This window comes from Pseudomonas sp., assembly GCF_051660785.1.
GTDB lineage: Bacteria > Pseudomonadota > Gammaproteobacteria > Pseudomonadales > Pseudomonadaceae > Aquipseudomonas.
The window spans coordinates 112,236-157,013 of sequence record NZ_JBOFQE010000073.1 but is presented as its reverse complement, the minus strand read 5'-3'; the positions used below and the strand labels follow the sequence as shown (position 1 = coordinate 157,013).

Below are 44,778 nucleotides of genomic sequence, written 5' to 3'. Positions count from 1 at the left end.
ATCAGGGGGTTAGGCGCGTAGCGCCGTGCGGCGAAGCCGCACACATCGAGAGGAGGTCGTCGCGAAGCAGACCGTAGGCGATGCCCCCTGATGGACACCGTAGCGAGGGAACGCGGAGCCTCAGCGAGGCGCCGTACGCCGGGGCGAAGACTTTTTGGTTACTTTTGAGGCGTTTGTCAAAAGTGACTCGCTGTAAGAGCGAAACCGCCAGCCGCCGTTACCGCAGAAACGGATATGTACCCAACCCAAAACCAAAAACCCAGTCGGCCCTAAGGCCGCTGAGACCACAGAAACCACACAAACAAAAACGGCCTCTATATAAATAGAGGCCGCTCCCGGTACAACGTTAAGACGTTATCGCAAGACAGGTCTTATTTGCGGTCTTCCAGCTTGGGAATATCACGCGACTCGTAGCCGGTGTACAGCTGGCGCGGACGGCCAATCTTGTACGGGCTGGAGAGCATTTCTTTCCAGTGGGAGATCCAGCCGACAGTCCGCGCCAGAGCGAAGATCACGGTGAACATGCTGGTTGGAATGCCGATCGCCTTGAGGATGATCCCCGAGTAGAAGTCGACGTTCGGATACAGCGAGCGTTCGATGAAATACGGGTCGGTCAGGGCGATCTCTTCCAGGCGCATGGCCAGTTCGAGTTGCGGATCGTTGGTGATGCCCAGTTCCTTCAGTACTTCGTCGCAAGTCTGCTTCATGACGGTGGCGCGCGGGTCGCGGTTTTTGTAGACCCGGTGACCGAAGCCCATCAGCTTGAACGGATCGTTCTTGTCCTTGGCCTTGGCGATGTACTTGTCGATGTTCGACACATCGCCAATTTCATCCAGCATGGTCAGAACAGCTTCGTTCGCGCCGCCGTGGGCAGGGCCCCACAGTGCAGCGATGCCGGCGGCGATACAGGCGAACGGGTTGGCACCCGAAGAGCCGGCCAGGCGTACGGTGGAAGTCGATGCGTTCTGCTCGTGGTCGGCATGGAGGATGAAAATCCGGTCCATGGCCTTGGCGAGCACCGGGCTGATCGGTTTGATCTCGCACGGAGTGTTGAACATCATGTGCAGGAAGTTTTCCGCGTACGTCAGGTCGTTGCGCGGGTACATCATGGGTTGGCCCATGGAGTACTTGTAAACCATCGCCGCCAGGGTCGGCATTTTGGCAACCAGGCGGATCGCGGAAATTTCGCGATGCTGCGGGTTATTGATGTCGAGGGAGTCGTGGTAGAAGGCCGAGAGGGCGCCGACTACACCGCACATGACGGCCATTGGGTGGGCGTCGCGACGGAAGCCGTTGAAGAAGGTCTTCAGCTGCTCGTGAACCATGGTGTGGTTCTTCACGGTGCTGACGAACTGGGCCTTCTGTTCTGCGGTCGGCAATTCGCCGTTGAGCAGCAGATAGCAGGTTTCCAGGTAGTCCGACTTTTCAGCCAGCTGTTCGATCGGGTAACCGCGGTGCAGCAGAATGCCGTTGTCGCCGTCGATATAGGTGATCTTCGACTCGCAGGAAGCTGTCGACATGAAACCAGGGTCAAAGGTGAAACGGCCCGTGGCCGTCAGGCCCCGAACATCGATAACATCGGGACCAACGGTGCCGGTTAAAATGGGCAGCTCGACGGGGGCTGCGCCCTCGATGATCAACTGCGCTTTTTTGTCAGCCATGTGGCCTCCTATTTATGCTTGAAATCATCAGACAGACCCCCCACGCAGGGCCCGCACCACTATAGTGAGATAAATTCGAATGTCAATTTGCCTAAAGTCTTGCTCCAGAAGGCTTTAACCGGACTTTTTCCTCGAAATTGACTGCCATTTACGCCTTTTATCCAACTTGTGCAATCAGCTATTAGGGGAAGGCGAACGCGTTGTCATTAGTAGCCTAACTGTCTATACTCGGCCACCGACCGCCAGGGGCTTTTGGGCCTGCTTTATTGGGGGTCGCATCCCTGGGTGGTGGTTACCTGACCAGTGCACTCCCCAACAACTTTGCCCTGATTGTTAGGGGCTCTTCAGTGTGAAAAAAGCCGTGAAAAGCCAACGACCTGTAAACCTAGACCTAAGGACCATCAAACTCCCCATCACCGGCGTTACGTCGTTTCTTCACCGTGTTTCCGGCATCATCCTCTTCCTGGGCCTTGGCTTCATGCTGTATGCATTGAGCAAATCCCTGGGTTCCGAGGAAGGTTTTGCCGACGTGAAGGCAACCTTGACCAGCCCGCTGGCCAAGTTCGTAGCATGGGGCCTCCTGTCCGCTCTTCTGTATCACCTGGTAGCCGGTGTGCGCCATATGATCATGGACATGGGCATCGGTGAGACGCTGGAAGGCGGCACACTGGGCTCGAAAATCATTATCGCCGTGTCTGCGGTGTTGATCGTTCTGGCGGGAGTTTGGATATGGTAACCAGCGTTACGAACCTGTCGCGTTCAGGCCTCTATGACTGGATGGCGCAGCGTGTGTCTGCGGTCGTTCTCGCGGCTTATTTCATTTTCCTGATCGGATACCTCGTTGCGAATCCGGGCATTGGCTACGACCAATGGCATGGCCTGTTCGCCCACAACGGAATGCGTATCTTCAGTCTGCTGGCGCTTGTGGCCCTGGGCGCTCACGCCTGGGTCGGCATGTGGACCATCGCGACCGACTACCTGACGCCAATGGCGCTGGGCAAGTCCGCGACTGCAGTACGTTTCCTTTTCCAGGCAGTATGCGGCGTTGCGATGTTCGCTTACTTCGTCTGGGGTGTGCAGATTCTCTGGGGTATCTGATTCATGTCTACTACAGTTAATACGCTTTCGTTCGACGCCATCATCATTGGCGGCGGCGGTGCCGGCATGCGCGCTGCGCTGCAGCTGGCACAAGGTGGTCACAAGACTGCCGTAGTTACCAAGGTTTTCCCGACTCGTTCGCACACTGTATCCGCCCAGGGTGGCATCACCTGCGCCATCGCGTCCGCTGACCCGAACGATGACTGGCGCTGGCACATGTACGATACCGTCAAGGGTTCCGACTACATCGGTGACCAGGACGCTATCGAATACATGTGTTCCGTTGGCCCGGAAGCGGTCTTCGAACTCGAGCACATGGGCTTGCCGTTCTCCCGTACCGAACAGGGTCGCATCTATCAGCGTCCGTTCGGCGGTCAGTCGAAAGACTTCGGTAAAGGTGGCCAGGCTGCACGTACGTGCGCCGCTGCCGACCGTACCGGTCACGCGCTGCTGCACACTTTGTATCAAGCCAACCTCAAGGCCGGCACTGTATTCCTCAACGAATACTACGGCGTTGACCTGGTGAAGAACGAAGACGGTGCCTTTGTCGGCATGATCGTCATCTGCATCGAAACCGGCGAAACCTCCTACGTCCGCGCTAACGCCACCGTATTGGCGACCGGCGGTGCAGGTCGTATCTACTCGTCCACCACCAATGCCCTGATCAACACCGGTGACGGCGTCGGCATGGCTCTGCGTGCTGGCGTGCCGGTACAAGACATCGAAATGTGGCAGTTCCACCCGACCGGCATCGCCGGCGCCGGTGTACTGGTTACAGAAGGCTGCCGCGGTGAAGGCGGTTACCTGATCAACAAGCACGGCGAGCGTTTCATGGAGCGTTATGCTCCGAACGCGAAAGACCTTGCTGGTCGTGACGTGGTTGCTCGCTCGATGGTTAAAGAAATCATCGCCGGCAACGGTTGCGGTCCGGATGGCGACCACGTAATGCTGAAACTCGATCACCTCGGTGAAGAAGTTCTGCACAGCCGTCTGCCAGGCATCATGGAACTGTCCAAGACCTTCGCCCACGTCGATCCAGCCGTGGCGCCGATTCCGGTCGTTCCAACCTGCCACTATATGATGGGTGGCGTTGCCACCAACATTCATGGTCAGGCAATCACTCAGGACGCCGATGGCGTCGACCAGATCATTCCTGGTTTGTTCGCAGTGGGCGAAGTGGCTTGCGTATCGGTTCACGGTGCCAACCGCCTGGGCGGCAACTCGCTGCTTGACTTGGTGGTATTCGGCCGTGCGGCCGGCCTGTTCCTCGAGCAGACCCTGAAAGAAGGCGTTGATTACGCCCGTCCTCGCCAGTCCGACATCGACGCTGCCCTGGCACGTCTCGATGGCTTGAACTCGCGTACCGAAGGCGAAGACGTCGCTACCCTGCGTAAAGAGCTGCAAAGCTGCATGCAGAACTACTTCGGTGTATTCCGTACCGGCGAATACATGCAGAAGGGCATTGCCCAGCTGGCTGATCTGCGTGGCCGTATCGCCAATGTCAAGATCAACGACAAGAGCCAGGCGTTCAACACGGCTCGTATCGAAGCCCTGGAACTGCAGAACCTGCTGGAAGTGGCCGAAGCCACCGCCATCGCTGCAGAGATCCGCAAAGAGTCCCGCGGCGCTCACGCCCGTGAAGACTACGAAGATCGCGACGACGAAAACTGGCTGTGCCACACCCTGTACTTCCCGGGTGACAAGCGCGTGACCAAGCGTGCTGTGAACTTCTCGCCGAAGACTGTTCCGACTTTTGAACCTAAGATTCGGACTTATTAAGGGTGGCCGCCATGTTGCAAGTCAGTGTTTATCGCTACAACCCTGATCAGGACGCTGCGCCGTTCATGCAGGAATTCCAGGTCGATACCGGTGGTAAAGACCTGATGGTGCTGGACGTGCTGGCCCTGATCAAAGAGCAGGACGAAGGTTTCTCCTATCGTCGCTCTTGCCGTGAAGGTGTTTGCGGTTCCGACGGCATGAACATCAACGGCAAAAACGGTCTGGCCTGCGTCACGCCACTGTCTTCTGTCGTAAAAGGTAACAAGCTGATCGTTCGTCCGCTGCCAGGTTTGCCGGTTATCCGTGACCTGGTCGTCGATATGAGCATCTTCTACAAGCAATACGAGAAGGTTAAGCCATTCCTGCAGAACGACACGCCGGCTCCGGCCATCGAACGTCTGCAGACCCCGGAAGAGCGTGAAAAGCTCGACGGTCTGTACGAGTGCATCCTGTGCGCTTGCTGCTCGACCTCTTGCCCGTCCTTCTGGTGGAACCCGGACAAGTTCCTGGGCCCGGCTGCACTGCTGCAAGCGTACCGCTTCCTGGCAGACAGCCGCGACACCAAGACTGCCGAGCGTCTGGCTTCGCTGGATGACCCGTTCAGCGTATTCCGCTGCCGCGGGATCATGAACTGCGTCAACGTTTGCCCGAAAGGCCTGAACCCGACTAAGGCCATCGGTCATGTGCGTCACATGTTGCTGCAAAGCGGCGTGTGATTCAGCAGTACCCGTAGCACCGCTGTACCCGTAGATGCTACGGCGCAGGCTTCAACCGGCGCCGTAGTTTTAACCTGAGCAGCAGCTCACAAAGCTGCCGCTCTTATTTTGAAGAAATGAGACAAGCAGGGGCATCCGGGCTGGTACCCGGACTATCAGCGTGATCCTAAGTGGCTTGTTTTGGTCGCTGCATTCGGACTTCTGCAAGTTTGCTCGGTGTCGACGCCGATGGTGTTCCCCTAACCGAGGGTGACCAAGCATGCAAGAAAGCGTGATGCAGCGCATGTGGAACAGCGCCTACCTTTCCGGAGGTAACGCTGCCTATGTGGAAGAGCTTTATGAGCTCTACCTGCACGACCCTAACGCTGTGCCAGAAGAGTGGCGCACCTACTTTCAGAAGTTGCCGACCGAAGGCAACTCTGCCACCGATGTTTCGCACTCCACAATTCGCGATCATTTCGTCTTGCTGGCAAAGAACCAGCGCCGCGCCCAACCGGTTTCCGCCGGCAGCGTGAGCAGTGAGCACGAGAAGAAGCAAGTTGAAGTGCTGCGATTGATCCAGGCCTACCGTATGCGTGGCCACCAGGCAGCCCAGCTTGACCCGCTGGGGCTGTGGCAGCGTCCTGCACCTGCAGACCTGTCGATCAATCATTACGGCTTGACCAATGCCGATCTTGATACGACCTTCCGTGCCGGCGACCTGTTCATCGGCAAAGAGGAGGCGAGCCTACGCGAAATTCACGAAGCGTTGCAGCAGACATATTGCCGCACCATCGGCGCTGAATTTACGCACATCACCGATTCCGAGCAGCGCCAGTGGTTCCAGCAGCGTCTGGAAAGCGTGCGTGGCCGTCCGACGTACTCCGCCGACATCAAGAGTCATCTGCTCGAGCGCGTCACTGCCGGTGAAGGCCTGGAAAAATACCTGGGCACCAAATACCCGGGCACCAAGCGTTTCGGCCTGGAAGGCGGCGAAAGCCTGATTCCGATGCTCGACGAGCTGATCCAGCGTTCCGGCTCCTACGGCACCAAGGAAATCGTCATCGGCATGGCCCACCGTGGCCGTCTGAACGTGCTGGTCAACACCTTCGGCAAGAACCCGCGCGAGCTGTTCGACGAGTTCGAAGGCAAGAAGAAGGTCGAGCTGGGTTCCGGTGACGTTAAATATCATCAGGGCTTCTCGTCCAACGTGATGACCACCGGCGGTGAAGTTCACCTGGCCATGGCGTTCAACCCGTCCCACCTGGAGATCGTATCTCCAGTGGTCGAGGGTTCGGTTCGCGCCCGTCAGGATCGTCGTAACGACCCTACCGGCGAGAAAGTTCTGCCGATCTCCATCCACGGCGACGCGGCATTCGCCGGTCAAGGCGTGGTGATGGAAACCTTCCAGATGTCGCAGACCCGCGGTTTCAAGACCGGCGGCACCGTGCACATCGTGATCAACAACCAGGTTGGTTTCACCATCAGCAACCCGCTGGACTCGCGCTCCACCGAGTACGCGACCGACGTGGCGAAGATGATCCAGGCGCCGATCCTCCATGTGAATGGCGATGATCCGGAAGCCGTGTTGTTCGTGACCCAGCTGGCCATCGACTACCGCATGCAGTTCAAGCGTGACGTGGTGATCGACCTGGTCTGCTACCGTCGTCGCGGCCACAACGAAGCCGACGAGCCAAGCGGCACCCAGCCGATCATGTATCAGCAGATCACCAAGCAGCGCACCACCCGTGAGCTGTATGCCGATCGTCTGACCCAGGGCGGTGTGCTCGACGCAGAGCGTGTTCAGGCGAAAGTCGACGAATACCGCAACGCGCTGGACAACGGTCTGCATGTCGTAAAAAGCCTGGTCAAAGAGCCGAACAAAGAGTTGTTCGTAGACTGGCGTCCGTATCTGGGCCACGCCTGGACTGCGCGTCACGACACGCGTTTCGATCTGAAAACCTTGCAGGAACTGTCCGCCAAGCTGCTGGAAATTCCGGAAGGCTTCGTGGTTCAGCGCCAGGTTTCGAAAATCTACGAAGACCGTCAGAAAATGCAAGCCGGCGGCCTGCCGATCAACTGGGGTTATGCCGAAACCATGGCGTACGCGACCCTGGCGTTCGAAGGTCACCCGATTCGCATGACGGGTCAGGACATCGGTCGCGGTACGTTCTCGCACCGTCACGCTGTCTTGCACAACCAGAAAGACGCGGGCACCTACGTTCCGCTGCAAAACCTGTACAAGGGCCAGCCACGTTTCGACCTGTACGATTCGTTCCTGTCCGAAGAAGCCGTGCTGGCGTTCGAATACGGTTACTCGACCACCACGCCTGAGGCGCTGGTGATCTGGGAAGCCCAGTTCGGCGACTTCGCCAACGGTGCCCAGGTGGTTATCGACCAGTTCATCACCAGTGGCGAGCACAAGTGGGGCCGTCTCTGCGGTCTGACCATGCTGCTGCCGCACGGTTATGAAGGTCAGGGTCCGGAGCACTCTTCGGCTCGTCTGGAGCGTTACCTGCAGCTGTGCGCCGAGCACAACATTCAGGTTGCCGTGCCGACTACGCCGGCTCAGATCTACCACTTGCTGCGCCGTCAGGTGATTCGCCCGCTGCGCAAGCCGTTGATCGTTCTGACTCCGAAGTCGCTGCTGCGTCACAAGCTGGCCATCTCGACCCTGGAAGATCTGGCCGAAGGTTCGTTCCAGACCGTGATCCCGGAAATCGATGCTCTGGACCCGAAAAAGGTCGAGCGCGTTGTTCTGTGTAGCGGCAAGGTCTACTACGACCTGCTGGAAAAACGCCGTGCCGAAGGTCGTGACGACATCGCCATCGTGCGTATCGAGCAGCTGTACCCATTCCCTGAGGACGACTTGAAAGAAGTCCTGGCTCCTTACACCAACGTCAAAAATGCCGTGTGGTGCCAGGAAGAGCCGATGAACCAGGGGGCGTGGTACTGCAGCCAACACCACATGCGTCGCAGCATCAGCAATCTCAACAAGTCTCTCGTACTCGAGTACGCGGGCCGTGAGGCTTCTGCTGCACCTGCATGCGGTTACGCATCGATGCACGCTGAGCAGCAGGAAAAACTGCTGCAAGACGCCTTTACTGTTTAACGCCTTCGCGCACCTGAAACCGAATTTAAGGACTCACAGATAATGGCTATCGAAATCAAAGCCCCCACTTTCCCGGAATCGGTTGCCGACGGCACCGTTGCCACCTGGCACAAACAACCGGGCGACGCTGTAAAGCGTGATGACCTGATCGTCGACATCGAAACCGACAAGGTTGTGCTGGAAGTGTTGGCTACCGCTGACGGCGTGCTGGGCGCTATCGTCAAGAACGAAGGCGACACCGTTCTGTCCGACGAAGTCCTGGGCTCCATCGAAGCGGGCGGCGCTGCTGCCGCTCCGGCTGCTGCCGCAGCTCCTGCCGCTGCTCAAGCTGCTGCTCCAGCTGCCGAAGGCGAAGACGATCCTGTCGCTGCACCGGCTGCTCGCAAGCTGGCTGAAGAAAACGGCATCAACATCGCTTCCGTTGCCGGCACCGGCAAAGGCGGTCGTGTGACCAAGGAAGACGTGGTTGCAGCCGTTGCTGCCAAGAAAGCCGCTCCGGCTGCCGCACCTGCCAAGGCTGCTGCTCCGGCTGCCGCTGCTCCTGTATTCGCCGCTGGCGACCGCATCGAGAAGCGCGTTCCGATGACCCGTGTTCGCGCTACCGTGGCCAAGCGCCTGGTAGAAGCCCAGTCGAACATGGCGATGCTGACCACCTTCAACGAAGTCGACATGACCGAAGTCATGGCCCTGCGTTCGAAGTACAAGGACCTGTTCGAGAAGTCCCACAACGGCGTACGCCTGGGCTTCATGTCGTTCTTCGTGAAAGCGGCCACCGAAGCGCTGAAACGCTTCCCGGCTGTCAACGCGTCGATCGACGGTGCGGACATCGTTTACCACGGCTACGCTGACGTCGGTGTGGCTGTTTCCAGCGACCGCGGCCTGGTCGTACCGGTTCTGCGTAACGCCGAACTGATGAGCCTGGCTGAAATCGAAGGCGGCATCGCCACCTTCGGCAAGAAGGCTCGCGACGGCAAACTGTCGATGGATGAAATGACCGGCGGTACGTTCACCATCACCAACGGTGGTACCTTCGGTTCGATGATGTCGACGCCGATCGTTAACCCGCCACAAGCGGCCATCCTGGGCATGCACAACATTCTGCAGCGTCCTATGGCGATCAACGGTCAGGTCGTAATCCGTCCGATGATGTACCTGGCGCTGTCCTACGATCACCGTCTGATCGATGGCAAAGAAGCTGTGACCTTCCTGGTTACCATCAAGAACCTGCTGGAAGACCCGGCTCGTTTGCTGCTGGATATCTGATTTCGTTGCACGGGCCGTCCATTGATGGGCGGCCCTCCTGTAATGACCAGCTTCGTCCCACGACAATCCCCAAAAGGGATTGTCCGGTTTGATTCGAGAAGGAATGACACATGACTCAGAAATTCGACGTGGTAGTGATTGGCGCGGGCCCTGGCGGTTACGTGGCTGCCATTAAAGCAGCGCAACTGGGCCTCTCCACTGCCTGCATCGAGAAATACACCGACAAGGAAGGCAAACTTGCCCTCGGCGGTACTTGCCTGAACGTCGGCTGCATTCCGTCCAAGGCGCTGCTGGACAGCTCCTGGAAATACAAGGAAGCCAAAGAAGGCTTCGCCATCCACGGTATCAATCACGCTGGCGTGACCATGGACGTGGCAGCAATGGTTGGCCGTAAAGCCAACATCGTCAAAGGCCTGACCTCGGGCGTTGCCACCCTGTTCAAGGCCAACGGCGTCACTTCCCTGCAAGGCCACGGCAAACTGCTGGCCGGCAAGAAAGTCGAACTGACCAAGCCAGACGGCACCGTTGAAATCATCGACGCCGAGAACGTGATTCTGGCGTCGGGCTCGCGTCCGATCGACATTCCACCGGCTCCGGTTGACCAGAACGTGATCGTCGATTCGACCGGCGCGCTGGAATTCCAAACCGTACCTAAACGTCTGGGCGTGATCGGCGCTGGCGTGATCGGCCTGGAACTGGGTTCGGTCTGGTCGCGTCTGGGTTCGGAAGTGGTTGTCCTGGAAGCGCTGGAGAAGTTCCTGCCAGCCGCTGACGACGCCGTTTCCAAAGAAGCCTTCAAGACCCTGACCAAACAAGGTCTGGACATCAAGCTGGGCGCTCGCGTCACCGGTTCCAAAGTGAATGGCAACGAAGTTGTCGTGAACTACACCGATGCCAATGGCGAGCAGAACATCACGTTCGACAAGCTGATCGTTGCCGTTGGTCGCCGTCCAGTGACCACCGAACTGTTGGCTGCCGACAGCGGTGTGAACATCGACGAGCGCGGTTTCGTGTTCGTTGACGACCAGTGCGCCACCAGCGTGCCGGGCGTTTACGCGATCGGCGACGTGGTTCGCGGCATGATGCTGGCGCACAAGGCGTCCGAAGAAGGCATCATGGTCGTTGAGCGCATCAAGGGCCACAAAGCCCAAATCAACTATGACCTGATCCCGTCTGTTATTTATACTCACCCGGAAATCGCGTGGGTGGGCAAGACCGAGCAGGTCTTGAAGGCTGAAGGCGTTGAAGTTAACGTTGGCACCTTCCCGTTCGCAGCCAGTGGCCGTGCCATGGCAGCCAACGACACCGGCGGTTTCGTCAAAGTCATTGCCGATGCCAAGACTGACCGCGTACTGGGCGTCCACGTGATTGGCCCGAGCGCTGCAGAACTGGTTCAGCAGGGCGCGATCGGTATGGAATTCGGCACCAGCGCTGAAGACCTGGGCATGATGGTTTTCTCCCATCCGACCCTGTCTGAAGCCTTGCACGAAGCAGCTCTGGCTGTGAATGGCGGCGCCATCCACATCGCCAACCGCAAGAAGCGTTAAGACACAATAAGAAACCACGGCGGTTTGGCCCGTCGTGAGCCTTGCATGCAAGACTCACCGCGGAATATCCGCTGGACGCAGTCTTGCGTAGCTGCACCGGTTGTCCGGAAAGGTTACGCAAGCAGCAGTCACAGGTGGTGCGGCACTTGAACAAGTGCAGCACCGAATGCGCAGTACCTAACGAAGACGGTAATAAGCATGAATCTTCACGAGTATCAGGGTAAGCAGCTGTTCGCTGAATACGGCCTGCCAGTTTCGACCGGTTACGCAGTAGACACCCCGGAAGCAGCAGCAGAAGCTTGCGACAAAATCGGCGGCACCGAGTGGGTTGTCAAAGCCCAGGTCCACGCTGGTGGTCGCGGTAAAGCGGGCGGCGTAAAGCTGGTTCGCAGCAAAGAAGACGCCAAGGCCTTCGCACAGCAGTGGCTGGGCAAGCGTCTGGTGACTTACCAGACTGACGCCAATGGCCAGCCAGTCACCAAGATCCTGGTTGAATCGTGCACTGATATCGCTAAAGAGCTGTACCTGGGCGCTGTCGTTGACCGTTCGAGCCGTCGCATCGTGTTCATGGCTTCCACCGAAGGTGGCGTGGACATCGAGAAGATCGCTCACGAAACCCCAGAAAAAATCCTCAAGGCCACAATCGATCCACTGGTTGGCGCTCAGCCATTCCAGGGTCGCGAGCTGGCATTCCAGCTGGGCCTGGAAGGCAAGCAAGTTGCTCAGTTCGCCAAGATCTTCGTAGGTCTGGCCAAGCTGTTCAAGGATCACGACCTGGCTCTGCTGGAAGTGAACCCGCTGGTGATCAAGGCTGACGGCGATCTGCATTGCCTCGATGCCAAGATCAACATCGACGCCAACGCCATGTACCGTCAGCCTAAGCTGAAGACTTTCCACGATCCGTCGCAAGACGATCCGCGCGAAGCGCACGCTGCCAAGTTCGAACTGAACTACGTAGCGCTGGAAGGCAACATCGGTTGCATGGTCAACGGTGCTGGCCTGGCCATGGGTACCATGGACATCGTCAACCTGCATGGCGGCAAACCAGCCAACTTCCTCGACGTGGGCGGCGGTGCTACCAAAGAACGCGTTACCGAAGCGTTCAAGATCATTCTGTCCGACTCCAACGTCGCTGCAGTACTGGTTAACATCTTCGGCGGCATCGTTCGTTGCGACATGATTGCCGAAGGCATCATTGGCGCCGTGAAAGAAGTCGGCGTGAAAATCCCGGTTGTTGTTCGCCTTGAAGGCAACAACGCTGAGCTGGGCGCTAAAGTACTGGCAGAAAGCGGTTTGAACATCATCGCTGCTACCAGCCTGACCGACGCTGCTCAACAAGTCGTTAAAGCTGCGGAGGGCAAATAATGAGCGTCCTGATCAATAAAGACACCAAAGTTATCTGCCAGGGTATTACCGGTTCGCAAGGTAGTTTCCACACCCAGCAAGCCATCGAATACGGCACCAAGATGGTGGGTGGCGTTACTCCTGGTAAAGGCGGCACCGAACACCTGGGTCTGCCAGTGTTCAACACCGTGAAAGACGCTGTAGCTGCCACTGGCGCCACCGCCAGCGTGATCTACGTTCCAGCTCCTTTCTGCAAGGACTCCATCCTGGAAGCAGCTTTCGGCGGCATCAAGCTGATCGTCTGCATCACCGAAGGCATTCCTACCCTGGACATGCTGGACGCTAAAGTTAAGTGCGACGAGCTGGGCGTAGTCCTGATCGGTCCTAACTGCCCAGGCGTGATCACTCCAGGCGAATGCAAGATCGGCATCATGCCAGGTCACATTCACTTGCCAGGCAAGGTCGGTATCGTTTCCCGTTCCGGCACCCTGACCTACGAAGCTGTTAAGCAGACCACTGACGCCGGTTTCGGTCAGTCGACTTGCGTCGGCATCGGCGGTGACCCGATCCCGGGTTCGAACTTCATCGACATCCTGAAGCTGTTCCAGGAAGACCCGAAGACCGAAGCGATCGTAATGATCGGCGAGATCGGCGGTTCGGCTGAAGAAGAAGCGGCTGCCTACATCAAGGCACACGTGACCAAGCCGGTTGTTTCCTACATCGCTGGTGTGACTGCCCCTGCGGGCAAGCGCATGGGCCATGCTGGCGCAATCATCTCTGGCGGCAAAGGCACTGCAGACGAGAAGTTTGCTGCCCTGGAAGACGCAGGCGTTAAAACCGTGCGTTCGCTGGCAGACATCGGCAAGGCTTTGTCCGAGCTGACCGGTTGGGCGATCAAATAAGCCTCGCGCTTAGCTGACGCTTCACCAGACAAAGGCCACCTTAGGGTGGCCTTTGTCATTGTGGCGAGGGGATTTATCCCCGTTGGGTCGCGAAGCGGCCCCAAAACCTGCATCCGAGGTGTATCCGATGCACCGCATACAATGGTTTTACGACTGCTGCGCAGCCGAACGGGGATGAATCCCCTCACCACAAGTTCTGTGGTGAAAATAAGATATGTAAACGCGACACAGAAATGTCGTGTATCGGATAGATCGCCCCTTAACAGTGCGTTTGTCGGGCAAATTCGTTAGGCTAGCGACCATTTTTGCGTCCGCGGCCCATAAGGAAGCAACGCGCTAAAGGGTCAGTCCTATACGGACCGACAGCATTTCCCTCACCCATAAGGGAAATCCCTCTCTAAATTCCGATTCAGTAGTGTGGTATTTCCTTAATGAAAGTTTTGAAAGGTCAGGACATCCTGGCACTTGGTTTTATGACGTTTGCCCTGTTCGTCGGGGCTGGCAATATCATCTTCCCGCCTATCGTCGGTTTGCAGTCCGGGCCCAATGTCTGGATGGCGGCGCTGGGCTTTCTGATCACTGCGGTCGGTCTGCCTGTGATCACCGTGGTTGCCCTGGCCAAGGTCGGTGGTGCGATGGATGCGTTGAGCAGCCCGATCGGCAAGATCGCCGGCGGCTTGCTGGCCGCCGCCTGCTACCTCGCCGTGGGCCCGCTGTTTGCCACGCCGCGCACGGCGACTGTGTCGTTCGAAGTGGGTCTGGCGCCGTTGACCGGCGAGAGCCCGCTCGCGCTGTTCCTCTACAGCTCGGTGTACTTCCTGCTGGTGTTCTTCATTTCGCTCTATCCAGGCCGTTTGCTGGATACCGTAGGACGTTTCCTCGCGCCCCTGAAGATCATCGCCCTGGCCGCGCTCGGCATCGCCGCGTTCGCGTTGCCGGCCGGCGACATCGGCGTGGCTACCCCGGAATACGTGGCGGCACCGTTTTCCCAGGGTTTCATCAATGGTTACCTGACCATGGATACCCTCGGCGCACTGGTGTTCGGCATCGTCATCGTCAATGCGATCCGCTCCCGTGGCGTCGAGTCGCCGGTGCTGATCACCCGTTACGCGATCATTGCCGGCCTGATTGCCGGCGTGGGCCTGGCGCTGGTGTACGTCAGCCTTTTCCGTCTCGGTTCCGGCAGCCATGAAGTGGCGGCCGGTGCAACCAACGGTGCTGCGGTGTTGCACGCTTACGTTCAACACACCTTCGGTTCGTTGGGCAGCGGTTTCCTCGCGGTGCTGATCTCCCTGGCGTGTCTGGTGACGGCTGTCGGCCTGACCTGCGCCTGCGCTGAATACTTCAGTCGTGTGCTGCCACTGTCCTACAAGACATTGGTCATCATTCTGGCGGTGTTCTCGCTGTTTGTGTCCAACCTGGGCCTCACCAAGCTGATTGCGTTCTCGATCCCGGTGCTGACAGCGATTTACCCGCCGTGCATCGCCCTGGTAGCGCTGAGCTTCTGCAAGGACTTCTGGCATGAACAGGGCCGCATCGTTGGCCCGGTCATGTTGGTTTCGTTCATTTTCGGCCTGATCGATGCGCTCAAGGGCGCGGGTCTGGCGGACTGGATGCCGACTCAGCTGTCCCACCTGCCGCTGAGCGAGCAGGGCTTGGCGTGGCTGGTGCCGTCGGTGATGACATTGGTGGTTGCGGTGGTCTGCGACCGTCTGCTGGGCAAGCGCGAAGAAGCGCTGGCTTAAGCGGCTTCATGATCCGCCACAAGCGGGTCTTGAGCTAAAACAGAAATGCCCCGTATCAATCGATACGGGGCATTTTTTATGCGCGTGATGCAGTGTCTTTTTTTGTCAGCTAACGTCGAAACACTGCAAATTCCCTGTGGGAGCGAGCCGGCTCCGGGCGGCGTTCCGACGATAGCGGTAGATCAGTCAACATCCGTGTTGAATGTAAATCCGTCATCGTCGGAACGCCGCCCGGAGCAGGCTCGCTCCCACAGGGTATCGGTGTACCGATCTCACATCACAAGGACCTGCATGTCGTTCATCCACGCCAACATCATCCACATCCTCGCCGCCGTCTGGTTTGTCATCTGCTGGGGCGGCTACACCCGTTATGCGACGTGGAAGGGTCGTGACACCGCTTGCCTGGCGAGTGTGCTGCACTTGTACCGTGAAGACTGGATGCGCCGCATGTTGCTGCGCGACAACCGCATCGCAGACGCCAGCGTGGTCGGTAATCTGGAGCGCAACGCCTCGTTCTTCGCTTCCAGCACACTGATTATCCTGGCCGGTATTCTGACGGTGCTCGGCGCGTCCGAACGGGCCGTGTCGTTGCTGGCGGATATTCCGATGGTGCAACAGGCGTCGCAGGGCATGTCGGAGATCAAGTTGCTGTGCCTGGCGCTGGTGTTTGTCTACGCGTTCTTTACGTTCAGCTGGTGCATGCGCCAGTACAACTTCGCCGCGATTCTGATTGGCTCGGCACCGATGATCGGTGAGCGCCACGTTTCCGAACAAGAGCGCAAAGCCTTCGCGGCCCGAGCGGCCCGCGTTATCTCCATGGCCGCCAACCAGTTCAACTTTGGCCTGCGCTCTTATTACTTCGGCATGACCATGCTGGCCTGGTTCGTCAGCCCGTGGCTGTTCATGTTGATGAGTGCCGGTGTGGTGCTGGTGTTGTATCGCCGGGAGTTTCATTCCGACGTTCTCGACGTGATGGTCTATACCCCTACAGAGGCGCCATTGCCCGAAGCCAACAAAGAGGCCGCTTGATGAGTATTCCGTTCTGGTGCGTGTTTATCAGCGCCTTGCTGATTTATGTGGCAAAGATTCCGGTGGCCAAGGCCATGAAAGAGCAGGGCGGTTACGACAATCACCTGCCGCGCCAGCAACAAGCGCAACTCACAGGCTTTGGCGCCCGTGCGGTGGCGGCGCATCAAAACTGCTTCGAGGCATTCATATTATTTGCGGTGGGGGTGTTGATGGCGCACACCACGCAAACGGCGGGGTGGCTGATCGACTCGCTGGCAATCATCTTTGTGATTACCCGGATCATTTATTTACTGTGCTATTGGGCAGATCTTGCCTGGCAGCGCAGTTTGGTGTGGTTCATCGGATTAGTGTGTAGTTTGCTGCTGATGATTAGTCCGACTTTTAGAACTATTTTGCTCTAGCGGGCAAATCGCAGGCAAAAGAAAACCCGCACTTGGCGGGTTTTCTTTATCACGCTAAAAACTGTTTTAGTTTTTAGGCGCTTCTTTTGCTGCCGCTTCGTTCGATTCAGCCTGAGCTTTGGCAGCTTCGGCGTTTTCTTTCGCAGCGTCGTTCACTTTATCCTGAGCTTTGTTCATGTCTTGCTGAGCTTGCTCAGCATGTTTGTCGGCTTCTTGAGCTTTGTCCTCGGATTTTTTATCGCAGGCAGCGAGACCGAGGGAAGCGGTCAACATCAAGGCAATAGCTAAAGTCTTACGCATGGGGTGTTTCTCCTTATGGAAAATATCTACTGGCCTTTCGAGCACAGCCGTCAGGGTTAAGTTCCTCAATTCGTTCAGATATATAAGATTATTCCTGCGGGAACTTTTACGCATACGCTGAATACGATCTCCGAATACTAAGAAGAGTGTTTATCACATGGCCGAAAACCCCGTTTTTGAGCGCGCGACGCGATTTCTTTCGGCGCTCAGGCACTGTCAGGTACTGGGTTTGCGCGTTCACAGCGCCAGCAGCGAAGGACTGACGGTCATCCTGCCTTACAGCCCGCAAATTGTCGGCAATCCGCAGACCGGAGTGATCCATGGCGGGGCGCTCACCTCCCTGATGGACACCGCGTGCGGCATGTCGACCCTGTGCGTCCTGCCCGAATTTGAAGTTTGCCCGACCCTCGATCTACGCATCGACTACATGCACGCCGCCGAGCCTCACAAGGATGTCTACGGTTTCGCCCAATGCTACCGGGTGACCACCGACGTGATCTTCGCTCGGGGCTTCGCCTACCAGGACGATCCCGAACAGCCCATCGCACATGTCGTCGGCACGTTCATGCGCATGGGCAAAGCCATCAAAGGCACCAAGGGTTTTGGTGGTGCGATCGCCGGAGGTGCGAAATGACTGACACGTTCAAGGAACAATTTCAGCAGGCCCACGAGCAGGGGGACTACGCCTCGCTGCTCCATTTGCTCCCTTACGCCAAACTGATCGGTGTCGAGTGCTCGCGTGTCGGGGATGAGTTGCTGTTTCGCCTGCCGGCCAACAAGGACAACATTGGTAACCCTTTACTGCCGGCCATCCATGGCGGGGTGATCGCCGGATTCATGGAGCTGGCCGCAGCGCTGCACCTGCTGATTTTCACAGGTTCGCCCGGTGTGCCAAAGATCATCGACTTCTCCCTCGACTACCTGCGAGCCGGGCAGTTTCGTGATACCTGGGCCAAATGTCAGGTCTGCCGGCAAGGCCGACGCGTTGCCAACGTAGCGATAACGGCCTGGCAAACCACCGAAGCCGAACCGATTGCCACGGCCCGCGGCCATTTCAAAATTGAAGAGCCCTTGAAATCCTGAACTCAGCCCCAAACTCTGATGACAACCCGCCGCCGACCCTTCAGGTCGCGGCCACTGCCATCTGATTGGAGTTTGATGACCATGAGTGTGGAAACTCAAAAGGAAACCCTGGGCTTCCAGACCGAGGTGAAGCAACTGCTGCACCTCATGATCCATTCGCTGTATTCCAACAAGGAAATTTTCCTTCGCGAATTGATCTCGAACGCCTCTGACGCTGTCGACAAATTACGTTTCGAAGCCCTGTCCAAGCCTGAGTTGCTGGAAGGTGGCGCTGAACTGAAAATCCGTGTGAGCTTCGACAAAGACGCCAAAACCGTCACCCTCGAAGACAACGGCATCGGCATGAGCCGTGAAGACGCGATCACCCACTTGGGCACGATCGCCAAATCCGGCACTGCCGACTTCATGAAACACCTGTCTGGCGATCAGAAAAAAGACTCGCACCTGATCGGTCAGTTCGGTGTCGGTTTCTACTCGGCCTTCATCGTGGCCGACAAAGTCGACGTGTTCAGCCGTCGTGCCGGTGCTGCCGCCAGCGAAGGCGTGCACTGGTCGTCCAAGGGCGAAGGCGATTTTGAAGTTGCCACCGTCGAGAAAGCCGAACGCGGCACCCGTATCGTCCTGCACCTGAAATCCGGTGAAGACGAATTCGCCGATGGCTGGCGTCTGCGCAACATTATCAAGAAGTACTCCGACCACATCGCTTTGCCGATCGAGTTGCCGAAAGAAGTGGCAGCCGTTGAAGGCGAAGAGCAGCCAGCCGTTGAATGGGAAACCGTCAACCGCGCCAGCGCCCTGTGGACCCGTCCTCGCACCGAGATCAAGGACGAGGAATACCAGGAGTTCTACAAACACATCGCTCACGATTTCGAAAACCCGCTGAGCTGGAGCCACAACAAGGTCGAAGGCAAGCTCGAATACAGCTCGCTGCTGTACGTGCCGACCCGTGCTCCGTTCGACCTGTACCAGCGTGAAGCGCCGAAAGGCCTGAAGCTGTACGTTCAGCGCGTGTTCGTCATGGACCAGGCCGAGTCGTTCCTGCCGTTGTACCTGCGCTTCATCAAAGGTGTGGTCGATTCCAACGACCTGTCGCTGAACGTGTCGCGGGAAATCCTGCAGAAAGACCCGATCATCGACTCCATGAAGTCGGCGCTGACCAAGCGTGTTCTGGACATGCTGGAAAAACTGGCGAAGAACGAGCCTGAGCAATACAAAGGCTTCTGGAAAAACTTCGGCCAGGTCATGAAAGAAGGCCCGGCAGAAGACTTCGCCAACAAAGAGAAAATCGCTGGCCTGCTGCGTTTCGCCTCCACTCAGGGCGAAGAAGGCGAGCAAGTGGTGGGTCTGGCCGAGTACCTGGCTCGCGCCAAGGAAGGTCAGGACAAGATTTACTACCTGACCGGCGAAACCTACGCGCAAGTCAAAAACAGCCCGCACCTGGAAGTCTTCCGCAAGAAAGGCATCGAAGTGCTGCTGCTGACCGACCGCATCGACGAGTGGCTGATGAGCTACCTCAGCGACTTCGACGGCAAGAGCTTTGTCGACGTGGCACGCGGTGACCTGGACCTCGGCAACCTGGACTCGGAAGAGGACAAGAAAGCCGCGGAAGAAGTCGCCAAGTCCAAAGAAGGCCTGGTTGAGCGTCTGAAAACCGCGCTGGGCGATTCCGTTGCCGAAGTACGGGTTTCCCACCGCCTGACCGATTCCCCGGCGATCCTGGCCATCGGCGAGCAGGACCTGGGCATGCAGATGCGTCAGATCCTCGAAGCCAGCGGTCAGAAGGTTCCGGATTCGAAGCCGATCTTCGAATTCAACCCGGCTCACCCGCTGATCGAGAAGCTCGACAACGAGCAGAGCGACGAACGCTTCGGCGACCTGTCGCACATCCTCTTCGATCAGGCGGCCCTGGCGGCCGGCGACAGCTTGAAAGACCCGGCCGCGTATGTGCGCCGCCTCAACAAGCTGCTGGTTGAACTGTCGGTTTAACTGAGTTGTACAAAAACCCGCTTCGGCGGGTTTTTTCATTCTGGTGTCTTTTACTGGGAGTTAGTCATGAGCCAAATCACTGTTCGTTCCGTCGCTTATCAGATTGATGGCCAGTCGTATGAAAGCCGTCTGGCGTTCGATGCCGACCACAAAGGCCCACGCCCGGGACTGTTGATGGCGCCGAACTGGATGGGTGTCAGCGCCGGTGCCGAGGAGATTGCCAAGTCGGTGGCGGCCAAGGGTTATGTGGTGTTGATCGCGGACCTGTACGGTCAGACGGTGCGACCACAGAACGCCGACGAGGCCGGTGCAGCGATGATGCCGCTAAAGAACGACCGCGCCTTGCTGCGCAAGCGCATGCAGGCGGCGTTCGAACAGTTGCAAGGGCAGGGCGAAGCTGCGGTCGATAACTCGAAGCTGGCGACCTTCGGTTTCTGCTTCGGTGGTTGCTGTGCGCTGGAGCTCGCCCGAACGGGTGCGCCGGTAAAAGCGGCGGTGTCGTTCCATGGCACGCTGGATACGCCAAACGTCAACGATGCGAAAAATATCAAAGGCTCGGTGCTGGTGCTGCACGGTGCATCCGACCCCCTGGTGCCGAAAGATCAATTACCGGCGTTTGAAGAGGAAATGAACGCGGCGGGCGTGGATTGGCAACTGCTGAGCTACGGTGGCGCGGTGCATTCGTTTACTGATCCGCATGCCAATGTGCCGGGGAAGATGATGTATGACGCGAAGACGGCGGGGCGTGCGTTTGCGTCGATGCACAACTTGCTGGATGAAGTGTTTAAAGGCTAAAAGCAAGAAGCTTCCCTCACCCTAACCCTCTCCCAGAGGGAGAGGGAACTGATCTATGAGGATGTTTGAAATATTGCGACCTGAAAGATTGAGTCGAACTCAGGTTCTGAAAAGCCCCCGATCGGCTCCCTTTCCCCCTCTCCCCATTGGGGAGAGGGCTGGGGTGAGGGGTGGATTTACCGCGACAACTCGATCCGCTCGCTTTCCCCCGGCACCGTCGGCCAATCCCCCGCAGCCCAGCGCCGCCGCGCTTCCTCGATCGCCGCCGGATCGCTCGCCACGAAATTCCAGTTGATTCGCCGCGGCCCGTCCAGCGGTGCCCCACCAAACAGCACCGCATGACAGTCGCTCTCGGCGAACAGCGTCATTTCCTCTCCGGCCGGCAACACCACCAGCGCATGCGGTTCTATCAACTCGCCATCCAGTTGCACCTCGCCGTCCAGCACATATAAAGCCCGCTCTTCATGCTCAGTCGGAATCAGCAATGTGGTCGCCGTTTGCAGGTTCAATTCCGCATACAACGTAGGAGAAAGCACCGGCACCGGCGATTCCAGGCAAAAGCCTGACCCGGCAATCATCCGGATCTTCACGCCAAGGTTATCGCTGACCGGTAACGACGCCGCCGGGTGATGGCTGTAGTGGCCCGGTCCCTGTTCATGCTCCTTGGGAGAGGCGAGCCAAACCTGCAAACCGTGCATCGTGAAGCCACTGTCCTTCAACGCCTCAGGTGTGCGCTCGACATGGGCAATCGCGCTGCCCGCCGTCATCCAGCTCACATCACCGGCCTCCACCACCTGATCGGAGCCGAGGCTGTCCTTGTGCTGGATTTTTCCTTCGAACAAATAGGTGAGGGTGGACAGGCCGATGTGCGGATGCTGACGGATATTCATGCCTTTGCCCGCCAGATAACGGGTTTCAAGCATGTGGTCGAAAAATACGAAAGGCCCGACGCTGCGGCATTTGGCCGACGGCAATGGGCGCAGAATCGGTTGGCCCTCGACATCTTCGGCGCGAGGGCGGATCACGAGCGGAGTGTTCATGGTGCATTCCAGGCTGAGCGGGTGACGCGTGGAGCATAACCCGCTTGTGCAGCCCTTGCCGCTATTGGCTGAACGCACCTTCGGACAGATGGGTTTCGATGCTCACTTCCGTGCTGGTCATCAGCTTGTGCACCGGGCAACGGTCGGCCACGCGGTGCAGCTCGTCGCGCTGAGCGTCGGTGAGCACACCCTTGAGGGTCAATTTGACGTGCAGGGCGTATTTGCCTTTCTGCTCTTCGCTGTTGTCACGTTTGACTTCGACCGTGACGCCGGTCAGCGGAATGTCTTTCTTCTTCGCGTACATCTTCAGCGTCAGGGCCTTGCAGGCGCCCAGGGCCGCGTCGAAGTAATCGTGGGGCTCAGGGGCCGTGCCTTCGCCGCCAGATGTCGTCGGCACATCGGCAAAGAGTTCGTGGTCGTCGATCTGGACGCTGTGGCGAAAACCTTCGGCGGAAACGGTATTGACGGTAACGGTCATGAGAAGCCTCCCAGGCTAAAAAGTCATTCGATCAAAAAAGACCTTGAAGGTATAGAGCATTCCTGCCGATGCGCGTTCCACTTTCTTACAGGCTGAACCGCCTCGAGTGTGCGCGGGTCTACGTTTCTCCTGCCCCCGGAGAATGCCCGTGCCCTTGTTCCGTTTGAGCCTTGCCTGTTTGTTGGCGCTAACCACCAGCGCTTACGCTAACGCACGCGAATATGCCTACAGCGACGCGCACCTGCATTACGTGGACTTTTTCCAGGAAACGGCGGGCATGCCGAAACTGCTCAAGGCCATGGACGACAATGCCATCGAGCATGTGATGATTTCCGGTATCCCGGTGGCGAAGAAATGGCACGAAGACGAACCGAAGCGCCCACGCTATTACGCCGGTGATGACGCCGATGCCTATTGGTACAGCGCGACGGATGTGATCGTCGCGGCGGCGGTGAACAAGCTGACGCCTGCACAGCGGCAGCGTTTTCACCCGTTCCTGTCGGGCTTTAATCCCAACGACAAAAACTCCGCGACGCACATCCAGCGCATGCTCGACCTCAATCCGGGGTTATGGCAGGGGATCGGCGAAGTGTTTACCCGGCATGATGACCTGACGGCGCTGACCTCCGGCGACACGCCACGGGCCAACAACGAAGCGATGACGCGGATCTATCACCTCGCGGCCGAGAACGACTTGCCGGTGATGCTGCACTCCAACATCACCTCCAAGCGTGAGAAAAATCCGCTGTACCTGTCGGAAGTCGAGGAGCCGCTGCGCAATCATCCGCACACGCGATTCATTTGGGCTCACGCAGGCACCAGCGCTGAAGTCCATCGGCATCAGACCCAGCTGGATTTTCTGTTGCCGACCTTGAGCCGAATGCTCGAGGCTTACCCCAATCTGTACATCGACCTGTCCTGGAGCATGCTCACGCCTTACTTGCTGGATGCCCAGGGCAAACCCTCGCAAGCGTGGTTGAAACTGGTGGAGCGCTTCCCGGATCGCTTCATGCTCGGCTCCGATGTGGTGGGACGTTTCAACAAGCTCGGTAAGGAAATGCGCAGCTTCGATCCGTTTCTCGACGCCTTGCCTGAGCAGGTTGCGAGGAAAGTGGCACGGGACAATTTCCTGTCGATTCTGCCGCGCAACCGTTAAAGCGCCAGGCGACCGATTGGCTGTGGATGGTTGCGGATGGTGCAATCCCTGCCTATGTTCCAAGCGAGGCATTCCTGGCGACAGGCGCGCGATGACTCGCCGCAAGCCGCTGTCCATCCAGTGCGGATTCTCGCAGCGAGGTTACGACATGCCAAACGACTCCCGCCCTGCCGTGCTTGAACTGATCGGCAATACCCCGCTGGTGCGCGTCAGCCGCTTCGATACCGGCCCGTGCACGCTTTTTCTCAAACTCGAATCACAGAACCCCGGCGGTTCGATCAAGGACCGCATCGGGCTGGCGATGATCGACGCCGCCGAACGCGATGGCCGTCTGCAACCCGGCGGCACCATCGTCGAAGCCACGGCCGGCAACACCGGCCTTGGCCTGGCCCTGGTCGGCCGTGCGAAAGGTTATCGAGTGGTGCTGGTGGTGCCGGACAAAATGTCCACCGAGAAGGTCTTGCACCTCAAGGCCATGGGCGCCGAGGTGCACATCACCCGGTCCGACGTCGGCAAGGGCCATCCCGATTACTATCAGGATGTGGCGGCGCGGCTGGCGCAGGAAATTCCTGACGCGTTCTTCGCTGATCAATTCAACAACCCGGCCAACCCGCTGGCCCACGAGTGCAGCACCGCGCCGGAGATCTGGGCGCAGACCCAGCATGACCTGGACGCCATCGTCGTCGGCGTCGGTTCGGCCGGCACGCTGACCGGGCTGACGCGCTTCTTCCAGCGCGTGCAGCCGAACCTGGAAATGGTGCTGGCCGATCCGGTCGGTTCGGTGATGGCCGAATACAGTCGCAGCGGCACCCTCGGCAAGGCCGGTTCATGGGCGGTGGAGGGCATCGGTGAAGATTTCATTCCGTCGATTGCCGATCTTTCCAGCGTGCGCCACGCCTATTCGATCAGCGACGAGGAAAGCTTCGATCATGCCCGCCAGTTGCTGCGCGCCGAAGGCATTCTCGGCGGTTCCTCGACCGGCACATTGCTGGCAGCGGCCCTGCGTTACTGTCGCGAGCAGACCGAACCGAAACGGGTGGTCAGCTTCGTCTGCGACACCGGCACCCGCTACCTGTCGAAGGTCTACAACGACCAGTGGATGAACGATCAGGGCTTGCTGCAATACAAGCGCTACGGCGATCTGCGCGACCTGATCGCGCGGCGCTTCGAGGATGGCCGCGTGATCAGCGTCGGTCCCGACGACACGCTGCTCACGGCCTTCCAGCGCATGCGCCTGGCGGATGTCTCGCAACTGCCGGTGCTGGCGGACGGAAAGCGGCTGATCGGCGTGATCGACGAGTCCGATATCCTGCTGGGCGTGCATCAGGACGCTTCGCACTTGCGCATGCCCGTGGCCAGCGCGATGACGGACAAGTTGCAAACCCTGCCGGCTGACGCCAGTCTGGCGGAACTGCAGGCGGAGCTCGATCGCGGGCTGGTGGCGATCATCGCCGATGCCTCGGGCTTCCACGGCTTGATTACGCGAGTCGACATGCTCAATCACTTACGGAGATCCCTTTCATGAGTCAGCACGATGAATCCGGCGCGCCACGTGCCTTTGGCACCCGTGTGATCCATGCCGGACAGACGCCGGATCCTTCCACCGGGGCGCTGATGCCGCCGATTTATGCCAACTCCACGTATTTGCAGCAGAGCCCCGGCGTGCACAAGGGCCTCGACTATGGACGCTCGCACAACCCGACGCGCTTTGCACTGGAACGTTGCGTGGCGGACCTTGAGGGCGGGACCCGGGCGTTCGCCTTTGCCTCCGGGCTGGCGGCGATTTCCACCGTGCTGGAGCTGCTCGACGCCAACGCGCACATCGTCTCTGGCAACGACCTGTACGGCGGAACATTCCGACTGTTCGACAAGGTGCGTCAGCGCAGTGCCGGGCATCGTTTCAGCTACGTCGACCTGACCGACCTGTCGGCCTTCGAAGCGGCGTTGCAGGACGACACGCGGATGGTCTGTGTCGAGACGCCGAGCAATCCTTTGCTGCGCCTTTCTGATCTGGCCGCCATTGCGCGCATCTGTCGTGAGCGAGGCATCCTCTGTGTGGCCGACAACACCTTTGCCAGCCCGTGGATTCAGCGCCCGCTGGAGCTGGGTTTCGATATCGTGGTGCACTCGACGACCAAGTACCTGAACGGCCACTCTGACGTGATCGGCGGCATCGCGGTGGTGGGGCAAAACGCCGAACTGGCCGAGCGCCTGGGCTTTTTGCAGAATGCGGTAGGTGCCATCGCCGGGCCGTTCGACGCGTTCCTTACCTTGCGTGGGGTGAAGACCCTGGCGTTGCGCATGGAGCGCCATTGCAGCAACGCGCTGGAGCTGGCGCAATGGCTGGAGCGTCAGCCGCAGGTGGCGCGCGTCTACTATCCGGGCCTGCCGTCACACCCGCAGCACGAATTGGCACGGCAGCAGATGCGTGGATTCGGCGGGATGATTTCCCTCGACCTGAACAGCGACCTGGCCGGTGCCAGACGTTTTCTTGAAAGTGTGCAGATCTTCGCCCTGGCCGAGAGTCTGGGCGGGGTGGAAAGCCTGATCGAGCACCCGGCGATCATGACCCACGCCACCATCCCGGCAGACACCCGCGCACAACTCGGCATTGGTGATGCGCTGGTGCGTTTGTCCGTGGGGGTCGAGGACGTCGAAGACCTGCGCGCCGATCTGGCCCAGGCGCTGGCGCGGATTTAACTTTCAGCAGGCATAAAAAAATCCGGAATCCTTGTCGGATTCCGGATTCTTGTGTCGATCCGGATCAGCTGCCTTTGACAGTCTTGCCGTTGACCTTGCCGTCGAGAAGCATGATGTTGTACTCCTTGCCGTCGGTTTCGACCTGTTGCAGGCGGACCAGCAGGTAATCCCAGTCCTTGGCGAACCACAGTACGGTGATGCGCTTGCTTTGTGTCGGGTCGCGCACGCGCTCGACCTTGATCGCATCGATCTGACCGGCCTTGGTGTCGACTTTTTCCGAACCCAGCACGCGGAAGTCATAGGTATCGACTTCGCCATCGTCAACAACCTGATAGCTCATGCTTTTCTTGCCGGCGGCCACGTCGTGCTGCAGGGCCAGCTGGTACGTGGATTTGTCGACCATGCCGCGATTGAGCGGGATCTTGACCGCGTCACCGCGATCGGTGCCGGTGACCATTTTGTTGGTCCAGTCGAAGTCCAGGTCCGCTTTCTTGGCTTTACCCAGACCACCGCGTTCGAAGTGGTAGGACTGTGGCAGCAGCGTGTCCTTGTCCAGGGTCAGGGTGCTTTCTTCGGTCAGGCTGGCGATCATCATCGAGGCCTTGAAGCTGAGCTTCCAGACACCGTTGGCTTGCTTGGTCAGGCTGCGCTCGGCTGTGCCGCTCATGGGCAGCTGTTTCCAGTCGGCGGTGTAGCTGGCGGAGAAAGGTTGAAGTTCTGCAGCCTGCGCAAACGGCAGGGCGAGCAGAGCGCAAGCGAAGAGCAGGGCGCGACGCATAAAATCTCCTAGGTTCGAATCAAGTGGCCGCTGGCCGCGAGTAACTTTCCATCCAGTAAAGCACCTTGTTCACCGAGCGATAAACGACCTTCGGCAAACCAGCGTACGGCCATCGGGTAAATCAGGTGTTCCTGAACGTGGACCCGCTGCGCCAGACTCTGCGGCGAATCGTGCAACTCTACCGGTATTACTGCCTGTACGACCAGTGGTCCGCCATCGAGTTCCTCGGTGACGAAGTGCACGGAGCAGCCGTGTTCCGTGTCGCCGGCCTCCAGCGCGCGCTGATGAGTGTGTAACCCTTTGTATTTGGGCAGCAGCGAAGGATGGATGTTGAGCAGGCGACCCGCGTAGTGGCGCACGAAGTCAGCGCTGAGAATGCGCATGAAACCGGCCAGTACCACGAGTTTGGGGTTGAAGGCGTCGATCAGTTCGATCAGCGCGGTATCGAAGGCTTCGCGGCCTTCGAAGGCCTTGTGATCCAGGGAGCGGGTGTCGATACCCGCGTCCCTGGCGCGTTGCAGGCCGTAAGCGTCGGCGCGGTTGGAAATCACCGCGGCGATGCGGACCGGGCTGTCGCCGGTCCGCGTGCTGTCGATCAAGGCCTGCAAGTTACTGCCGGTGCCGGACAACAGCACCACCACATCACAGGTCTGGGACATCAATGAGCCTTGAGGTTCTTCAGTTCAACCTGAGCTGCGCCTTCGGCAGCGATGGCGATCTGACCGATGACCCAAGGCTGCTCGCCGGCTTCACGCAGGACGTTCAGCGCAGTTTCAACGTGCTCTTGAGCCACGCAGATCACCATGCCGACGCCGCAGTTCAGCACGCGGTGCATTTCGTTTTCGTCGACGTTGCCTTTCTCTTGCAGCCAGTCGAACACGGCAGGACGAGTCCAGCTTGCAACGTCAACCACCGCTTGGGCGCCTTTTGGCAGAACGCGCGGGATGTTGTCCAGCAGGCCGCCACCGGTGATGTGGGCCATGGCTTTGACGGCGCCGGTGTCCTTGATCAGCTTGAGCAACGGCTTCACGTAGATGCGGGTCGGGGCCATCAGCAGGTCGGTCAGCGGTTTGCCGTCGAGCTGGATGTTTTCGATGTCGGCACCGGACACTTCGATGATCTTGCGGATCAGCGAGTAGCCGTTGGAGTGCGGGCCGGAAGACGGCAGGGCGAGCAGGGCATCGCCGGCAGCGACTTTGGAGCCGTCGATGATCTCGGATTTTTCCACGACGCCGACGCAGAAGCCGGCCAGGTCGTAGTCTTCGCCTTCGTACATGCCAGGCATTTCAGCGGTTTCGCCGCCGACCAGGGAGCAGCCGGACAATTCACAGCCAGCGCCGATGCCGGTCACGACCTGGGTCGCGGTTTCGACGTTGAGCTTGCCGGTGGCGTAGTAGTCGAGGAAGAACAGCGGCTCGGCGCCGCAGACCACCAGGTCGTTCACGCACATGGCCACCAGGTCGATGCCGATGCTGTCGTGCTTGTTCAGGTTCAGTGCCAGGCGCAGCTTGGTGCCGACGCCGTCAGTGCCGGAAACCAGCACAGGCTGCTTGTAGCCGGCCGGGATTTCGCAGAGGGCGCCGAAACCGCCCAGGCCGCCCATGACTTCCGGGCGCGCAGTGCGCTTGGCGACGCTCTTGATGCGTTCGACCAATGCTTCACCGGCGTCGATGTCTACACCGGCGTCCTTGTAGCTCAGGGAGGGTTGCTTGCTCATGATCCAGGCCTTTAGGGGGGATTCAGGGGTAACGACCGAGTCCAGTGGGGCCGTCGAGACGGCGTAGGCGAAAGCCTTGCGCGCTGTTCCGACACTGCCCGGCTGTTGCCGGTCTGCGAAGGCGCGCGATTTTATCAGGCTTGAGGGGCAGCGGCCATCCTCACGCCGACGGCAGGGGCATATCGGCCGAAAAAAACCGTTAATGCCCGTGTTGGTCGCGTCCCCGATGGCTGTATAAGGTATCGCGATTAACCGTCTATCGTTATGACAGTGCGAAAACTTAGTCGGATCGTGGTGAATGTTTTGCGCAGGGACGTGGTCACAGCCTTGCCCGATCATCTTCATGCGGTCTGTTCCAGCCGCTCTCGTCGTCAGGAATCTTCCATGCGTTTTTTTTCCGGATTTTTATTTGCAGGCTGTTTGTCCCTGGTCAGCCTGGCAAGTCAGGCCGAAACCGTCAAAGGCCTGTATCAAGTGCGCGAACCTGTCAGCAGTCAGTCGGCCGAGGAACGCGATCAGGCGACCCAGCGCGCGCTGGACACGCTGGTGTTGCGCCTGACCGGCGACCCCAAGGCTGTGCAAAGTCCGGGGTTGGCGGCGTTGCGCAAAGACCCGCAACAGATCATCAGTCAATACGGTTTTGAGGCAGGCCCGCCGGAGGTGCTGAAAGTCGATTTCGACCCGGGCACCACCGAGCAAGCCTTGCGCCGCGCCGGGTTGTCTTTGTGGGGGGCGAATCGGCCGTCGATCCTGAGCTGGTGGCTGAATGACTCCGCCGAGGGTTCGAGCCTGGTGGGCGATGGCCAGGCCAGCGCCGCGCCGTTGCGCCGTGCGGCACAGCACCGCGGTCTGCCGCTGCGTTTGCCGCTGGCAGATTTGAGTGAGCAGCTGGTCGCTACGGCGCCGACGCTTGAAGGAACGGATGCCACGCCGTTGCGCGCTGCCTCGGATCGTTACAACGCTGACGCCTTGCTCGCGGTGCATGCCCGGGAAGAGGGCGGGCAGTGGCAGGCCAAGTGGAATTTGTGGCTGGGCGACAAGAAGGAGGCGGGTAGCGTGCAGGGCGCGGACCAGGCTGCGGTGGCTGACGCAGTGATGCTGGCGGTGAGTCAGCGTCTGGCGCCACGGTTTGTGGTCAAACCGGGCGCTTCGGGCGAACAATTGCTGGAAGTGCAGGGCATGAACCTGGAACGCTACGCCGCCCTTGGGCGTTTGCTGGAGCCTTTTGGGGCGCGCCTGCAAACCGTTGATGGCGAGCGCATTCTTTATCGGGTCAATGGCAGCGCCGAGCAGTTACGCTCGCAGCTTTCCCTGGCGAAGTTGCAGGAGGTTCCGGCCGGTGAGGCCCCCGCACCCACGGCGCCTGTACAGCCGGCGGCCGAGGGTTCGGCGCCTGTGGTTGCGCCAACCCCTGCACCGGTGCCGCAGTTGCGATTCCGTTGGTAAGGTTTTCTTTCTTTATATAGAAGCATATGGAGCGGTAAATGGCCGATACGCGGCGTTGGTTCTGGTTGGGTGGGGTGGTTTTACTCTGCGTGTTTGTCTGGTTGTTGCATCCGATCCTGACGCCTTTTCTGGTCGCGTTGCTGCTGGCCTATCTGTTCGACCCGCTGGTGGATCGGCTGGAAAGGGCTGGTCTGTCACGCACCTGGGGCGTGGTGGCGGTGTTCGCACTGTTCACCCTGATCTTCACGACATTGTTGCTGGTGTTGGTGCCGATGCTCGCCAAGCAACTGTTTCGCTTGTATGAGCTGGCGCCGCAGATGCTTGACTGGCTGCAGCACACTGCACTGCCGTGGGCGCAATCGAAATTCGGACTGTCGGATAATTTCTGGAAGTTCGACAAGGTCAAGGCGGCGATCAGCGAACACATGGGTCAGACCACCGACATCGTTGGTGTGGTGCTGAGTCAGGCGACGGCTTCCGGGCTGGCGTTGATTGGTTGGCTGGCGAATCTGGTGCTGATCCCGGTGGTGAGTTTCTACCTGCTGCGGGACTGGGACGTGATGATGGCTAAAGTCCGCAGCCTGCTGCCCCGTGAAAACGAAGGGCGCATCGTGACTCTGGCCGGTGAATGCCATGAAGTGCTGGGGGCATTCGTTCGCGGGCAGTTGCTGGTGATGGTGGCGTTGGGGGTGATCTACGCCGCAGGCTTGATGCTGGTGGGTCTGGAACTGGGGCTGTTGATCGGCCTGATCGCGGGTCTGGCGGCCATTGTGCCGTACATGGGCTTTGTCATCGGCATTGGTGCGGCGTTGATTGCCGGCCTGTTCCAGTTCGGTGGCGATCTGTATCCCATGATCGGTATTGTCGCGGTGTTCATGGTCGGGCAGGCACTGGAAGGCATGGTGCTGACTCCCTTGCTGGTGGGCGATCGTATCGGTCTGCACCCGGTGGCGGTGATCTTCGCCATTCTGGCGGGTGGTGAGCTGTTCGGCTTTACCGGCGTGTTGCTGGCATTGCCAGTGGCGGCGGTGATCATGGTGCTGGTGCGCCATGTGCATGATTTGTATAAAGATTCCGACATCTATAGTGGTGTCGATGAACCTGAGCTTTAAGGGTCGTTAAAGTCTGACGACGGGCGGCCTGGTTTCATGCCGGGTTGGCCCGTATCCCCCGCGCTGCTGTCACATGCACCGCCAAAGAAACTGTCATGAAACCAGGGCGTTAACGCAAACCTTTGATTTTGCTTGTGGTCTGTCGCATTGTGCGACCCGCCTCACGGGTATAAACTTCGCAAACTTTACACAGAGGCCACTAACGGTTCCTTTGGAACTGTTCAGTCAGCATGAAACCGATTCAGCTGCCCCTAGGTGTGCGTCTGCGTGATGACGCTACCTTTATCAATTACTACCCAGGCGCCAATGCCGCTGCACTCGGCTATGTCGAGCGGCTATGCGAAGCCGACGCCGGCTGGACCGAAAGCCTGATTTATCTGTGGGGCAAGGACGGGGTAGGGCGTACGCACTTGTTACAGGCGGCCTGCCTGCGCTTCGAGCAACTGGGGGAGCCGGCGGTGTATCTGCCATTGGCCGAGCTGCTGGATCGCGGTATCTCCATTCTCGACAACCTTGAACAATACGAACTGGTCTGCCTGGATGATTTGCAGGCGGTCGCCGGCCGGGCGGATTGGGAAGAGGCGCTGTTTCATCTGTTCAACCGTCTGCGCGACAGCGGTCGGCGCCTGCTGATTGCTGCATCGACCTCGCCACGTGAACTGCCGGTGAAGCTGGCTGACTTGAAATCGCGCCTGACCCTGGCACTGATCTTTCAGATGCGTCCGCTCTCCGACGAGGACAAGTTGCGTGCGTTGCAACTGCGTGCTTCCCGTCGCGGCCTGCACCTGACCGATGAAGTCGGGCACTTTATCTTGACTCGCGGTACCCGCAGCATGAGCGCACTTTTCGAACTGCTTGAACGTCTCGATCAGGCCTCCCTTCAAGCCCAGCGCAAGCTGACAATCCCCTTCCTGAAAGAAACCTTGGGCTGGTAAAACTCAAGCCTGGCGGGGTTTCTGGCATATTTCAGGCGTCAGAAAATCCGCTTTCCTACACGTTGTAGGCCGCGCAGGCGTCTAAAAGGGGCTTAAGCGCTTAGATGTAAACGCGGAACCGGGAAGTCACATAAAGTTCGATTGAATTTGCAAATGAGGATGATAGCGGGCATAGTCGCGGCTCTTTACCCACTATCAGCCACGGTCGTGCCCATGCTAAAGCGCTTCGCACCCCTCGTGCCTCTCGCACTCGTTACCCTGTTGTTCGGTTGCGCTGCCCACTCTCCAGTGACCCAGCAAGAGCAACAACAACAGGTCAAGAATTCCGTTACCGCCCAGTCCTCTTCCGTTCTTTTCCAGGAAGATCTTTACCAGGACAGCGTGGCCACCGATAAAGAACTGGCAAACTTCGCCGATGGCAAGTCGTACCAGCTTCCGGTTCTGGCCGACAGCATCCTCGAACGTGGCATGTCCCTGATCGGTACCCGTTACCGTTTCGGCGGCACTTCCGAGGCCGGCTTTGATTGCAGCGGTTTCATCGGTTATCTGTTTCGTGAAGAAGCCGGCATGAACCTGCCGCGCTCCACCCGCGAAATGATCAACGTGGACGCGCCGCTGGTTGCTCGTAGTGCGCTCAAGCCGGGTGACCTGCTGTTCTTCGCCACCAATGGTCGTCGCGGTCGTGTCAGTCACGCCGGGATCTACCTGGGCGATAACCAGTTCATCCACTCCAGCAGCCGCAAAAGCGGTGGTGTCCGGGTCGATAGCCTGGGCGACAGCTACTGGAGCAAGACCTTCATCGAAGCCAAGCGCGCACTCGCGATGGCCCCGACCGTGGTCACCGCCCGCAAGTAAATCTTCAGTCTGTCGCCACATCAGTGGCGACAAAAAGCCCCTGCGCAAAGCAGTAGGCGGACAGTTTGTAAGGCGAACTTAAAGTCTTACTTGAAGTTTGGCCGATAGCCGCTAGAATCCTGATCTATTATTGATGGCAAACCGCCTGCGTCCTGCGCAGGCGGTTTTCTTTTCTGTCTTCCCGGCAGAAAAAGCCGCAGCCAGATCAGGATGTTCTGCTAATGACGATGTCGGCCCGCCTCACCATCATGCTCTTCGCAGCCCTGCTCAGCGCCTGCGCCAGTCGCACACCGCCGCCCGCGCCGGTGGTTCGCGCGCCCATTGTTTTCGGTAACCCGCAACCCTTTTCCCCCGAGGCAGAAGACGTGCTGTTCCGCGCGCTCGGCCTGGTGGGAACGCCGTATCGTTGGGGTGGTAACACACCGGATTCAGGCTTCGATTGCAGCGGCCTGATCGGCTACGTCTACCGTGATGTCACCGGCATTTCCCTGCCGCGTACCACCCGCGAGATGATCAGCATGCAGGCGGCCAATGTCGGCAAGGAAGGGCTGCAAACCGGTGACTTGATCTTCTTCGCCACCAATGGCGGTTCCCAGGTCAGCCATGCCGGTATCTACGTCGGTGAAGGCCGCTTCGTTCATGCGCCGGCCACTGGCGGCACGGTGAAGCTCGACAGCCTGTCCAAGGCTTACTGGCAGAAGGCTTATCTGAGTGCCAAGCGTGTTCTGCAGCCAGAGCATTTGGCACGCAACCCGTAGCGTTCTGTCCGAAGAGGTTGTCATGACCGCTCGCACCCTCAACCTCGACGATTCCCTGTATCAATACCTGCTCGACGTTTCCCTGAGGGAAACGCCGCTGCTCAAGCGTTTGCGAGACGAAACCCAGGCGCTGCCCATGGCGCGCTGGCAGGTGGCGCCGGAGCAGGGGCAGTTCCTCGCGTTACTGGTCAAACTCATTGGCGCGAAGCGATTGCTGGAGGTTGGTACGTTCACTGGTTACAGCGCATTGTGCATGGCGGCTGCGTTGCCCGAGGACGGTTCGCTGATCTGCTGTGATATACCCGGCGACTACAACGCTATCGCACGCCGTTACTGGCAGGAGGCTGGCCTCGCCCATCGCATTGACCTGCGTCTGGCGCCCGCGCTGGAAACCCTCGCGACGCTGGATCGGTCGGGGCAATTCGATCTGATCTTCATTGACGCCGACAAAGCCAATTACCCCGGCTATCTGGAGCATGCGCTGCGCCTGCTACGGGTCGGCGGGCTGGCGGTGTTCGACAACACGCTGTGGAGCGGGCGGGTGCTTGAAAAGGATTCCGAAAGCGCAGACACACGAGCCATACAGGCGCTCAATCGCGCCTTGAAGGATGATTCTCGGGTGGATCTGTCGTTGTTGCCGTTGGGGGATGGGCTCACGCTCTGCCGTAAGCGCTGAAGCCCTTTGTGGGAGCGAGCCTGCTCGCGATAGCGGGAGATCAGGCAACATCAATGTTGAATGTACCGACCTCATCGCGAGCAGGCTCGCTCCCACAGGGGATGTGTGTTGCCGTTACTTCGCGGTCGACACCCGCCACACCTTGTTCCCCACGTCATCGGCAACCAGCAAGTCACCCTGCTGATCAATCACCACACCTACTGGCCGGCCCATGGCCTTCTCATCCTCGTTGAGGAAGCCTGTCAGCACATCCACTGGTTGCCCGGTCGGCTTGCCTCCTGCGAACGGGACGAAAATCACTTTATAACCACTGTGCGGCTTGCGGTTCCATGAGCCGTGCTGCCCAATGAAGGCGCCCTCCTTGAACTGCGCCGGCAGTGTGTTGCCCTCGGCAAACGACAAGCCCAGCGAGGCGGTATGCGGGCCAACGGCGTAGTCCGGCGCAATGGCCTTGGCCACCAGGTCGGGGTTTTGCGGTTCGACGCGAATATCGACGTGCTGACCGTAGTAACTGAATGGCCAGCCGTAAAATCCGCCGTCCTTCACTGAAGTGATGTAGTCCGGCACCAGATCGCTGCCGATTTCGTCTCGTTCATTCACCGCCGTCCACAGCGCGCCGGTCTGAGGTTCCCAGGCCAGGCCGTTGGGATTGCGAATCCCCGAAGCGAAGATCCGGTGATTGCCGGTGGCGCGATCCACTTCCCAGATCGCCGCCCGACCTTCTTCCTGATCCAGGCCGTTTTCCCCGACGTTGCTGTTGGAACCTACAGTGACGTACAGCTTGCTCCCGTCCTTGCTGGCGATGACGTTTTTGGTCCAGTGGTGATTCAGCGTACCACCCGGCAGATCGACCACCTTTATCGGCTGCGACTTGATCGCCGTGTCGCCGTTTTCATAGTGAAAGCGCAGCAAGCGGTCGGTGTCGGCGACGTACAGGTCATTGCCGACCAGGGTCATGCCGAAAGGCGAATTGAGGTTTTCCAGAAACACGGTGCGGGTTTCGGCGATGCCGTCGTGGTCCTTGTCCCGCAGCAGCGTGATGCGATTCGGGCTGGGGACGCCGGCGCCCGCACGGCCCATGACTTTCTTCATGACCCAGCCTTTAACGCCTTTGCCGTCATCGGGTTTCGGTGGGGCGTTGGTTTCCGCCACCAGTACATCTCCGTTGGGCAGCACGTAGAGCCAGCGCGGATGATCGAGTCCTTCGGCAAATGCCGCCACTTGAGTGCCCGCCGCAGCGGTCGGTTTCGCGCCCTCCGGCCAGCCGATCGCCGGGGCGATATTCACCGTCGGGATCAGGGTCTTGTTCGGTTCTGGCAACTTGGGTGACGGGCCGGTGCCGTCGGAGACTTGCAAGCTGGAGGTTTCACCACAGGCGGCGAGCCCTCCGGCGAGCGCGATGATGAGAACGAGCTGGGGCTTGCGCATGCTGATCTTCCCTATGAATGCATTGACCTAATCATAGAGAAGATTCGAGGCGCGATGGTTCAACCGGTCAGCCGCGGGCTTCCTTGAGCAGCACGGCGATGCCGGGATGGTAGTTGCCGGCTTCATTGCGCAACTTGCGATAGGCGTACGGGAAATACCAGGCCACGGCGCAGCTGTGTTCCTTTTGCAGGTCGTCGACCATGTCCTGGAGTTCTTCAGGTGTCGCGCTCTGCTGAGCTTTTTGTGGCGCAACGAACAGGCAACCGAGTTTCAGGTCGCTGGCGTAGCTGATGCGTTTGGCGTCGCTGGTAATGTCCTGCAGTGCCTGCGTCAGGTTCAGGCTATTGACCCGCGGCCAGCGTTGAGTGGCCTGAAGATAGGCGCGTTCTTCGGCGGTGGCGATAAACAGATCGGCGCGGCTGTTGCGTTCGCCTTCTTCGTTCTGCTTGCGCGTGGTTGTTTGTTGCAGCGTGACCATTTCCGCCATCCAGGCTGCGGCGGAGAGCAAGCCAAGGTTGGCTTTTTCGTCGTACCAGTAAGGCGTGTCGTTATCGCCGCGCACCGCGTTGTAGCGGTCGATACAGTCAAACCAGCGTTCCAGCACCGGTCGCAGGAATTCCAGCTTCGGATTGCTGATGATCATGCCTTGCATGTTGCTCACCCTTTGTAATTGTGATGTTGGGTTGTGGCGCTTTGATATCACTGCTGGCAGTGTGGTGCAAGTTGGGGGGTCAGTAAATTGACCGGCGGCAGTATATCGCTCGCTCGCGCTTTGTCTTCAATTGACGCTCCACCCCCAACCCTCTAACCTTCGCGGCTTGTTTCAGGTGCTCTGTGGCGAAGGTCGACAGAGTGAAACAGGGAAGCCGGTGAGTGACTATCTTCGAGCGACGAAGAGTCATGATCCCGGCGCTGCCCCCGCAACGGTAAATGAGTAAAAGCTGCGCCTTGAGCCACTGTGTCGAACGTCGACATGGGAAGGCGCGCAGTCCGGCAAATGCCGCTCATGAGCCCGGAGACCGGCCTGATTCATCCAACGGCATCACGGTGGGCGATGCCAGGCTTCTTGCCGTCTATTCTTGTGCCTGCCCGCCGTTATCCAGCCTCAACGGAGAGCTCCCCCATGACTGATTCCCCTGATCGTGACGAACGCCATCTGGCGCGCATGCAGCGCAAAAAAGCCGTGATCGACGAACGCATCGCCAACTCGCCGAATGAGTGCGGCCTGCTGCTGGTACTGACCGGCAACGGCAAAGGCAAGAGCAGCTCGGCCTTCGGCATGCTCGCCCGGTCCATGGGGCACGGCATGCAGTGCGGTGTGGTGCAGTTCATCAAGGGTCGCAACAGCACCGGCGAAGAGCTGTTCTTCCGGCGCTTTCCGGAGCAGGTGCGTTTTCATGTGATGGGCGAGGGCTTCACCTGGGAAACCCAGGACCGCCAGCGTGACATCGCCGCCGCCGAAGCCGCGTGGGCGGTGTCCCGTGAATTGCTGCGCGATCCATCGATCGGCCTGGTAGTGCTGGATGAGCTGAACATTGCCCTCAAGCACGGTTACCTCGACCTCGATCAAGTGCTCACTGACTTGCAGGCGCGTCCGCCGATGCAACACGTGGTGGTCACCGGTCGCGGCGCCAAGCCGGAAATGATCGAGCTGGCCGACACCGTTACCGAAATGGGCGTGATCAAACACGCGTTCCAGGCCGGGATCAAAGCGCAAAAAGGCGTCGAGCTGTGAATACTATTTTATGAAAAGCATACGTCATTGCCCGGCGGTGCTGATCGCCGCGCCGGCCTCCGGTCAGGGCAAGACCACCGTCACCGCCGCGCTGGCCCGTTTGCATCGCAATCAGGGGCGCAAGGTTCGCGTGTTCAAGTGCGGCCCGGACTTTCTCGACCCGATGATTCTCGAGCGCGCCAGCGGGGCGTCGGTGTATCAACTGGACATGTGGATGGTCGGCGAGCAGGAAAGTCGTCGACTGTTGTGGGAAGCCGCGGCCGAAGCCGACCTGATCCTCATCGAAGGCGTCATGGGCCTGTTCGACGGCACGCCGTCCAGCGCCGACCTGGCGCGGCACTTCGGTGTCCCCGTGCTCGGCGTGATCGACGGTACGGCGATGGCGCAGACTTTTGGTGCGCTGGCGTTGGGGTTGGCGAAGTATCAGCCGGACTTGCCGTTCGCCGGCGTGTTGGCCAACCGCGTGGGCACGTTGCGGCACGCACAATTGCTCGAAGGCAGCCTGACGGAAGGTTTGCGCTGGTACGGCGCCTTGTCGCGGGAAACCGGGATCGAATTGCCGAGTCGACATCTCGGTCTGGTCCAGGCCAGCGAGTTGAACGATCTCGACCTGCGCCTCGATGCGGCGGCCGAATCGCTGGCGAGCAGTTGCGATGTGGCGCTGCCTCCGCCCGTGGAGTTTGCCGGACCCGATGTGATCGTCGCCGAACCTTTGCTTGAAGGTGTCCGAATCGCCGTCGCACGTGACGAAGCGTTTGCCTTCACCTACGGCGCGAGCCTGGATCTGCTGCGGGCGATGGGCGCCGAATTGCTGTTTTTCTCGCCGATCCGCGATGCTGATTTGCCTGAAGCGGACAGCCTTTATCTCCCGGGCGGTTATCCGGAACTGCACCATGTGGCGCTGTCACAGAACACCTCGATGCTCAATGCAATCCGCGCCCATCATGCCGCCGGCAAACCGCTGTTGGCCGAGTGCGGCGGGATGTTGTATTTGCTCGATTCGTTGACCGATGTCGAAGGTACTCGGGCCGAACTGGTGGGCTTGCTCAAAGGTGATGCGGTGATGCAAAAGCGACTGGCCGCGCTGGCGTTGCAGGCGGTTGAGTTGCCGGAAGGTTTGCTCCGTGGGCATACCTATCATCATTCGTTGACCAGCACCGAGCTTGAACCGATTGCTCGTGGGCTGAGCCCGAATGGCGGGCGTGGGGCGGAGGCGGTTTACCGTGAGGGGCGGATGACGGCCTCTTATGTGCACTTTTATTTCCCGTCCAATCCCACTGCCGTAGCTGCATTGTTTGCGCCCGAGTGTGAAACCGCCATCGCGAGCAGGCTCACTCCCACAGGGGAATGTATTTCAAATGTGGGAGCGAGCCTGCTCGCGAAGAGGCCATGACCGACAACGCATTCTCCGAAGCTGAGCGCGAAGCGGTGTATCGGGCCATTGCTGAACGCCGCGACATGCGCCACTTCAGCGGCGGCACCGTCGAACCCGAGTTGCTACGGCGCCTGCTCGAAGCCGCCCATCAGGCGCCAAGCGTCGGCCTGATGCAGCCCTGGCGTTTTATCCGCATCAGCGACCGAGTCCTGCGCGGCAAGATCCAGCAGTTGGTGGAAGAAGAACGCATCCGCACCGCCGAAGCCCTCGGCGAGCGCACTGACGAATTCATGAAGCTCAAGGTCGAAGGCATCAACGATTGCGCCGAGGTGCTGGTCGCCGCACTGATGGACGATCGCGAGCGCCACATCTTCGGTCGTCGCACCTTGCCGGAAATGGACATGGCCTCGTTGTCCTGCGCAATCCAGAACCTCTGGCTGGCCTCCCGCGCTGAAGGCCTGGGCATGGGCTGGGTGTCGCTGTTCGAGCCGCAAGCGCTGACGGACCTGCTCGGTTTGCCGTCCGGAGCCAAGCCGCTGGCGGTTCTTTGCCTCGGCCCGGTCAAGGAATTCTATCCGGCGCCGATGCTGGTACTCGAAGGGTGGGCGCAGGCGCGTCCGCTCAGTGAGTTGCTGTATGAAAATTATTGGGGAGTGAGTCAATGAGTGTGGCGTTATTGAGTGTCGCCGCGGTGGCGCTGGACGCGCTGCTGGGTGAACCCAAACGCTGGCATCCGCTGGTGGCGTTCGGCCGCTTTGCCGACCGCATCGAGCAACGTTTCAATGGTGAGGGCCGTGGCTGGCGCAGTCACGGCGTTACCGCCTGGGTGATTGCGGTGTTGCCGCTGACCTTGCTGGCCACGGCGTTTTCCTGGGCGCCTTATGTGGGCTGGATTGTCGAGATTCTCGCGCTCTATTGCGCCCTCGGCATGCGCAGCCTCGGTGAGCACGTTGAACCGGTGGCCAAGGCCCTGCGCAGCGATGATCTGGATGAGGCGCGCACACGGGTCGGCTATCTGGTCAGCCGTCAGACCAGCGAACTGGATAAAACCGAAGTCGCCCGCGCCGCCACGGAATCAGTCCTGGAGAACGGCAGCGATGCGGTATTCGCTGCGCTGTTCTGGTTTGCGGTGGCAGGCGCACCCGGCGTGGTGCTCTACCGTTTGAGCAATACCCTGGATGCGATGTGGGGTTATCGCAACGAACGCTTCGAACGTTTCGGCTGGGCCGCGGCGAAGATCGACGATGTCCTCAATTACATTCCTGCGCGCCTTGTGGCATTGACCTACGCGTTGCTGGGCAAGACCCGACTGGCGTTGAAATGCTGGCGCACTCAGGGCCCGACCTGGGACAGCCCGAACGCTGGGCCGGTGATGGCGGCCGGCGCCGGTGCACTCGGCGTCGAGTTGGGCGGGGCGGCGATCTATCACGGTGAATTGCATCAGCGTCCGCAATTGGGCGAAGGCGCGCCGGCGGATGCCGACTCCATCGACCGTGGCTGGCAATTGGTCCAGCGCGGGGTATGGTTATGGCTGCTGATTCTCTGCGTGGGAGCTGAATTCTATGCTTGAGCACGGTGGCCGGTTGCGCAAGGCAGCGCTCGAGTACGGCATTGCCGAAGCCGATTGGCTGGACCTGTCCAGCGGCCTCGCGCCGTGGCCATTCCCGATCCCGGATATCCCGCTGCGGGCCTGGGCGCGCTTGCCGGAAACCGATGACGGTCTGGAGCAGGCGGCCTGCGATTATTACGGCGCCGCCCAGGTGCTGCCGGTCGCCGGTTCGCAAATGGCTATTCAGTTGTTGCCGCGTTTGCGCCGGGCCGGCAAGGTCGGCGTGCTATCGCCGTGTTATGCCGAACACGCTGAGGCATGGCGGCGCAATGGCTACATCGTGCGCGAAGTGCTGGAGCAGGAAGTCGACTTCTATATCGACAGCCTCGACGTGCTGGTGGTGGTCAATCCGAACAACCCGACGGGCCTGAGCCTGAGCCCAAGTCGTCTGCTCGACTGGCATGCCCGGCTGGCCTCGCGCGGCGGCTGGCTGGTGGTCGACGAGGCGTTCATGGACAACACGCCGCAGTTGAGCGTGGCACCATTTGCCCATCAGGTCGGCTTGATCGTGCTGCGTTCCTTCGGCAAGTTTTTTGGTCTGGCCGGTGTGCGGCTGGGCTTTGTGCTGGCTGAGCGCAAACTGCTCAAATTGCTCGCCGAGCAGGTCGGGCCCTGGGCGGTCAGTGGGCCCACGCGGGTGTTGGGCCAGGCCTGTTTGCTGGACACCGCAGGCCACGCAAGGCAACGCGTGCGCAGTGAGGAGGCCAGCGAGCGCCTGGCCCTTTTGCTCGGGCAGTATGGTTTGCAGCCACAGGGCGGCTGTGCCTTGTTTCAATGGCTGATCACCGAGCATGCCGAAGCGCTTCACGAGTTCATGGCGCGGCGTGGCATCTTGCTGCGGCTGTTCGCCCACAACAGCAGCGTGCGTTTCGGCTTGCCTGCGGATGAGGCCGATTGGCAGCGTCTCGAACTGGCGCTTCAAGACTACGTCAAGGAATCCCGATGACCACGCTAATGGTGCAAGGCACCACCTCCGACGCCGGTAAAAGCACGCTAGTGACGGCGCTGTGTCGCTGGGTCACGCGTCAGGGCGTGCGCGTCGTGCCGTTCAAACCGCAGAACATGGCGCTCAACAGTGCCGTGACCGCCGAGGGTGGCGAGATCGGTCGCGCCCAGGCGGTGCAGGCACAGGCGGCCAACCTTGAACCGCACACCGACATGAACCCGGTGCTGCTCAAACCCAACAGCGACACCGGCGCCCAAGTGATCATTCACGGTCGCGCGGTCACGACGATGAACGCGGTGGCCTATCACGACTACAAAACCATCGCCATGCAAGCGGTGCTGGCTTCCCATGAACGATTGAGCGCGGCGTATCCGGTGGTGATGGTCGAAGGCGCAGGCTCGCCGGCCGAGATCAATCTGCGTGCCGGCGACATCGCCAACATGGGCTTTGCCGAAGCGGTGGATTGCCCGGTGGTGCTGATCGCCGACATCAATCGCGGCGGGGTGTTCGCGCATCTGGTGGGGACACTGGAATTGCTGTCGCCCACCGAGCAGGCGCGGATCAAAGGCTTCATCATCAACCGTTTTCGCGGTGACATCGCCTTGCTGCAACCGGGTCTCGACTGGCTGGAAGCGCGCACCGGCAAACCGGTGATCGGCGTGCTGCCGTATGTGATGGATCTGCACCTGGAAGCCGAAGACGGCATCGATCAGCGCCAGACCGACAAGGCCGAGCGCGTACTGAAAGTGCTGGTGCCGGTGCTGCCGCGCATCAGCAACCACACCGATTTCGATCCGCTGCGCCTGCATCCGCAAGTGGACCTGCAATTCATCGGCCCTGGCCAGGCGATTCCGCCGGCCGACCTGATCATTCTTCCCGGCTCGAAAAGCGTGCGCAGCGACCTCGCGTATTTGCGCGCCAATGGCTGGGACGCGGCGATCAGTCGTCATCTGCGTTATGGCGGCAAAGTGCTGGGGATTTGCGGCGGTTTGCAAATGCTCGGTGAACAAGTGCATGACCCCCTGGGCCTCGAAGGCGTGCCGGGTTCCAGTGCAGGCCTGGGCTTGCTGGCGTTCGAAACGCAGCTTGAAGAAGAGAAGCAACTGCGCAATGTGCGCGGGCGTTTGGCACTGGAAAATGCCGAGGTCAGTGGTTATGAAATTCATGCTGGCGTCACCACCGGGCCGGCGCTGGAAAACGCCGCGGTGCAGCTGGAAGATGGTCGCTGCGATGGCGCGCAAAGTGCTGACGGGCAGATTTCCGGCACCTATCTGCATGGGCTGTTCGAGTCTCCGGCAGCGTGCAGTGCGTTGTTGCGCTGGGCGGGTTTGCAGGATGTGCAGGACGTGGATTACCACGGGTTGCGCGAGCGGGATATCGAGCGGTTGGCGGATTTGGTGGAGAAGCATCTGGATACCTCGCTGCTGCGTGAACTCTGTGGGATTTGAGGTGGCTGTGCTGGCCTCATCGCGAGCAGGCTCGCTCCCACAGGGGATCGCATTCCAATGGGGGAGCGAGCCTGCTCGCGATGACGGCAGTTGCCTCACCGCACATTTATAGGATGTCACCATGCTGCAACTGATCCTCGGCGGCGCCCGCTCCGGCAAAAGTCGTCTGGCTGAAAAACTTGCCTTCGACAGTGGTCTGGCAGTGACTTATATCGCCACCAGCCAACCCTTGGACGGCGAAATGAACGAACGCGTCGCCCATCACCGCGCCCGTCGTCCGGCGGAATGGGCGTTGATAGAAGAGCCGATCGAACTCGCCCGCGTACTGCGCGAAAGCGCCCGCGCCGACCGTTGCCTGCTCGTGGATTGCCTGACCCTGTGGATGACCAATCTGCTGATGCTTGAAGACAATCAGCGTTTGACGGCCGAACGCGAAGCCCTGCTCGACAGCCTGGCCTCATTGCCGGGTGAAATCATTTTTGTCAGCAACGAAACCGGAATGGGTGTCGTGCCGCTGGGCGAATTGACTCGCCGCTATGTCGATGAAGCCGGTTGGCTGCATCAGGCCCTGGCCGAGCGCTGCCAACGGGCCGTCCTGACCGTCGCCGGCCTGCCCCTGACTTTGAAAGGAACTGCGTTATGACTCAATCCTGGTGGCTGAACCCGTGCAAGCCGATCGATGCGCAAGCCGTCGAGCAGGCGCAAGCACGTCAACAGCAGCTGACCAAACCCGCCGGTTCCCTTGGCCGACTTGAATCGGTGGCCGTGCAATTGGCGGGGCTGCAAGGACAGGTCAAACCGAGCCTTGATCAGTTGTGGATTGCCATTTTTGCCGGTGACCATGGCGTTGTTGCCGAGGGCGTGTCGGCATTTCCTCAGGAAGTTACCGGGCAGATGCTGCACAACTTCGTCAGCGGTGGTGCGGCGATCAGTGTTTTGGCGCGTCAGCTCGGGGCTTCGCTGGAAGTGGTCGACCTCGGCACGATCACGCCGTCGTTGAACCTGCCGGGTGTGCGTCATCTCAACATCGGTGCGGGCACTGCCAACTTCGTGAAAGGTGCGGCCATGACGCAGGCCCAGGGCGAACTCGCCTTGCAGGCTGGTCGCGACAGCGTGCAGCGTGCGGTCGCCGCCGGTGCGCAGCTGTTTATCGGCGGTGAGATGGGCATTGGCAACACCACGGCGGCCAGCGCTCTGGCCTGTGCTTTGCTCGATTGCCCGGTGGTGCATTTGGCCGGGCCGGGCACCGGTCTGGACGCGGCGGGGGTCAGCCACAAAGCCCAGGTCATCGAACGTGCCCTGGCATTGCACGGCGCTCAGCGCGGTGATGCGTTGCAAACGCTGTTCAACCTCGGCGGTTTTGAGATTGCAGCGTTGGTCGGCGCGTATCTGGCGTGCGCCCAGGAAGGCGTTGCGGTGCTGGTGGACGGCTTTATTTGCAGCGTCGCTGCGTTGGTGGCGGTGCGCTTGAATCCTGAATGCCGTGAGTGGCTGCTGTTCGGCCATCGCGGTGCCGAGCCGGGCCATCGTCATGTGCTGGAAACCCTTAATGCCGAGCCGCTGCTGGACCTCGGCCTGCGCCTGGGCGAGGGCAGTGGCGCCGCGTTGGCCGTGCCGTTGCTGCGACTGGCCTGCGATCTTCACGGGCAAATGGCGACCTTCGCCGAAGCCGCGGTGGCGGACCGCCCGGCATGACGCTGCGTCTGGATCTTCTGCGCCATGGTGAGACCGAACTCGGCGGCGGATTGCGCGGCAGCCTAGACGATGCGCTGACCGCCAAGGGCTGGGAGCAGATGCGCGCCGCGGTGGTCGAGCAAGGGCCGTGGGATCGCTTGATCAGTTCGCC

General features: G+C 59.7%; 43 protein-coding genes and 1 riboswitch (1 of these 44 cut by a window edge). Of the genes, 34 read left to right on the top strand and 9 right to left on the bottom strand.

What is annotated here, in order from left to right; all coding sequences use genetic code 11:
* Nucleotides 1-371 precede the first annotated feature (371 nt).
* The gene (gene gltA / locus ACRC4F_RS19460) at nt 372-1,661 is read right to left on the bottom strand and encodes a citrate synthase (RefSeq protein ID WP_438660793.1); all 1,290 of its coding nucleotides are present in this window, start codon (nt 1,659-1,661) and stop codon (nt 372-374) included.
* 349 nt (nt 1,662-2,010) lie between these two features.
* Here gltA and sdhC point away from each other — a divergent pair, with 349 nt between their 5' ends.
* The 12 genes from sdhC (at nt 2,011) to ACRC4F_RS19400 (ending at nt 16,576) form a co-directional block, all read left to right on the top strand.
* Entirely contained in the window at nt 2,011-2,397 is a 387-nt protein-coding gene (sdhC, locus tag ACRC4F_RS19455) for a succinate dehydrogenase, cytochrome b556 subunit (protein ID WP_438660792.1), read from the top strand.
* On the top strand, nt 2,391-2,759 hold the full coding sequence (gene sdhD, locus ACRC4F_RS19450; protein WP_007959040.1) for a succinate dehydrogenase, hydrophobic membrane anchor protein: 369 nt from the start codon (nt 2,391-2,393) through the stop codon (nt 2,757-2,759). Before sdhC ends, sdhD begins: the two co-directional genes overlap by 7 nt.
* A gap of 3 nt (nt 2,760-2,762) precedes the next feature.
* Complete coding sequence (gene sdhA, locus ACRC4F_RS19445) at nt 2,763-4,538, top strand: succinate dehydrogenase flavoprotein subunit (protein WP_008032662.1); 1,776 nt, start codon at nt 2,763-2,765, stop codon at nt 4,536-4,538.
* Nucleotides 4,539-4,549: 11 nt separating this feature from the next.
* Nucleotides 4,550-5,254, top strand: coding sequence for a succinate dehydrogenase iron-sulfur subunit (locus ACRC4F_RS19440; protein ID WP_145319064.1), 705 nt, complete (start codon nt 4,550-4,552; stop codon nt 5,252-5,254).
* Between the two features lie 259 nt (nt 5,255-5,513).
* On the top strand, nt 5,514-8,345 hold the full coding sequence (locus tag ACRC4F_RS19435) for a 2-oxoglutarate dehydrogenase E1 component (protein ID WP_438660791.1): 2,832 nt from the start codon (nt 5,514-5,516) through the stop codon (nt 8,343-8,345).
* Nucleotides 8,346-8,387: 42 nt separating this feature from the next.
* Nucleotides 8,388-9,608, top strand: coding sequence for a 2-oxoglutarate dehydrogenase complex dihydrolipoyllysine-residue succinyltransferase (odhB, locus tag ACRC4F_RS19430; protein WP_033056077.1), 1,221 nt, complete (start codon nt 8,388-8,390; stop codon nt 9,606-9,608).
* A 110-nt stretch (nt 9,609-9,718) separates the two neighbouring features.
* The gene (gene lpdA, locus ACRC4F_RS19425; RefSeq protein ID WP_438660790.1) at nt 9,719-11,155 is read left to right on the top strand and encodes a dihydrolipoyl dehydrogenase; all 1,437 of its coding nucleotides are present in this window, start codon (nt 9,719-9,721) and stop codon (nt 11,153-11,155) included.
* Nucleotides 11,156-11,353: 198 nt separating this feature from the next.
* The gene (gene sucC / locus ACRC4F_RS19420) at nt 11,354-12,520 is read left to right on the top strand and encodes an ADP-forming succinate--CoA ligase subunit beta (RefSeq protein ID WP_438660789.1); all 1,167 of its coding nucleotides are present in this window, start codon (nt 11,354-11,356) and stop codon (nt 12,518-12,520) included.
* Nucleotides 12,520-13,401, top strand: a complete 882-nt coding sequence (sucD, locus tag ACRC4F_RS19415) for a succinate--CoA ligase subunit alpha (protein WP_008148605.1) — start codon at nt 12,520-12,522, stop codon at nt 13,399-13,401. The genes sucC and sucD overlap by 1 nt, the downstream gene beginning before the upstream one ends.
* Nucleotides 13,402-13,832: 431 nt before the next feature.
* Nucleotides 13,833-15,146 carry a branched-chain amino acid transport system II carrier protein gene (brnQ, locus tag ACRC4F_RS19410; protein WP_438660788.1) on the top strand — a complete coding sequence of 438 codons (1,314 nt, stop codon included), beginning with the start codon at nt 13,833-13,835 and terminating at the stop codon, nt 15,144-15,146.
* Between the two features lie 291 nt (nt 15,147-15,437).
* Nucleotides 15,438-16,175: a DUF599 domain-containing protein gene (locus tag ACRC4F_RS19405; RefSeq protein ID WP_438660787.1), complete on the top strand. Its 738-nt coding sequence runs from the start codon at nt 15,438-15,440 to the stop codon at nt 16,173-16,175.
* Nucleotides 16,175-16,576: an MAPEG family protein gene (locus tag ACRC4F_RS19400; protein ID WP_109628639.1), complete on the top strand. Its 402-nt coding sequence runs from the start codon at nt 16,175-16,177 to the stop codon at nt 16,574-16,576. The genes ACRC4F_RS19405 and ACRC4F_RS19400 overlap by 1 nt, the downstream gene beginning before the upstream one ends.
* A gap of 66 nt (nt 16,577-16,642) precedes the next feature.
* Here ACRC4F_RS19400 and ACRC4F_RS19395 read toward each other — a convergent pair whose 3' ends face one another.
* A complete protein-coding gene (locus tag ACRC4F_RS19395) occupies nt 16,643-16,876 on the bottom strand; it encodes a hypothetical protein (protein ID WP_438660786.1) in 234 nt (77 codons plus the stop codon).
* A gap of 157 nt (nt 16,877-17,033) precedes the next feature.
* Between ACRC4F_RS19395 and ACRC4F_RS19390 the strand changes: the two genes are divergently transcribed.
* The 4 genes from ACRC4F_RS19390 to ACRC4F_RS19375 all read left to right on the top strand — a co-directional run bounded on the left by ACRC4F_RS19390 (nt 17,034) and on the right by ACRC4F_RS19375 (nt 20,740).
* Complete coding sequence (locus ACRC4F_RS19390; protein WP_438660785.1) at nt 17,034-17,510, top strand: PaaI family thioesterase; 477 nt, start codon at nt 17,034-17,036, stop codon at nt 17,508-17,510.
* Nucleotides 17,507-17,959: a PaaI family thioesterase gene (locus ACRC4F_RS19385; RefSeq protein ID WP_438660784.1), complete on the top strand. Its 453-nt coding sequence runs from the start codon at nt 17,507-17,509 to the stop codon at nt 17,957-17,959. The genes ACRC4F_RS19390 and ACRC4F_RS19385 overlap by 4 nt, the downstream gene beginning before the upstream one ends.
* Before the next feature lie 81 nt (nt 17,960-18,040).
* Complete coding sequence (gene htpG, locus ACRC4F_RS19380; RefSeq protein WP_438660783.1) at nt 18,041-19,945, top strand: molecular chaperone HtpG; 1,905 nt, start codon at nt 18,041-18,043, stop codon at nt 19,943-19,945.
* Nucleotides 19,946-20,011: 66 nt separating this feature from the next.
* Entirely contained in the window at nt 20,012-20,740 is a 729-nt protein-coding gene (locus tag ACRC4F_RS19375) for a dienelactone hydrolase family protein (RefSeq protein WP_438660782.1), read from the top strand.
* A 176-nt stretch (nt 20,741-20,916) separates the two neighbouring features.
* Here ACRC4F_RS19375 and ACRC4F_RS19370 read toward each other — a convergent pair whose 3' ends face one another.
* Together ACRC4F_RS19370 and ACRC4F_RS19365 are read right to left on the bottom strand one after the other, a co-directional pair.
* Nucleotides 20,917-21,780, bottom strand: a complete 864-nt coding sequence (locus tag ACRC4F_RS19370) for a pirin family protein (protein ID WP_438660781.1) — start codon at nt 21,778-21,780, stop codon at nt 20,917-20,919.
* A gap of 61 nt (nt 21,781-21,841) precedes the next feature.
* On the bottom strand, nt 21,842-22,258 hold the full coding sequence (locus tag ACRC4F_RS19365; RefSeq protein WP_219095619.1) for an OsmC family protein: 417 nt from the start codon (nt 22,256-22,258) through the stop codon (nt 21,842-21,844).
* 142 nt (nt 22,259-22,400) lie between these two features.
* On the opposite strand from ACRC4F_RS19365, the gene ACRC4F_RS19360 reads away from it, so the two are divergent.
* The 3 genes from ACRC4F_RS19360 to ACRC4F_RS19350 all read left to right on the top strand — a co-directional run bounded on the left by ACRC4F_RS19360 (nt 22,401) and on the right by ACRC4F_RS19350 (nt 26,114).
* The gene (locus ACRC4F_RS19360; protein ID WP_438660780.1) at nt 22,401-23,414 is read left to right on the top strand and encodes an amidohydrolase family protein; all 1,014 of its coding nucleotides are present in this window, start codon (nt 22,401-22,403) and stop codon (nt 23,412-23,414) included.
* 148 nt (nt 23,415-23,562) lie between these two features.
* Nucleotides 23,563-24,939: a pyridoxal-phosphate dependent enzyme gene (locus ACRC4F_RS19355; protein WP_403101004.1), complete on the top strand. Its 1,377-nt coding sequence runs from the start codon at nt 23,563-23,565 to the stop codon at nt 24,937-24,939.
* On the top strand, nt 24,936-26,114 hold the full coding sequence (locus tag ACRC4F_RS19350; protein WP_438660779.1) for a trans-sulfuration enzyme family protein: 1,179 nt from the start codon (nt 24,936-24,938) through the stop codon (nt 26,112-26,114). Before ACRC4F_RS19355 ends, ACRC4F_RS19350 begins: the two co-directional genes overlap by 4 nt.
* Nucleotides 26,115-26,178: 64 nt before the next feature.
* Here ACRC4F_RS19350 and ACRC4F_RS19345 read toward each other — a convergent pair whose 3' ends face one another.
* From ACRC4F_RS19345 to purM, 3 genes are read right to left on the bottom strand one after another with little or no spacing between them, the layout of a single operon-like run.
* Nucleotides 26,179-26,892 carry a DUF3108 domain-containing protein gene (locus ACRC4F_RS19345; RefSeq protein ID WP_438660778.1) on the bottom strand — a complete coding sequence of 238 codons (714 nt, stop codon included), beginning with the start codon at nt 26,890-26,892 and terminating at the stop codon, nt 26,179-26,181.
* 8 nt (nt 26,893-26,900) lie between these two features.
* Nucleotides 26,901-27,551 (bottom strand): phosphoribosylglycinamide formyltransferase, encoded by a 651-nt coding sequence (gene purN / locus ACRC4F_RS19340; protein WP_438660777.1) that lies wholly within the window; start codon nt 27,549-27,551, stop codon nt 26,901-26,903.
* On the bottom strand, nt 27,551-28,609 hold the full coding sequence (gene purM / locus ACRC4F_RS19335) for a phosphoribosylformylglycinamidine cyclo-ligase (RefSeq protein ID WP_438660776.1): 1,059 nt from the start codon (nt 28,607-28,609) through the stop codon (nt 27,551-27,553). The genes purN and purM overlap by 1 nt, the downstream gene beginning before the upstream one ends.
* Nucleotides 28,610-28,993: 384 nt before the next feature.
* On the opposite strand from purM, the gene ACRC4F_RS19330 reads away from it, so the two are divergent.
* The 6 genes from ACRC4F_RS19330 to ACRC4F_RS19305 all read left to right on the top strand — a co-directional run bounded on the left by ACRC4F_RS19330 (nt 28,994) and on the right by ACRC4F_RS19305 (nt 34,391).
* Nucleotides 28,994-30,055 carry a DUF2066 domain-containing protein gene (locus tag ACRC4F_RS19330; RefSeq protein WP_438660775.1) on the top strand — a complete coding sequence of 354 codons (1,062 nt, stop codon included), beginning with the start codon at nt 28,994-28,996 and terminating at the stop codon, nt 30,053-30,055.
* 38 nt (nt 30,056-30,093) lie between these two features.
* Entirely contained in the window at nt 30,094-31,167 is a 1,074-nt protein-coding gene (locus tag ACRC4F_RS19325) for an AI-2E family transporter (protein ID WP_438660774.1), read from the top strand.
* Nucleotides 31,168-31,397: 230 nt separating this feature from the next.
* Nucleotides 31,398-32,102, top strand: a complete 705-nt coding sequence (gene hda, locus ACRC4F_RS19320; RefSeq protein WP_010456804.1) for a DnaA regulatory inactivator Hda — start codon at nt 31,398-31,400, stop codon at nt 32,100-32,102.
* A 213-nt stretch (nt 32,103-32,315) separates the two neighbouring features.
* Complete coding sequence (locus ACRC4F_RS19315; RefSeq protein ID WP_438660773.1) at nt 32,316-32,957, top strand: C40 family peptidase; 642 nt, start codon at nt 32,316-32,318, stop codon at nt 32,955-32,957.
* 221 nt (nt 32,958-33,178) lie between these two features.
* The gene (locus ACRC4F_RS19310; protein ID WP_131062204.1) at nt 33,179-33,715 is read left to right on the top strand and encodes a C40 family peptidase; all 537 of its coding nucleotides are present in this window, start codon (nt 33,179-33,181) and stop codon (nt 33,713-33,715) included.
* Between the two features lie 22 nt (nt 33,716-33,737).
* Nucleotides 33,738-34,391, top strand: a complete 654-nt coding sequence (locus ACRC4F_RS19305; protein WP_438660772.1) for an O-methyltransferase — start codon at nt 33,738-33,740, stop codon at nt 34,389-34,391.
* A 114-nt stretch (nt 34,392-34,505) separates the two neighbouring features.
* Here the strand turns inward: ACRC4F_RS19305 and ACRC4F_RS19300 are convergent, their stop codons facing one another.
* Together ACRC4F_RS19300 and ACRC4F_RS19295 are read right to left on the bottom strand one after the other, a co-directional pair.
* A complete protein-coding gene (locus tag ACRC4F_RS19300) occupies nt 34,506-35,819 on the bottom strand; it encodes a PQQ-dependent sugar dehydrogenase (protein WP_438660771.1) in 1,314 nt (437 codons plus the stop codon).
* 67 nt (nt 35,820-35,886) lie between these two features.
* Nucleotides 35,887-36,471, bottom strand: coding sequence for a hypothetical protein (locus ACRC4F_RS19295; protein WP_438660770.1), 585 nt, complete (start codon nt 36,469-36,471; stop codon nt 35,887-35,889).
* A 156-nt stretch (nt 36,472-36,627) separates the two neighbouring features.
* A riboswitch (cobalamin riboswitch) is annotated at nt 36,628-36,861 on the top strand.
* A gap of 81 nt (nt 36,862-36,942) precedes the next feature.
* Between ACRC4F_RS19295 and cobO the strand changes: the two genes are divergently transcribed.
* The 9 genes from cobO to cobC all read left to right on the top strand — a co-directional run.
* Entirely contained in the window at nt 36,943-37,554 is a 612-nt protein-coding gene (gene cobO / locus ACRC4F_RS19290; protein WP_090181682.1) for a cob(I)yrinic acid a,c-diamide adenosyltransferase, read from the top strand.
* 10 nt (nt 37,555-37,564) lie between these two features.
* Nucleotides 37,565-38,947 carry a cobyrinate a,c-diamide synthase gene (locus tag ACRC4F_RS19285; RefSeq protein ID WP_438660769.1) on the top strand — a complete coding sequence of 461 codons (1,383 nt, stop codon included), beginning with the start codon at nt 37,565-37,567 and terminating at the stop codon, nt 38,945-38,947.
* Entirely contained in the window at nt 38,944-39,594 is a 651-nt protein-coding gene (gene bluB, locus ACRC4F_RS19280) for a 5,6-dimethylbenzimidazole synthase (RefSeq protein WP_438660768.1), read from the top strand. The genes ACRC4F_RS19285 and bluB overlap by 4 nt, the downstream gene beginning before the upstream one ends.
* Entirely contained in the window at nt 39,591-40,499 is a 909-nt protein-coding gene (cbiB, locus tag ACRC4F_RS19275) for an adenosylcobinamide-phosphate synthase CbiB (protein ID WP_438660767.1), read from the top strand. The genes bluB and cbiB overlap by 4 nt, the downstream gene beginning before the upstream one ends.
* On the top strand, nt 40,492-41,484 hold the full coding sequence (cobD, locus tag ACRC4F_RS19270) for a threonine-phosphate decarboxylase CobD (protein ID WP_438660766.1): 993 nt from the start codon (nt 40,492-40,494) through the stop codon (nt 41,482-41,484). The genes cbiB and cobD overlap by 8 nt, the downstream gene beginning before the upstream one ends.
* Nucleotides 41,481-42,932: a cobyric acid synthase gene (locus tag ACRC4F_RS19265; RefSeq protein ID WP_438660765.1), complete on the top strand. Its 1,452-nt coding sequence runs from the start codon at nt 41,481-41,483 to the stop codon at nt 42,930-42,932. The genes cobD and ACRC4F_RS19265 overlap by 4 nt, the downstream gene beginning before the upstream one ends.
* A 121-nt stretch (nt 42,933-43,053) precedes the next feature.
* Nucleotides 43,054-43,575, top strand: coding sequence for a bifunctional adenosylcobinamide kinase/adenosylcobinamide-phosphate guanylyltransferase (cobU, locus tag ACRC4F_RS19260; protein ID WP_438660764.1), 522 nt, complete (start codon nt 43,054-43,056; stop codon nt 43,573-43,575).
* Nucleotides 43,572-44,627 (top strand): nicotinate-nucleotide--dimethylbenzimidazole phosphoribosyltransferase, encoded by a 1,056-nt coding sequence (cobT, locus tag ACRC4F_RS19255; RefSeq protein ID WP_438660763.1) that lies wholly within the window; start codon nt 43,572-43,574, stop codon nt 44,625-44,627. Before cobU ends, cobT begins: the two co-directional genes overlap by 4 nt.
* Nucleotides 44,624-44,778 carry the 5' portion of an alpha-ribazole phosphatase family protein gene (gene cobC / locus ACRC4F_RS19250; RefSeq protein WP_438660762.1) on the top strand. 421 nt of this gene lie beyond the right edge of the window, so 155 of the gene's 576 nt are visible here — the first part of the coding sequence; its start codon is at nt 44,624-44,626; its stop codon lies off the right edge, out of view. The genes cobT and cobC overlap by 4 nt, the downstream gene beginning before the upstream one ends.

Excerpts from the sequence above, each read along its gene's own strand:
- cbiB (WP_438660767.1), top strand. The coding sequence starts at position 39,591 with ATGAGTGTGGCGTTATTGAGTGTCGCCGCGGTGGCGCTGGACGCGCTG.
- cobO (WP_090181682.1), top strand. The coding sequence starts at position 36,943 with ATGACTGATTCCCCTGATCGTGACGAACGCCATCTGGCGCGCATGCAG.
- brnQ (WP_438660788.1), top strand. The coding sequence starts at position 13,833 with ATGAAAGTTTTGAAAGGTCAGGACATCCTGGCACTTGGTTTTATGACG.
- ACRC4F_RS19315 (WP_438660773.1), top strand. The coding sequence starts at position 32,316 with ATGCTAAAGCGCTTCGCACCCCTCGTGCCTCTCGCACTCGTTACCCTG.
- ACRC4F_RS19440 (WP_145319064.1), top strand. The coding sequence starts at position 4,550 with ATGTTGCAAGTCAGTGTTTATCGCTACAACCCTGATCAGGACGCTGCG.
- bluB (WP_438660768.1), top strand. The coding sequence starts at position 38,944 with ATGACCGACAACGCATTCTCCGAAGCTGAGCGCGAAGCGGTGTATCGG.
- gltA (WP_438660793.1), bottom strand. The coding sequence starts at position 1,661 with ATGGCTGACAAAAAAGCGCAGTTGATCATCGAGGGCGCAGCCCCCGTC.
- ACRC4F_RS19325 (WP_438660774.1), top strand. The coding sequence starts at position 30,094 with ATGGCCGATACGCGGCGTTGGTTCTGGTTGGGTGGGGTGGTTTTACTC.
- odhB (WP_033056077.1), top strand. The coding sequence starts at position 8,388 with ATGGCTATCGAAATCAAAGCCCCCACTTTCCCGGAATCGGTTGCCGAC.
- htpG (WP_438660783.1), top strand. The coding sequence starts at position 18,041 with ATGAGTGTGGAAACTCAAAAGGAAACCCTGGGCTTCCAGACCGAGGTG.
- ACRC4F_RS19295 (WP_438660770.1), bottom strand. The coding sequence starts at position 36,471 with ATGCAAGGCATGATCATCAGCAATCCGAAGCTGGAATTCCTGCGACCG.
- cobT (WP_438660763.1), top strand. The coding sequence starts at position 43,572 with ATGACTCAATCCTGGTGGCTGAACCCGTGCAAGCCGATCGATGCGCAA.
- cobD (WP_438660766.1), top strand. The coding sequence starts at position 40,492 with ATGCTTGAGCACGGTGGCCGGTTGCGCAAGGCAGCGCTCGAGTACGGC.
- ACRC4F_RS19330 (WP_438660775.1), top strand. The coding sequence starts at position 28,994 with ATGCGTTTTTTTTCCGGATTTTTATTTGCAGGCTGTTTGTCCCTGGTC.
- ACRC4F_RS19435 (WP_438660791.1), top strand. The coding sequence starts at position 5,514 with ATGCAAGAAAGCGTGATGCAGCGCATGTGGAACAGCGCCTACCTTTCC.
- ACRC4F_RS19400 (WP_109628639.1), top strand. The coding sequence starts at position 16,175 with ATGAGTATTCCGTTCTGGTGCGTGTTTATCAGCGCCTTGCTGATTTAT.
- ACRC4F_RS19365 (WP_219095619.1), bottom strand. The coding sequence starts at position 22,258 with ATGACCGTTACCGTCAATACCGTTTCCGCCGAAGGTTTTCGCCACAGC.
- ACRC4F_RS19390 (WP_438660785.1), top strand. The coding sequence starts at position 17,034 with ATGGCCGAAAACCCCGTTTTTGAGCGCGCGACGCGATTTCTTTCGGCG.
- cobU (WP_438660764.1), top strand. The coding sequence starts at position 43,054 with ATGCTGCAACTGATCCTCGGCGGCGCCCGCTCCGGCAAAAGTCGTCTG.
- purM (WP_438660776.1), bottom strand. The coding sequence starts at position 28,609 with ATGAGCAAGCAACCCTCCCTGAGCTACAAGGACGCCGGTGTAGACATC.
- ACRC4F_RS19385 (WP_438660784.1), top strand. The coding sequence starts at position 17,507 with ATGACTGACACGTTCAAGGAACAATTTCAGCAGGCCCACGAGCAGGGG.
- ACRC4F_RS19395 (WP_438660786.1), bottom strand. The coding sequence starts at position 16,876 with ATGCGTAAGACTTTAGCTATTGCCTTGATGTTGACCGCTTCCCTCGGT.
- ACRC4F_RS19375 (WP_438660782.1), top strand. The coding sequence starts at position 20,012 with ATGAGCCAAATCACTGTTCGTTCCGTCGCTTATCAGATTGATGGCCAG.
- ACRC4F_RS19370 (WP_438660781.1), bottom strand. The coding sequence starts at position 21,780 with ATGAACACTCCGCTCGTGATCCGCCCTCGCGCCGAAGATGTCGAGGGC.
- sdhA (WP_008032662.1), top strand. The coding sequence starts at position 2,763 with ATGTCTACTACAGTTAATACGCTTTCGTTCGACGCCATCATCATTGGC.
- ACRC4F_RS19310 (WP_131062204.1), top strand. The coding sequence starts at position 33,179 with ATGACGATGTCGGCCCGCCTCACCATCATGCTCTTCGCAGCCCTGCTC.
- ACRC4F_RS19350 (WP_438660779.1), top strand. The coding sequence starts at position 24,936 with ATGAGTCAGCACGATGAATCCGGCGCGCCACGTGCCTTTGGCACCCGT.
- hda (WP_010456804.1), top strand. The coding sequence starts at position 31,398 with ATGAAACCGATTCAGCTGCCCCTAGGTGTGCGTCTGCGTGATGACGCT.
- ACRC4F_RS19405 (WP_438660787.1), top strand. The coding sequence starts at position 15,438 with ATGTCGTTCATCCACGCCAACATCATCCACATCCTCGCCGCCGTCTGG.
- ACRC4F_RS19300 (WP_438660771.1), bottom strand. The coding sequence starts at position 35,819 with ATGCGCAAGCCCCAGCTCGTTCTCATCATCGCGCTCGCCGGAGGGCTC.
- purN (WP_438660777.1), bottom strand. The coding sequence starts at position 27,551 with ATGTCCCAGACCTGTGATGTGGTGGTGCTGTTGTCCGGCACCGGCAGT.
- ACRC4F_RS19360 (WP_438660780.1), top strand. The coding sequence starts at position 22,401 with ATGCCCGTGCCCTTGTTCCGTTTGAGCCTTGCCTGTTTGTTGGCGCTA.
- ACRC4F_RS19305 (WP_438660772.1), top strand. The coding sequence starts at position 33,738 with ATGACCGCTCGCACCCTCAACCTCGACGATTCCCTGTATCAATACCTG.
- ACRC4F_RS19265 (WP_438660765.1), top strand. The coding sequence starts at position 41,481 with ATGACCACGCTAATGGTGCAAGGCACCACCTCCGACGCCGGTAAAAGC.
- sdhD (WP_007959040.1), top strand. The coding sequence starts at position 2,391 with ATGGTAACCAGCGTTACGAACCTGTCGCGTTCAGGCCTCTATGACTGG.
- lpdA (WP_438660790.1), top strand. The coding sequence starts at position 9,719 with ATGACTCAGAAATTCGACGTGGTAGTGATTGGCGCGGGCCCTGGCGGT.
- ACRC4F_RS19285 (WP_438660769.1), top strand. The coding sequence starts at position 37,565 with ATGAAAAGCATACGTCATTGCCCGGCGGTGCTGATCGCCGCGCCGGCC.
- ACRC4F_RS19345 (WP_438660778.1), bottom strand. The coding sequence starts at position 26,892 with ATGCGTCGCGCCCTGCTCTTCGCTTGCGCTCTGCTCGCCCTGCCGTTT.
- ACRC4F_RS19355 (WP_403101004.1), top strand. The coding sequence starts at position 23,563 with ATGCCAAACGACTCCCGCCCTGCCGTGCTTGAACTGATCGGCAATACC.
- sucD (WP_008148605.1), top strand. The coding sequence starts at position 12,520 with ATGAGCGTCCTGATCAATAAAGACACCAAAGTTATCTGCCAGGGTATT.
- sucC (WP_438660789.1), top strand. The coding sequence starts at position 11,354 with ATGAATCTTCACGAGTATCAGGGTAAGCAGCTGTTCGCTGAATACGGC.